The organism is Sporomusa acidovorans, assembly GCF_900101845.1.
Lineage (GTDB): Bacteria > Bacillota > Negativicutes > Sporomusales > Sporomusaceae > Sporomusa > Sporomusa acidovorans.
Genome location: NZ_FNAM01000012.1, coordinates 57,672 through 115,342, shown reverse-complemented (window position 1 = coordinate 115,342; position 57,671 = coordinate 57,672). Strand labels below are relative to the sequence as shown.

The window sequence follows — 57,671 nt, the reverse complement described above, 5'->3', positions numbered from 1 at the left end:
GAGTTTGAGGTTGAGTTCAACGAAGCCGACCAGCGGCTTATCGGCGATGGCGAGTTCGACGCCGCCGTCGCGACTGATGACAATGCCTTCGAGGCTGACCGGGGGGATGTTGGCGGTGTAATCGACGTGGCGGAGGCCGATAATCTGCATGTGGGGATGGCGAATGGTGCCGCCCGAGCTGGGGCCGTGATTTTTGAAGAACAGAACCGAGGCGAATTCGCCGCCGGCGATCATGTCCAGCCATTTCTCGCTGCCGAAGCGGATGACCCGGTGGAGGTGGTCCCTGGGATAGAGCGACAGTTCGGATGCGCAGTCATCGGTTTCGATGAGGACAGTCGGGAAGGTGTCCCGAAGCACCGGATATTTGTTAGCGATAAGAAGTATCGGCCCGTCTTCGGCGATAATGCCTTCAAGTTCGTCGCGACAACAGAAGGGGCATTTATGGCCGGTATCGACAACGGTCACCGGTTTGGTGCCGCCAATCTTAGTGTCAAAAACGAGGTGGATCTGCCTTGAAGTCATGGCTAAGTCTCCTTGTGTGCCAGAGTATCTTGTTCTTTTTATTATACCATACCGAGTAAAGAAAACAGGGGTAGGGTGTCAGCAGGGACAAGTGTCTTATCACATAAAAGGATTATGTCATGCGGTAGCGAAACTACATATCTAATAAGATATGCTGAAGGAGAGTTATTATTATTAACGGAGCACATATTAAAGAAACATGTTCCTTTCACAAAAATAAAATTATCGGAATCGTTTTGATTCTTTTCGTTGAAATGTATCTTTCGTTTCAATTCTACAGTCGTGAACCGGAATTTCCGACAGGTATCTTTGCTATTGATCTAGCTAATGCTCTTTTTCGTGATCTATTGCTGGCAAGTATCTTTATGTTTTTTAGCAAAAATTTATCTCGTGTCAAACAAATTGCACGAGATTATTTGCCCATAGTGATTGTCGCGATTCTTTGGATAGGAATCTCCCTGACTATTATCCATTCATTTAAGTTAATTTATAATGTAATGACGATCCTATCCATTTTGTCAGGTGTAATTAATAATAGTATATTGGTGCTAATTGCTTGCTACGCTTTCATGCAATGGGATAATACTCTATCCAAAACCATATACTTTTTATCGTATTTTATTACCATTTTGTTTTTTTATTGTGATATGGCATATTTTTTTGTTACATCATCACATATTGAAAAAATACTGTTCGAAAATCTAAATACCTACTCTATGCTAAGTGTAATCTATACTGCCGATAACTATGTTTTACTTGGAATTTTAATAAGCTTTTTCCTGCTTATGTTATTATTTCGCTTACCGAAAAAAATCAACAAGTTGCATACACAAAGTGTCGTTATCATCATGATAACGCTCTATATTGGTTTTAACTTTATTAATTTTGCCACGGCTTATGTATACCCAAAAGTACTGATAGCAAATGGATTTGATGAGGAAGGCGACATAGAAAAGGCCAGAGACTTATCCCGCGATCTCATTTCTGAGTCTGTAACCATCAACTTGGTGCGAGAGTGGGGACGAAATAACGCAAGACAGGTAACAGCCTCCAACCAGCTTTATCGTGTGGCATTTTCTAAAAACGAAACACTGCTGTTGAGTGAATTGGGAATCGAAATTGGGGAAAAGCCTATTTCCGTTCAAAATGCTTTTCCTTATGAAAAAATCGTCGTAATCGTCGCTGAATCTTTTCATCGGGATTACTTGCATTTCTATAACCCACAGATTCCAGCGGAAACAACACAATTTTTAGATAGTTTATGGGGCAAGTATCCCCATGCCGATCATTATTACACTGCGAATAAGCCGACGACTCAAGGGCTTAATTCCATGTTTCTTTCCCAGTTGATCTATACCGATGATCAATCTTTTGAAAATAATGCCACGTTATTCAAAGTTCTCGCAAAGAATGGTTATGATACGATGTTCTTGGAGGCTACCAGCCAATATTATAATGATGAATTTCGCGCCTATAAAAAACGTTTTGGTATGAACATTTACAGAGCAAAAGAAGACTTGGAAAAAGAAGGATATATTGGCAGCAGCGGCTGGGGATTCCATAATGACGTAATGTATGAAGAAACCATCAGAATCCTGGATCAAAATCGCAATAAAAAGCTTTTCCTGGTGACGAAGACGATAGATTCGCATCAGCCATATCCCTATTGCGGGTTGTCTAAGGATGATATTCCAGCGGCTATCAACGACCAAGCGAACAATGTTTTTCTCAAGGGAATTTACTGGGAGAATATTACCTTCCAAAAATTTTTCCATGATCTAGAGTACCGGAATTTATTGGACGATAAGACGCTTATTATTATTACGAGCGATCATAATCCCCACCCCAGCCAGAACAACCACTATAAGCGTCTTGGCGAAGGCGACCTTAGTTTAACCATAGCCCCCATTCCGCTGCTCTTTATTAGCCCCAATTTGCAGCCTTTTCATAATTTCAGCAGTGCGGCATTCGCGAGCCAGATCGATTTTGCACCTACACTTTTGGGGATATTAGGTATTTCTTCACCGCTCGAGTTTTCCGGGAAAAATATGCTGACTGTTCCGGAAGGTCGTAGTTATGCAGTTGGTTTTTTTGGAGAAACAATTTATTACTGGTCCAAAGACGGCCAATTTAAAACCGACATGTATAGTGGAAAAAATCAAAATGCTTCTGAAAAAGCACTGATCCATTGGGTTCAGGATTTATATGCCAAATACTTTGTCGGTAATTCTGTTCTTGGGGTTCAATAGGTTCAAGTCTATTTAATGAGCAGACCAAGTTAGAAATTCATAAAATTATGCTGAAATTGTGTTTAACAGCCAATGAATAATACCCAACTTTGTAGTTTTGTTTTTTCTGCAAAGTTGGGTATTTTCTAATACTGCCTGTTGCTATTTTTTTAGTTCTGTTTGATCAATAAGTTCACTGTTCTAGTCCCGCCGGACCATTTGCCGGCACAGCAAACAGTGAGAGATAGTAATTGGGCGGGGCCATTTGCCAATCGAGACTATATGCCTCATGATTTCCCATCACCGGAGCTATTGGCATCGCTGCCAAAAGATTCGCCGCTCCGTCAAACCATGCGTTCCACTGCCAGTCGTCTTGTCCATTATCAACGAGATCACCCATATTGATAAAAAACACTGCATCTGAGTTGCTCTCCCGGACTATTTGAGCTGTTTTCGCCCAATCTTTACGATAATCAGCTGACTGTGAATCACCAAAGACAAGTGCCTTAAAAGCTGTCGCCTCCGGTTCAGTTTTGAATTCTTTCCAGGCAGATTGCCGTTTGCCGGCGGAAACACGATATTCATACTCAGTTCCAGGCGTAAGGTTAGTTATATGCGCCGTATAGAGCATAAACCGTTTGCCGCCGTTGTACGAAGGCAATTCCACTGCTTCTGCTTGAATTATTGTGCTAGTATCCGACTGCTTGGGACGTATCTCCAAACTTCCCGGGGTTCCGAAAGTTGATGTTTTCCATGAAATCGTACGTTCATGCTTCATATCTGATGTAACCACATGCATAATTTGCCCTGCATCGTTATCAAAACCAATATATACTGGTTTCGTCACAGACAAGACACTAATAGCTATGATACAAATAAAAATAAAACCCAATAGATACTTTTTCATTTTCCCACCTTGTTACAACTTGATCCATTGTCATTATTATCCATAGCAACTTATTTTATCCCTTTTCTGCTTCCAACGTCAAGACCAATAGAATCATCATATCCTGACTCGGACGGGTGCGCTGCGGTGGGAGTTGTTTATTTCTTACTTAAAAACTCAACGGCGGCTTTGCCTAACAAAGCAGTCGCACTAACTAAGCTTCCTTCATCAAAATCGAAACGCGAATCATGATGTCCGGCCGCCAATTCGGTGCCAATCATCAAATAAGCAGCCTGCCCCCCTTTTTGCTGTACCCGTTCCATGAAATAGGTACAATCTTCGCTGCCGCCGATGTTTCCTTCCGGCAATATGCTTGCAAATAAGTTGCTTGTTTCAGCAATCTGCTGCAAACGCTCCACAAGCAGAGGACTATTTTCACTGGTAGAAGCATCGCCCATTGGCGACAAATCGAGTTTAACATCATACATCGCAGCTGCTGCCTCTAGGATTCTGAGCGCGCTCTGGTAAATATAATTGTTGATTTCGCTGGTAGTCCCGCGTGTTTCAAGTTTCAGTACCGCCTTGTCCGGTATGACGTTGCGTCCGGTTCCAGCCTGTAATACCCCGACATTGATACGCGAAGCGCCTTTGCTATGGCGGGAAATAGCGTGCAGATTAAGAGCGGCCGTGGCCGCTGCCAATAATGCATTTTTCCCGGTTTCCGGTGCTGCGCCGGCATGAGCAGGAACGCCGGTATAGACTGCATCCAGTTTCGTCGTCGCCAAGAAGCCTACCGTATTACAAGTCACTGTGCCTCTTTGCTTTAGCCCAATCCCCAAATGCAAGCCAACAAAAAAATCAACGTCATCGACAATACCGCGCGCAACCATCGCTTTCGCGCCTCGTACTCCTTCCTCGGCAGGCTGAAAAATCAGTTTTACCGTTCCCGCAAGTTCATTTTTTACTTCAGTTAAAACTTCTGCCAGGGTTAAACCGATCGCTGTATGACCATCATGCCCGCAGGCGTGCATCGCTCCCGCATTGACAGAAGCAAAACCTGCACGCCAAGGTCTATGTTCCGCCAGCATGGCTTCCACTACATCATTTGCATCCATATCAAAACGGAATGCGATAACCGGTCCTGGCTCAGCGAAGTGCATCACGCCCATCACACCGGTTTTTCCCCCCTGCATTCTGCCTACCCAGCTGGGATCAGCCCCTTGGGCTATAGCTCTTGCCTGATGGTTGATCAATTCCTGCTCAGAAGGTACTCCCATCATGACCTCAGCATCAATCACCTCTTCGCCCACTGCCACTTGATAGCCGAGGCGGGCTAATGTTGCGGCCACAATCGACGCTGTACGAAATTCCGTCCAGGCTGTTTCTGCATGTTTATGTAAATCGCGGCGGCACTTGACAAGATTCTCCTTTTTTGTTGCCACTAATTCCAAAATATCCGTATTCATTCGTTAATCTCCTTTGTCAAAAACAGGCTCTTTCCTTCAGCGATTAATACATCAACAGGGCCATACCGATAATCATAGCTCCTACCATCGGCAGCCAGTTACGCTTTGTAACTTCCATCGGGTTAATGCCGGCAATACCGGCTACAATGATAGTAGCGCCGGCAATTGGCGACATCGTACGTCCAAGCGTACCGCCCAAGGTAGCCATACTGCCCATTTGAACGGTTCCCATGCCAAAATCGGCCGCATGCGGCGTAACTGCCTGATTAAAGGCCATTGTCGCCGCATCGCCGGAGCCAACGACAAACCCCAGGACAAAAGGACCAACGGCAGCACACACTTTAACAATTGCCGGATTATTCAGCATAGCATCGATGAACGCCTTAACAAGCCCCATCGCGGTCAAACCGGACACAAATACCCCGGCCGCAATGATAATGCCGATTATTTCACCGTATGCTTTACCCATACCGTCAAAAAAGGCATTGCTAAGTCCGATGGGATTTTTCCTGGTAACTAAAAGAGCCAGTGCACAGCCGATAATCATAGCCTGTGGCACATCAGTTTTTAAAGAAGGTACCAGGGTAGCCCCTAAAAGGAGAAGCAGAATCGGAAACATCGGCATCAGAGCATACAGCAAATTGACTTTAAAAGTGTTATCGACTTCCAGTCCTTCCGCGTGGTATCCCTTGTGTTCTTTTTTATAGTAGGCAATAACGGTAATTAAAATCGCAGCAACAATCAGTGACGCAACATTGGCTTTGAATTGAAAGGCAATTACCTCCATAACCCCGACGCCGGCAATTTTTGCTACAACCGGATTATGCGCCAAACCTGGATTAAGCATACTGCCGTATGTACCACACTTGACCGCTGCCGCCGCAATGGCAGGATGCACACCTGCAGACATCATTAAAGGTACAAAAATTGCGCCTGCCGCCGCCGCTGTTCCGGCCGCACTCGGCAAGGCCACATTTACCGCATAGGTAGCCACCACCACGCCGGGAATTAAAAGCGGGCGAACTTTTCCCAAACCACTGGCCATCAGATTGATTAAATGTTTGTCACATTCGGTAAACCGCATAACCATAGCAAAGCCCATAACGGAACATACGGCTTGAATTAAGCCGGCATTTGTCATTTCTTTGGCAAAAGCGTTCAAAGCAGCCATAGGGGTGCCAGCCACACAGGCCATAAGGATACCAGATACTAAAAGCACTAAGCGCGCATCGTAACGTTTGACCAAAAAATAAATTGTAATAATGACCAAAATCACACCAATAGTAAGCATCATATCAAACACCTCTCCCCTTATCGCTATGAATTTTGTTTACTCCTTATCTCTGCAGACCTTCTCCTTTCCGTCTTTTTTGGCAAATCAGACAAACAGAGTAATTGCATGCCGTCATTTCTTTTCAGTCTATTTACGGATATTTCCTTAAATAGCAATTAAAAAACGAGCTTTTACTCGTACTGAAAACAAAAGCCCCCGTATAAATACGAGAGCTCCGTTGCTATGTAAATAGCATACTTGCTTTTATGGCCCTTGTCAATATATTTTAGCTAAATTAATCTTCATGATGTAAATGCTCCAGCAGTAACTGTAAGTTGATTTTATAGAGTTTACGCGGTCGCCCCTTAGCAAGCATCTCTTCTCCTGCAAATTCAGCCAAGCCATTTTCCACTAAAATCGTTAAGATTCTTCTGGCGCTGCGGGACGTAATGCTCAGATAGACGGCTAGTTCCTCTGCCCCGATAGTATCCTTATCCAACTTATCAATCACTGCCAGCAACCGGTTGACGGTAGTGACGCTAAGGTTTAGCTGATCAGCCATCTGTTTGCAGGCCGCAGCATCCGCCTGCACGGAATACTTAAGATACACTGCCGAGCTTAAGGGGCCGATCACTTCCCGCTCATCGTTTACCGCCATCCATAGCCCTTTGCCTTTCTGCTGGGCGATACCCAGTGCATGAAATGCATTTTGTTCGGCATCATAGGCCGTAACACCGAAACCAATGCCGCCGCTAACCGCCCCCTTTACCTGGCAGGATATTTCTTCCAGTATAGGAATAACGGTAAGTTCATGGGTGCTGTCTTCCAATATGCCACGAGTAGAATACAAAGTATACTGGCCATCGCCCCGGCTTACGAGAGAACCTTTCAACATTTCGGCATAATCGACTAAAATCTTGTATAAACACATTTCCATACGCTTTACATTATAGCTTGAACTGGCACGTACTATATTATCGTATTCATCAATCGCAATTTGTTGTATTGCCAATTGACTGCCTTTAAAGCGTTGTGCCAGGCAGGAATTTATTGCCACATCCAACGTGGTGCGAATATTGCTCCGCGTCGTCCAAACACGAAAAGCGGGCACCCCTAATTCTTTTAGTTTTTCATACGTTGCCAAAAAACAAGTGATGGCAATATCGATCTTGCCTGCCTGCCATAGTTCATAATGATGATTCGCAAACTCCTTGGCCGAAGCCACGTCGGAAAACGGTTTAACATATATGGTAGGCAACGGTAGATTTATATCCTTAAAAGTTTCTTCTACCTCGACCTGACTAAATGTATCAAAGCTAATTCTATGCAGCTTCAAATTTTTAATATACGTGATTTCAAACAGGGCCCGATATAAACTAGAACCGGTATGTGGAAGATAAAACAACGGCTTATGAGTGGCTACAGACAGAGCATAGTGGTACGGCACAATACCCGAAAATAACCACATATCAAATTCCGGACAACGTGCCCGCATAATTTCCGGAACTTGCGCTGCGTCCTGATAGACGATACCCTGCGGCGATAAGATATCGCTTCGTTCCAATGCTACCGCGTAGGCTAAAGACACCGAATCGGCAGGCCCGACAATAGCCATTCGAATTTTTTCCATGTATTTCTTTTTTATCTCCAATTCTTTTTCTATCTCAATGGCACAGTCTTTAAATGCCTCCGGGCATTCTTGTTAAAACTCTACCGCGCCTTTTCTTACTCGCTTTTCCATTATAACCTATTTTCATATTTTTGCGCATAGGGGTGAACCGAAAATACACAGCAAAAAGCCCGCGAAATTCGCGGTTTTTTTAACGGGGCGCTATTTATGTAAGCAGTTCTTTGGCAATTACCGTACTTTTTTTGTCCATACTTTGAATATCAGTTAAACTACCTTCCTATCCCCCTGTTCCATTTAAAATGAATGAGCCTATACCCTTGTCAATTCATCCTTGAACGCCGGTCTGTTTGCATACATATATCATAAAGAGGATACACTCCTTATATTGACTTTTTCAATGATTTCGAACGGTTTTGATTCATTCGTTATTGCATCGTCTAAACTGTCCCCATGAGTCTTCTGAGTCTTCAAAAAAAAATACAAAACAGCAGTGAAGGAACTTCGCCACCTACCTTAACATTACCCACTTTGTTTTCTCATGTTATTTTCTCCTCATTTTCCATTTAGTTTTAGATATTTTAACTTCGATTCTTTCTCAATTCTTTGCCTCGCACCCCAACAAGCGAGCCATGCGCCGGTCTATCGGCTCAAACAACTGATCGATATCGTCTTGTTTTTTTATGATGAGTACCCGCGGCCCTTGGGCCAGCAGTGTGTCTAGGGCGACAGTCGGGATCATTTTGATACTTTCATGGCAACAGACATCCTGGCATAAGCCACACCGTGTGCACCGCGACGCATCCAAGGAAATACTCCAAGCGTTCTCCTGCCTGCCAGTCATCAGGGCCCCGGTTGGACAGGCGTCTGCACAAGCCCCGCAGCCATTGCAGCTATCAGCCAGGCAGATATCTCCCCAGAGTCTGCTGGAAAAATTCGCAGGGTCCGCCGTGTTTTTCAGTTGTTTTAGCAAATTAATCAATGAGGACCACTTATCCGGTAAATACTTCGACTCTTCCAGTGGATTTTGCCGTACGTTACTGTTTTCCGGTTGTTGTTCATCAGCACCAGCGATCATTTCCGGCAGCACCTGTGTAAACAAACTCGCACTTTGCTTCGTAAAGGCGCTAAGAAAAGCTCGCCGTGACATTCCTGTCGCCTCGCCTTCGCTAACAGGCAGAGGTTTAATGTTCGCCGGAATCTTCTCTGTAAGCGCAATCACGGTAGGATACTGCCAACGTGCCAATAACCGGTTAGCCGTGTCCGCCATTGTCTGAACCAGCTCACAAAGCTTGGTTTGTGAGCAATCCGCACAAGCGGCACTGAGGATCGCCACGTTGGTTGCGCCCCGCAGAACCGCATCGACAAGAACGGCTTCATCGCACCGCGCGGTACATTGCACAGCGATGACGCGCCGGCGCTCGGAGGGATGAGAGGTAAGATAGGCCTCGCAAGCGAAAGCGACGGCTCCCGAATAGGCCACATGCCGGGCGACAAGTGACCGTAATTCTTGAAAAGAAGGCAGCTTAGCAGCAAGCGCCCCGCTGGGGCAGACCGCCGTGCAGGCACCGCAGCCGGTACACTGTTCAGCGAGCAGGGTAATGCCCGCTGAACAGGTGATGGCACCATGGGGACACACTGCTGCACAGAGCTGGCAGGAGCTGTGAACATGTCGCTTATGCAGACACCGCTTGTCCTGTATGACGATCCCGCGCTTGCCAAGCTTGGCGCAGGCTTTGGAAAATTGTTCAAGTTTAGACAGCATGTAAGTATTCACCTCCAGGGAAATCGAATCGCCTGCACCGGACAGGTATCGGCACATTCGCGGCACTTGGTACATTCACTGATACCGCCTGTTCCCTTGCCGTTTTTAAGATCCACGTCAAAGCTGCAGGCACTGCGGCAGCGCTGACACTGGCTACCCTGGCCCTCTTCCAGACAGCGGGAACGGTCCACGGTAGGCACAAGACTACGGTTGAACTTGCTGAAGAGGCTGAGCAAAGCGCCGACAGGACACCATTTACTGCACCATTTTTTCAAAAGCACAAGTTCAACAATGACTATCATGGGAAAAACGATGAGATCCATTGTCGGCTCGTTGAAATGAATGAGACGGATCAAGGCAAACAAGGTCGCAAAGACTAGTCCTAGCGGGCAGATCAAACAGAATACGGGAAAACCGCAAATGGCGGCAGACCCCAAAGTTACACCAAGAATCATGAGTCCTGATGTTGAATTTTTCTTAGCGTCAAAACCCTTTTGCAGGCAGGAAGCCTTTGCTGCCGCAGTTTCCTTAAGAACCGGCTGCTCCGCCTCATCAGGGCAGCTGCTATTTATAGCAGCCTGTTGGCCTTCGTCAATTCTATTGACCAATAATTTGCGCACTAGCGGAATGGGGCAAATCCAGCCGCAAAAGACACGCCCCAGCAAGGCGGTCAGTCCGGCAATCACGAGAAAAACGATGAGCAATTGGGGCATGATATCCCGGCCGGCAAGCGCTGTTTCCAGGTAGCCCAGAGGACAAATCGCGGCGATATTCTCCACACCGAAGGCAGAAATTGACCCGGTGCCGGCATTTCTGACCGCACCAATCACAAGCATGATCACTACGGCCGCCATGGTTGCCAATCTAAGCGTCCTTGTTCTATGCCTATTCATACGCGGCCCTCCCCTCTCGTGGCAATGGGTGTGACGACAATTCCGCGCACATTGCCGCCAATGTATGATCGCATCACCAGTGCGGGGCAGACCTTCTCGCAAATGCCGCAGCCGTTGCACTTCTGGGGATCAACGCTCGGCCGGCCTTGTCCGTCAAGCAGGATCGCCTGATAAGGGCACGCATTCATGCACACCGTACAGCCGCTGGCATCCCAGGCGATGCAAATGTCCTTCTTCACTGTCGCCAGACCAATCTTCACCGTCTCCCTGTCAAAAGGTTTCAATGCCTGCGTGGGGCAGACGGCAACACATTGATTGCAAAAATTGCAATACCCAAGATGAAACTTCATCACGGGCGTACGCGCGTCCAGGATGCCGTCCGCTAAATTCGCCAGACCGATCACCGCTGTGGGACAAACACTCCGGCAACGATCACAGCGTAGACATCTCGCGATAAACGCGTTTTCGTCCTGTCCCCCCGGCGGACGGAGAAGAGCTGTACGGGGCAGAATCTTTGCGGCTTCTCCCAGCCCGAGAACAAGGGCAAACGCTCCTCCGGTTATTTTTAGGAAGGTGCGCCGTGAGGTCATTTATGCACCAACCTCCACAACTATTTCCTCGATGAGTTCTTCCATTAGGGTACGTTCCAAACGCAAATAGCCCTTGGTAATTTTCGCAACCGCTTTATAGAACTTAGTCTCACCATACTTCTCGATGTCGGCACAGAACGCCGGAACCCAATTCAGTAAATGCTGGACAAAAAAATCCCGTTGCTCCTTAAGACAGGTTGCAACTGCCGGCCAGTCCCGCCTAGACAAAGCTTGTTGCGTCTCCTGGCATAGGTACGCCATAAATTCAAGTTCCAGGGCGATATGATCTTCCGGAACATCGAGCGTTTCCAGCTTGCTCAAGCCTTTTGCGCGGTAGGCTGCCATCACTTGATCGCGCGCCTCCTGCATGATCAACCTTTTAGGACTTGTATAAACAGACTCATATGGATAGGCCGCTTCGTTCCCGGCTATTCCTGCCCCCAGAAACACCCTTGCGTAATCTACGGCCAGATCGGTCAACGGATCGCCCGTAAGCTGTTGACAATACCCTGCCAGCAGCCGGTAGCCGGCGGCAAGTTCGTCTTCGCCGCACTCAACAGGAAAGCACAGGCCTTCTAGCTGGTCCAGCAAGGCCTGATCGACTTCAACTTTATAGAGTCGTCCCAAAAAACGGTATAAATTTTCTCGGTTTTCCATAATTGCTGAGTACTCTACTAATTTCTCCACGTTCTTCCCCCACTGTTTTTATTACAGTTGGGAAAGAGATGCAAAACCTCTTCCCCACTTTTATCATTAAAAAAATTGCTTAATACTACTTCCGAGTAAGAACATCAAGGCTCGAAAGGCAACGCCCGCTGCCAGAACGGCAGCCAAGCCGAGCTTGACCGGGAACCCCTCATTATTTTTCGTATAAAACTTCGTCATCAGCGCTGTAGGAACCAGTAAACCGAGCAGCACCACTCCTCCCCAGAAGAGGGGAGCCAGATTGCCGGCCAAAACCCGCGTGACCGATCGAGTCACATCAGGATAAGGCGCACTGGCTATGTGTAGCAAGTACGCCACGAGCACCACCGCTTGAACGGCCAGGGCAATCAGCGTCGCCTGTTTTATCATGCCGCTTGCTGCTATGGGTTCTGTTGTTGCTGCCGTCTCCGCTGTCATCGTTGTGTTGTAGTTTACTGTATGTGCAAGCAGCACACCGATACTGAAGCAACCCATAACCGCTGCTGAGGTCAAATAAAATGCCGGCAGAATCCATGTGTTCCAGGCAGGTATGGAAGCCATCACATAGGCATCACCGTTAACAAACGTAAGTCCGACCGCCAGTACCGCGCCAACGGTTCCGATCGCTTTGCAGGTTGCAGCAGCAGCGTTTCTCCTGAGTGCCAAAAGATAAATAATAATGGCCAGACCTAACAGGAAGCTCAGCGCTGACTCCATGAAGATGCCGGAAGTTGGATGACCCAACGCACCAAACATTCGCTCCGGATGGCCTAAGTGCAGGGTACTTGACACGCCACCGACGCCAATTGACACAATCGCAATCAGCGAACTGATGGTTCTAATTTGTTTTGCCTTGCCATACCATTCGGTCAAGATAACAGAGCCAGCAAAGGTTCCGCAGCCAAGCCCGATAAACAATGTAAAGAAAACTAATGGCCATTGAATATTCATGCTATCACTCCTTCCATGTGGCCGTTTTGCTATGCAATATATACCGGGCAGAAGGATGGTTCCCTACATCCGGCAGAACATGCACATTTTCGCTGCCAGCTTTTTGAATGACTTGGGAAACATCACTGTTCGGATCGTCGATGTCGCCCACAAACCGGCACTTTGCCGGACAATTTTTTACACAAGCCGGCTGCTCGCCAATGGCTTGCAACTGGGTGCACAGCGTGCACTTTTCCACTACCTTAGTCTCTTCGTTAAAGGTACGGACGCCGTAAGGGCAGGCCATCATGCAATACCGGCAACCAATGCACTTTTCTTTATCGATAAGGACAACTCCATCCTCATTCTTATAGGACGCCCCGGTTGGGCAGGCCTTAACGCACGGTGCATCCTTACATTCCTGGCACATTGTCGGTAAAAAGTACATTTCTACTTTGGGAAACATACCGGTAGGCCCCACTGTCAACACTTTATTCCACGTACAGCCAAGGATCACTCCGTTTTCCTGTTTACACGCCACCTCACAAGATTTGCAGCCGATGCAGCGATCCAAGTCAACTACCATAGTTCTTTGCGTCATAATTACACCTCAACCTCTTTTGTGGGATCAGATGGTTCAGGAAGCCATTTCTTGAACTCCTGTGGTTTCAGCCAAACGCCTTTCGGCGGCCCATCGGCCTTTGATATCTTGACAAGGTATCCCCTGAGCGTATAGGTACCGACAACATCATTGAAGGGCGCATCATTCTTGGAAAGTATGTTGACGTTCATTTCACGCCAACCACGAGTTTCCGTATCCATTGTCTCTGGATTCCAAAAACGCTCCATATAAACAACACCCGGATGCTGCCCCTCTGTCAGCCAGGCTTTTGCCTGAATTTTGCCGCGTTTTGATTCTACATAGACCCAATCTCCCTGGGAAATATCATATTTAGCTGCAGTCTTGGGGTTAATCCAGATTTCAGGCACAGGATAAATTTCTCTCAGCCAAGGTACATTCCGTAATGTTCCATGATGATAAACCGGGACTCTGCCGTTCGTCATGACCAACGGAAATTCTTTGGCAAGTTCACTGCCTTCCAGTGGACTTTCGTGAGGCTCCAGGAAGTACGGCAGGGGATTATAGTCCTTCGAAGCAGGGGGCAAGGGATATGTACTAAATGGTTTTCCCGTCCTGCCCAAAATAATCATGTTTTCCATATAAACTTCAAGCTTTTTAGAAGGTGTGTTGAAGCCTGCCGGCAGTCCTGTCTGAGGATCAATTTTCTTATAAACATAGTACTCTTTGTATTCCTTCATCGGCAGGTATTCTATAGGCGCTTTTTGTGCGAACTCTTTCCAGTTCATTTTGACCGCAGACTTCGTAAAAATATCCAGAAGCTCTTCCATGCTGTTCCAATAAGGAAGGTCTTTGCCCATAAAATCGAGATCAAAAGCCTTCTGGCAATTCTCATGCCCCAGATCCGCGCAACGTTTGGCTAACTTAGACCAGATTAACGTTTCGTCCATTGTTTCCCAGAGATGGGTCACAGCCTGTCGGGCGAAAACCTTATTCATGGATTCAACTGGCATATTCGTTTCCAACCACTCTGTGGTGGGGAGCAGAATATCTGCATAAGTCGAAAACGAGGTAGGATACATATACATGTGAACGATGAAGTCGAGCTGCTCAAGGGCTGGCACCCATGCTGAACTGTTTGCAAGCACGCCAAACTTATTACCGGACCGATCAAGCCATACGCGCGGTTTGTAAGGTTTACCGGTAAGAATTGCGTCAAGGACTGCCGAAGGTTGAGCGGCCCACCATTGGAGAAGGCCCTTATACTCTATGCCTCCTAAACGTTTTTTGAGTTGTTCTTCCGAAAGAAGTTTTAAGGCAGGCGGAACAATATAGGTGAAAATAGGCGCGATTCCGCTCGTTTTAAATCGATTCATCAATACGCCTGGTTTTTCCACGTTGCCCATCAGCACATTGAGAGTACCTGCACCCATAGCGGCCTGCACCGAGTTGGGATTTTGGTCAGTCGCAACGCCCAGGCTGATACCGCCAGGTGAGTTTAGCGCGTAAAGCTTAATAGCTTCTTCGATCTTATTTGCATCAAGCCAGCAAATCTCCGCTGCTTTTTCAAGAGTATAAGGCTCGGACCGCTCCTTGAGTAGTTGGAAGCCAGTCTTGCATTCCACTCCATTTATCATAAAGGTACCTTCGAGAGCAGGGGTAAGGTTGTCGTTCCATGGATAGGCCAGGGGTTGCGCCGAATTGGTTTTTGTGTCCCATACCATAAACGTATCCGGAGTCCCCTCCGCATTTTCACTGGCCCGCAGCAACATTTGCGTCTTGACGTCTACAAGATAAGGAAGATTTGTCCATTTCAAAACAAAGTCTTGATCGTAGAGTTTTTTGTCGATAATATAACGGGTCCAGGCCAGCATAAGCGCCACATCTGTTCCTGGCCTGATAGGCAACCAAACGTCAGCCTTTGCTGCATCCGGAGTTAGACGCGGATCGATAACCACAGTACGTACTCCCCGGGCACGAAGCTCCGCCACGGCACCTCCTCCACCAGCCGGGCAGGAATAGGAGGGGTCTGTTCCCCACATAACCAATGTTTTCATCGGCGTATCGTCAGGGTCATAAATCTCCAGACAGTTTGAGTCAGCGATACTGGTATCAGGGCCGCCATACATCAGCGCAAAAGTTAAGGTTCGCGGCAGGTAACACTGTGCACAACCAGGCTCAAACCAATTGGGTGTACCGAAGGCATTGCAAAAACGGGGAATGCTCCAAAATTCGGGATTTCCGCCGCCGCCGGTGGAGCAAAACACTGTTTCCGCCCCATATTTTTCGCGAGTCTCCATGAGTTTCTTAGCGATCGTATCGAGTGCCTCATCCCATGAAATGCGCTTCCATTTGTTTTCACCGCGGTTACCAACCCTTATCATCGGATACTTGTTGCGATTGGGATGATAAAGGGCCTGTATGCCAGCAAGCCCTTTGGCACACAGAGCTCCCTTGCTCATAGGATATTCGGGATTACCTTCGAGCTTGACTACGCGACCATTCTTGACATGTGCAAGAACACCACAGTTGGCAATACATGCCCTGCAGTTCGTCTTAATGATCTTTGTCTCTGCTGCTGGTGCACTATTCACAGCTTCACCTTGCGTGAACCCTGTTTTAAATGAACCACCAAGCGCTGTCGCAATCCCGGTTACGGCAGTCGCTTTGAGAAACTGGCGTCTGTTAAGTACTAGTTGTTTCATCTGCTCTCTCCTCTACCGTAATAATTAAGTATGAAATCTTTTGTACATTGTCTGAACCACTCTCCCCCTTTCTGCAAACCCCTTTCTGGCCCGTGTATCGCCTCGTAAAGTTCTTAGCCTCTACAATGCTATTAGGCCTGCGTTAATTTTTTATTTGCAAAAATTATGCCAATAAATTTAGATCTTTTTTCAAAAAAACGCTGTTTTTTTTGAAAAAAAGCTATTATTTATTACAATTTTCTACGTCATTTAAATATCTTAGTTCATTTTGATTTAATATAATTAGCCTTTTTAACATTTAATTCAATTTGAACTCTGTTAATAATGACTGAATTGTCTTTTTGACACGAGACAAGATCTTAATTTATTTTTGCTTGACAAATAATAAAGAATATAGGTATAACATTTATAGAAAGCTAGCTCAATCATTTCATTCTAAAAAGTTCTTACTTGATTTTTGGGAAAAGTATGTTTAAAACTATAGGGAGGTTGTCTTGGATGAATAGTGTTTTAGAGACAAGTAGCGAATTTCAGGAACTAATGTCTTTTATGCATTTACAACCTCAGCAATTGGATGAAATAACTAAATACAAAGAAAGACTCATCAATTTCAATGAGCTTCCCCAAGATAATACTTTAATTCGTAAAGAGATAGCGTCATCATGGTTACGTTCTCAGCAGCGCGGTATTTTGCCCAAAACTTCACTGCGTGAAAAGTTACTCAAGCCCTCACAGTTTAAAAAGGTTCTTAAAGACAATCAGTTACTATTGCATGTGGCTGAGCCAATAATTACTCAAGGCTTACGTTTTATTTCCAAAAATTCTCCCTATACCTTTGGCTTAACAGACCGCAATGGCATATTACTTTCTGTACATAACCCGTGCGTAGCACAACTAAAAACTCCCGGAATTGATATATCCGAGGAAGCTGTAGGCACAGCAGCGCACTCCCTAAGTGCAGCTCTTGGAAAACCTGTATGTACAGTCGGACCTGAAACCTATAACTATGTCTTGCAAAAAGGAAATGTAGTTATATCCGTACCTATCCATGATGCAAAAGATAATGTAGCCGCCGTCTTTACTATCCCTTATTATCGTAAATACAAACATACGAAAGAAGAAGAAGCATTGTTCACATGGCTAATTGCCTGGCAATTTTCAACCGCCAGAAAGATTGAAGAAGCTTTAGCCCAAGCCAGCCATAAATTTCACACGGCGGTTCAATGTAGTATTCTGGACTCTGCCTTATCCATGGTCAATGATGGCTTGCTATTTATTGACCACAGAGGAGAAATTAGCTATATAAGTCAAGGCGGCGAACAATTGCTTGGATTAAATTCTGATATAATAAAAGGAAGGCATTACTCTGAACTGCTTGGTCATTTTTCTCAAGTATCCGGCGTATTACACGGAAAGATTTCCACAGCCAATGTTGCAGCTACTATTAATGGAGTCAATGGGAATAAGCAATGTGTCTTGAAGGTTGAACCTTTATTAATTGATCAAAATGATATAGCGGGAGCAATCATACGGGTATGCAGTATTAAACAAACTTCTATAACTAACGAAAAAACTGAAGGATTTAGCGCTGTACACACCTTTAAAGATATCTTGGGAGAGAATCCTAAGATAATTAAAGCAAAGCAGCTTGCCAACAAAATTGCTTATAGCGACTTGAGCGTTCTACTAATTGGCGATACCGGAACCGGGAAAGAACTGTTCGCTCAAGCAATACACAATGAAGCATTACCTGAAAAACCCTTTGTTGCTATTAATTGCGCTTCGATACCGCAAAATCTTATTGAAAGCGAATTATTTGGCTATGAAGGAGGTACCTTTACCGGTGCTGATAAAAATGGGCGTATTGGTAAAGTAGAGATGGCTAATGGTGGAACACTCTTTCTCGATGAAATCGGTGATATGCCGCTTGATTTGCAAGCCGTCCTACTACGCGTATTAGAAGATAAACGTGTTCTGCGTATCGGGGGAAATAAATATATACCCGTCAATTTCAGAGTAATTGCCGCAACTAACAAAAGAGTATATGAAATGGTACAGCAAAGAACTTTCCGCGAAGACCTCTATTATCGCTTAGCCACTTGTAAAATAGAAATACCCTCTTTACAGCAAAGAAGTACTGACATTATTCCGCTTGCTCAATTTTTCATTAAACAGCAGTGTTTTCGATTAAAATTACCAATCTGTGATGTGGACCCAGCCGTTTGGAGAAAAATAACACAATATGAATGGCCTGGAAATATCAGGCAGCTCAAAAGTGCCATGTTTTTGGCCGTAAATATAGCACAAAATGGAGTCATTCAACTATGCGATTTACCTGATGAAGTGGTTGGCTTTTCAGATTCTTCATCAAAGTATGGCAGATTTAAACCTTTAAGTGAACTGGAGAAAAATGCTATCATGGATGTTATGGCCTATACTGACAACGATCTGATAAAGGCGTCAAAAATATTGGGTTTGAGCCGTAGTACACTATACAGAAGGCTTCGTGCATATAATTTTCCACTAAAGGACACTAATTAGCTGTCTTAAATAGCAGCTCCTAGTAATACGTTTTCGTTTTCTTGTAGAGCTTGTTCGGATGTTTAATGTTTAAAAATTAACATCCTGGAATAGGCTCCTTTTTATTTTTTCTATAGTAACCGTCCAATAGTTCAAATCGCTTCCCCTCTCCCCAGCATAGCTGAGGTTTCCTTATAACCAAAAAAGCTGTGGATAGGTTATCTTTCGTTGACCTATCCACAGCAAATTTAAAAGTAAGAACACATACTGCTGCTTTGTGATCTTATTTTGTCGGGACAAGAAATCTGTCCCGGTGTCCCTTGCGGCGGACATCCTTGCCCTCTGCTAACAGTTCCTGACCTTTTCCCGAAGAAATTCATCGGTGACTTTCACTTTGGCTTCCGGAACTTCCAAACAGACATCGTTTGCTTTTTCCTTTCGATTTTCTTGCCACTTTTTTCACCTCTGAGAAAATTATCAATTTTCTCAGGCAGAAACAATATCCCTGTCCCCTTGTTTTCCAAGTTTTCTAAACAGCAGTTAAGCGACTATTCCAGTTTTGTATTTTAACTGCCGGAACATGAAATCTTTTCCTTCTGTCCCCCCTTGCGCGGCATGGCCACACTGGCTGGGTGATGGACGCTTCTTCATTCTAGCTGAGAAGATTCAACGGATAGGTAAGTAAAAATAAACTCCAACCCTGAAGAAAAATAAGACCTCCTATGTCAGGACATAAATGACTGCTATAGGAGGTCTTGCATCTTGAAAATTATATATTTTTCTGGTCACCCAAAAATATAGCGTCCCCTTAAAGGTTAGTTATCCATGGTAGTGATAGAAAACTATTTACCAAGTCAAAGCTACTCATCATTTCCCTGTTACTGTCTAGCCTGCCATTGACTATTTCTTATGGCGGCCTCTTCCATATTATCCAGCGCTTTATCTGCAGCTTTTAAAGCACTGTTGCACTTTTCAGCGACAAAATTATTAATAGCATTCTGAGCTTCGCTGTCATTGCCGGATTTTTTAAGTTCCATATACTGTTGCTCAAATGCCGGCATATCTGATAATAGTTGTTTTTCGTAGGGATCAAATGCTAAACGGATCCCATCGTGGTAGAGCTTGTAATACCCAAAACTACGCATAGCAATATTATGGAAGGTGTAAGCAGCTTTGGGGGTGCTATATCGCGGATCAAGCTTAGTCATTCCTACGTAAAATGGTATATAGGTGCTATTGCAAGGCTGCATAAAGCTATGAAGCATTACACCTAGCTCATTGGGAACATCGGGCCGGGATATCATCATCCCCGTTGAGCTTGTTGCTCCCCAGCCTAAATCGTGCCCACAAATGCCACGAATATAGATTGAAGTTTCAATCGTATCTTTCTTAGGCCACTCAGGCATCCATTCCCTATTATACCAGTCAACGGCATCACTGCTATAAAAGGGAACTTGATGCATATCAATCACTTTGCCGCTTGGCAGTTTGTATGTATCATAATGGTCTCGGGTAAACGGAATTAAAATACCCGCATCGATTTGCCCGTTAGCTTTTGTCAATAATTCCATCGCTCTTTGATAACGCATTTCGGTATTATACAGTTTTTCAACAGCAGGACGTTTAGCAAAATTATCGTTACTTTCGGGATAAAGTTCCAGTGTACCGTAAACCTTACGGAAGTTTATTCTCTGCGTACCTTCTTTAACCCATTTTTGTTCGACAGCAAAGGAAACTAAATCTTTTGAACATAAATCATAGTCATCGCCAATTTCATACTGGTTGGAACGGGCCGTTATCGTATTTACATACCTTTTAGCCGCCCACCGGTGCCCGGTAACTTCAACAATCCACAACTCATTGGGATCGCCTATTTCAAACATAATGCCGTTCCAAGACTGACCATACTTTTCTACCAGATTAGCGACTACATCCACCCTTTCACGGGCTGTCTTCGCCCGTTCGAGGACCAGCCGCACTACATCATTATCGTGCAAACCTTTTTTAAACTCTAGGATATCGCGGCTAGTGGAGTCGTTATCACTGACACTTACCTGGAATTCATTGATTCCCATGCCATAACCCCAGCGCCCTGCTGTACGCGAGCCGACAAATTTGTAGGTTTCGATCACTTGGGGAATGTCAATATAAGCTGCCTGGTATACTTCATCAGAACTATGACGGGCTTTTTCCTGCAGACCAATCTCAGACAGCGTGGCAGCCGATTGGTCACGGTTCTTTGAAATTATCGTTCCTTTACTGCCTTTTAGAGCAGAACCCTGAGCCATAAAGGTCGTACATTCACCTTGGAATCCAGTAATATTTCGATCTACAGAGTTTAATACCAATAATTTTTCATAGGGTAGATTGGCCCCTTCAGCAACACCGTGCATCCATTGTACCTTATCCGGCATTATTTTATTGTACAATTCTTCATCTTGATAGGCCTGTTCCATAACAGTTGTCATATTTATCGTGTGTTCATCCGCCATTTTTTTCAATGCATCAATATTAGACTGAATCGCTGCCGAATTTAGGCGTCCGAATTCAAGCCCATCCTGATAACTGTTATGTGCTGCGGCAAATGCAGTAGCGGAAATTAGTAATACGATGCAGCAAATAATGCTACAAACTGAAATACGCTGAAAAAATGCTTTACGTTTATAATTCACTGTCCGTCCCCCTCTTCAATTAATCTTAACATTACTTCCTATTATTTTTGCTTATCAATCTCTCCCTCCCCTAATTGAGATACTTTGTCCATTCTTACACCTTTAAAACAAAAGACTCTCCTGCTAAAAGCTGAAGAGTCTTCATTGACTAACTAGTATGGAAACACAGGGACAGGGGTTTTGTTTCAAACTTTCCAAACCCGTGTCGACGATAGTCCCGTTATCCGCGCTATCTGGCGTATATTGATACCACCAATTGCTTTTAGGACTCGCAATATGTGGTCTTGTTTTTCCCTCTCTTCATTACAAATCTTTATTGCATCAATGCCAAATTGCTGTCTGACCTTTTCACGAAGAAATTCATCGGTGACTTTCACTTTAGCTTCCGGAACTTCCAAACAGACATCGTGATTCACCTCTTGTAAAAACTGTACAAATCGACCAACCGCCTCCTCTGTCTGGTCCGAGAACATGCTTAATACATATTCTTTATCAACAAGTTGCGCACTCTTTACATATTCATTATAACTACTCCACTGATAGGCTGCTACATCGTTTATGATTTTTGACTTTATAGGGTTCTGGTGGATATATCGCAGGACCATTAAAAAATAACTGTTTGTTTCTATCGCTTCACTTTTAAACCTCTCTTGAAATAAATGACCGCATCGTTCATGTTTACGATTATACCAAATAACGTAACTTGAGCTGACCCGCTGTATCATCATACTAATAGACTCTTGTGTTTCTTCTAGTAAGAGGTGTACGTGATTATCCATTAAGCAATAGGCAAATATTCGGCATTGACTGATCTCTTTATATTTCGCAAGGTCTTTGATAAATTTCAGCCGATCTTCATCATCCTCAAAAATGCTTTGACGATTGATCCCGCGTAAGATGATATGATATATTCCACTGTTGCTTTTTTCTCTCGATTTTCTTGCCACTTTTTTCACCTCTGAGAAAATTATATCAATTTTCTCAGACAAAAACAATATCCCTGTCCCCTTGTTTTGCCTGAAAACAGAACATTACTTATTATTGCCATCCAAAAATTCAGAGAATTATAGGCTGACCCTTGGGAACTTGAACTTGTACATACACTGGGCATATATCTTTTTTATGGCAGAAAGCTTTCCGAAACATCATCACATCTATTTATACACCGTAATACCTTATTAAATAGGCTAATAACCAACTGGCAAAGCACGAATAAAAAGTTTTTTGTTCCCGTTAAAGTAGTATCAAAAAAGTTTCGCGGCAAATTTCTGCATCATCTGAAACGGTACTATCACCAAAATTTACTGGCATTTTATAGCGACGCCAAGCAATATCAAAATCCCAAGCGCTTTCAAGCCTTGCTGGATCAGTGTTATCAAAAAAACCGGTACTCTTATACCAAACGGACATTTTCCGGGCCGGTGGCAGTTGTCAAATATCTGGGAAGATATACCCATCGTATAGCCCTATCCACAGCCGGATTGCCGCTATGGATGAAAATATCGTAACGATTACTGTAAAAGACCGAAAACACAACAACCAGACAAAAAAACTAACCCTAACTGGCATTGAATTTCTCCGGCGCTTTTTCATGCACGTATTACCCAAAGGATTTGTCAAAATCAGACACTATGGCTTGCTCTCCAACCGCAACAAACAGACGAAGTTATATCTCTGCCGGCAATTAACCGGCAGTCCATTATACCGAGCAAAATTCGAAGGACTTACTACAACAAAAATTTTATCGATTCTTACTGGCAAAGAGGTAACCCGTTGCCCTGTGTGCACTAAATGAAAGCTAAAACTAGTCTATTCGTTCTTTCAGGGTTCATCACCATAATGTGGAAAAAATTATATATTCTTGTATCTATAGCATTAATGATTATGTTTATACGCTGGCTCTTTATAGCTGGTCTTACCATAAGCGAAGCCATTAGGGTTAGTAGATTATCATTATAACCACATGATTTGATTTCGCAGATTCTTCCGCTTGTAAATACTTAAAATCACCCCGGTGGCTGCCAAGTTTACAACCGTTTGCGAGCCACCGAAACTTACGAACGGCAGGCTTACAGATGCAACGGGTACCAGCCCCAGCGACATCAGCACATGCCAGGAGAAATTGATGGTAAAATAAGCCGCAAGTCCCGCCACAACCATTCTCCCATATTGATCCTTGATCTGTCGCACTGCACGAACCAATACCAGCAATATGGCACACCCTATGGCGACAGTGCCGACACCTGCCAGCCAGCCGAACTTATGAACTAAGTAAAGAAAGACAAAGTCGGTGTGAAATGCTGTTAAAGCTTTCGGCATGGAAATGCCTTGCCCCCACAAATCCGCAGAACGGATGATATGAAAAAGACTCAAATTATCCACAATGAGAGCCAACTTGATCAGAAATAAACCAAACGGCATCAGCAGGAATCCGATGATCCGTATCTTTGGGGCACCGGACACAGCCATGAGAACAGCAAATATTAATGTAAAAACCACCGCAAGATAAGCAGTGCCGCTTATCATATAAAGGAAATCCGGAATGATCAAAAGCGAAGCGGCCTTCATCGTCCATGGCCTATTTGTCCAGTCTTTGCCGATGAAGATTCCTGCCAGCGCAAGAGTTAGGAAAAATGGCGTAATGCCGATATAGTTAATGAAAAGGCTATGATTTTGACCACCGATTGAAACAGACCCTAAAGCCAAAAACGATTTTCCATCCAAAGACGGTCCCAGCATCAGGACGGCTAACCAAAGCAGAATTGTACCCGCATAGAGGTGCGGAGTGTAGGGGCGTAGCTTTCTAAAATCATAGCAGTGCAGCCAAAGTAACATCGCGATTCCGATACCGGTAAAAATCACGCTTTTGACAAACAGGTGCAGCGGTCCTGGCAGCACACCACTTGTATCCAGTATATGCATTACCGCCAAGCCCAGACAACTCAGTAAGGCAATAGCACCAACCAATGGCCAGTTCCTCTGCGGCGCATGGGTTTGCTGGAACTGCCGACCTAAGTCGACCGCATCCCCCATTCTATATATAGCAGTCGAGATGGCGTCCTGCTCCGGCAGACCGTCATTTTTTAGTTCCAGAGCAATCTCTTCCAGGTGGGACAACAGCTCCGACCTCACCTCCCCGTGCACTTCACGCCATTTTATTTGCGCACATACTGCATCCAGATAGGTTTGCACCAAACGATTTTGTTCTAAAGACATACAATCGCCTCCCCGAGAATCTGTTCCACTACCGAGCGGAATATAACCCACTCCCGCCTTTTTTCTTCAAGCTGCGACCGGCCCCGTTCGGTCAGCCGGTAATATTTTCGCTGTCGGTTCCCCTGGGCATCCGACCAATAAGCCTCAAGCATCCCGTCCAGCTCCAGCGAATGTAATATGGGATAAAGCGTACCTTCCTTAAATTGGAACACCCCACCTGAAGTATTCTCCATCTCTTTGATCATTTCGTAACCGTACATCGGTTTTCGTTCCAGCAATTTCAAAATAAGGATAACCGTACTTCCTTTAAGCAGCTCCTTATTGATCCTCACTCTAGAATCCCTCTCCTTCAGAAACCATCGTGGTTCGATGCATAGTATATCTATGTATAATGATAATACACCTCTCAATTTTTTGCAACCACAATTTGCATGATATAGGTTTCTCCGGCTCCCGGCCATTTCGTCGCTGTCAGCAATACTGCGGCCAGAGCTCTACCTAAATTCATTTGCTTTGAAAATATAATAAGAGCTTAAACCTATCAAGCACGCGCCGCATGCCGCTGTCAAAATATAGATGGAGCTTAAGTTCAACAATACACCGAATATGCCGTAAGCAAGCGGAAGCGACGTATTGCCGACCAATGTCGATACGCTGAACACTCTTCCCGTCATATGGTCTGGCGTATAGTTTTGCAGCAATGATTGCCAGAAGACTGCCGCAAATGCAATACTGGTACCAATAACCATCATGATTAACATATAGATGTACACGGTTTGTATTCTCAAAAACTGCAAAACACTGATTGCTATAAAACAAAACCCCACCGTCATGATAAATAAAACCAACGTCCGCTCGTCTACGGAAGCTTTCTTTTTCACACTCATAAATGCTGATCCCGCAACCAATCCGACCCCTATCATCGCTTCCAGGTAGCCGAGGTTGTTCACTCCGCAGCCTTCAAGCCCATTTGCCAAAAACGGCAGCAAAACCGATAAACTCCCCACAAAAAGATGGGCTAAAGCGATAATTTTCAAAACAAAAGCTATCCGCTTTTGTTTCTTGATGAAGCAAACACCTTCATGCATATCCTTCCAGACACTTCTCTTTTCGCCGGGTTCTTGATAAACCTTGTCTATTATTAGAAAACAGGCCAGAAATGCAGAAACAAAATAAGAAATACTGTTGGCGAAAAACACCAATGTCAGGCCAAAAACGCTTACAGCCAACGCTCCCAGCAGTGGTCCCGCTACCGTACAGATACCACCGACCATCTGGCTCATGCCATTTGCTTTGGTCAATTTTTCTTTTTCGACTATTTCCGGAATAATCGCCTGTATGGCTGGGTCAAAAAAGGCCGTAGCCAGGGACAAACCTAACCCGATGGAAAAAACATGCCAGATTTTGAGTGCATCGATCATTGACAGATAAGATATGGCCAGTACAAGGCAGCCCCGAATAATGTCGGTTACAATCAACATTGTTTTCCGCTGCCAGCGGTCAGTCAGCGCCCCGGCGAAAAACCCGAGGAGAATACCCGGAAGCACTGATGCCAATAAAAAAAATCCCATGATAGAAGGAGAGTTGGTCTTCTGCAGAATCCACCACGCAAGCGCGACGGCATAAAACTTATCTCCCAACTGGGATATGATCTTTCCCAGCCAAAGGAAAGTAAAGTTTCTGTTGATCATGTTTATTACGACCTTTCTATAACTTTATAGACATCATCATAAACTATAAAGTTATAGTCAGGTCAAGTATTTCAGGCTCTTCTTTCTTCTTGCTGGCAACACCCCCGGATATGTTTTATTTCTTCGTCGGCCAATCCCAAAAATTCCAGAAAAAACTGGTGAGAATCCGGTGAATTCTTTTCGAACTGTACATGTAAATAATTCAATGTTTCATCATCCAGCCCCGCGGATTTGAGTATTGAAACAAATGTTTGACTGTCCATCAGCATTTTTCTGTCAGTTGGGGTTTTTCCTTTGAGCATTTCAACAATCAACTTTTGCTGTAATCTTAAATACCGGATTTCCTCGTTCAACTTATTTAAGCGTCTCTCTAAGATATTACTCTCATCCATACCTCCAGTATCAAATATATCTTTTATCTGGTTTAAAGGCACTCCTGCTTCGCGAAAAGCGCATATTTTCCCCAGGCGTTTTTTGTCCTCTTCCGAATATTGCCTGTAATTAACCCGAGTACGTTCAGAAGCGGTTAATAATCCAATGGTATCGTAATACAGAAGAGTACTTCTAGAAAGGTTAAACTCACGGCATAATTTACCTATGGAATACATGAACTCCCTCCAATTCCCGCCAAAGTATTTCCACTAGTCTTTCAGGTTTGACTCAATCTTCAACATTCTCCTTATAAAAGTGCAAATCTCCTTCATTGCTTCAGTAGCCTCAGGAAAAAGGGGAGCCGTGGCGGGATAGCAATGAAACATACCCTCACCCACCCTTAAAGTTACGTCGACCCCTTCTGCTTTTGCCTTGGCTGCGAATTGAGTTGAGTCATCGCGCAGAATTTCGTCTTCACCAACATAGATTAAAAGTGGCGGCAAACCATGAAGTTCCGCGTAAAGTGGTGAAGCATACGGTATTTCATATCCCTTATCTCCCGCGTAATGCCTTGCTATAGCAAGTGCCATGCCTTCCGGGGACAGACACAGCTTAGCTTTTGTCCGATGAGATTCTCCGGCACACTTCAAATCGGTAACCGGCGAGCATGCCACAGCCGCAGCCGGTAAAGGCGTGTCCTGATCACGCAGGGCAAGTAAAGTGCCTAATAATAAACCTCCCCCGCCGGAATCTCCCACAAATACTATACTGGAAGGTTCAATCCCCCCATCAAGAAGCCAGCGGTATGCTTTTAAGGCGTCTTCCAATCCCGCGGGATAAGGATGCTCCGGCGCCAGGCGATAGTCGAACAGCAGTGCACCGGTCTGACTACCTGTTACAAACTTCGAAGTAATTGAACGATGGGACTTGCACGAGCCACATACATACCCGCCGCCATGAAAATATAACATTATTTTGTCCTTTGCTACTCCCTCGGGTATAAGCCATTCGGCATAAAGACCATCTATATTTACAGGCGATATTACGATATTCTTTGGTACCTTGCCAAATCTTTCGGCTCCTGCTTCCACCTCTTTACGAAAATTTAGTATTGCTTCATATTGACTCCAGTCGATGATTTTCTTTCTCCATTGAAATTGCAATAAATGCCGGTTCTGCAGCAAAAATTTAAATAAGCGACCCCGCAAACTGGGCACAACTATTCCCCCTCTATTCACCCTTTGGCCTTGCCGGCCTTTTCCAGGTATTCTTTTTTTCTGCGGACGATTTCCTCTTGTCCGGTTTTGATCACTTCCATAATATCGATCTGGTCAATAGTATCAGCAAAAAGATCCGGCGACGGGGTTGTAACCTGATATTGGTTGCTGATCAGTCATAAGTAAACCTCCCTACAAAGTAGCTGACTGTTACAATGCCCGCCCGTATCAGATTTGTTCAGTGGCTTTCCGTCCGGCTCCATGAATACAGAGATCGACACACTGCTCAATAGCCTCTTGGGCGTTGAACGTTTCTGTTTCCAGGTAACATTGCTTTACTACTTCAATAAAGGCAAATTCGAACAGTTCCACCAGTATATACAGTGGCAGATCATCTCTGATTTCGCCACTTTTTTGCCCAAGCCTGATGATTTCGGTAGCCACCAGGTAAAAACCACTTTTTTCGCTGTCCTCCTGGTGGAAGGAAGCCATACTCTGCATCCGGTAGATAACATACTTTTCGAAGATATCTTTTTGCGACTGCACTCCTCCGATTAATTCGCTGAAAATTGCAGTCATGCGCGTGCGGGTGTCTGGCAGTTTTTCAAGCTGCCAGACTCTGTCGGCATTTTTATCCCGGAAAGTTTGTTTGATGTATTCGTCAATGATGGCCTCCTTGACAGGGAAGTAATTATATAGCGTCCCCTTGGCAATGTCTACCTCCGCTGCGATTTGCTCCATGGTAGTTGCGTCGACTCCCTGGGCTTTAAATAGGGTCATTGCCACCGTAATAATTTTCTGTTTCATTTCGGCTTTTTTTCTTTCCATCCGGGTTTCGCCAAGAGTTTTATTGATAGTCATTTTCGCACCTCGTTGAACTAAGTATTATTTTGTACTAAGATTATAATTATACGTTGTTTAACAATGTCCCGTGTTTGAATTTTATCACTTATTCTTGTTTTTGGCAATGCATTCCTATAATTTTTTCAGCTTTAAACGGGGTGATGCTTCTATCCAGAGACAAGAAAAAAGCAATGGACCTCAATAATGGTCGATTGCTCTTTTTCTTAATCTGTATGCTGAAATCGAATCAAGTATCTCCATTTTCACCGGAACAATCATGGGAAGCAGTGGTGCAGGATTGGGAAAACGCCATAAACTACCATCCGGCTCTTCGTAGCAGCATTCGCGTCTAGCCATAGTTTGCTAGTTTGGCTATCCTTGTTTGTTTTGTTTCCAAAGTTCTCTCTGCCTCCAGTGCAGCATTGTTTCCCTTTTCAAGGGCACTGCTATGTTACGCCCTTCCCTCCACAGACATTATACAGAGTGGCTGGCCATGCCTTCTCAGGCGGGGTTCCCACCCGCTATAATCCGCGCGCTTCTTGGCGCACGGGACATTCTTTTTTGCTTCCCCTTTCCTCTCATAGCTTAGATAAGCTATTTATCAGTTGCAACTTTTTTGCAATAAAATCACATTGTCTTCCTCTATCCTTAAAGGTTGTTTAACTCGTCCAAGGATAAAGAGAAACTTGGCGCAAATACTTCCATAAAATATTTAACCTCGGGTAACTTATTATTATCCAGTTCTTGCTTAATACTTTTGTATGCAACCGAGAACTCCTGGTTACCAGCCTTAAGTTCCTCAGCACATTTTAGATATGCGCTAATTTTATCTGCAGCTTTAACAATTTGCCATAATTCCCGATCCTCATCTTGCCTCGCTAATAAGCCTAGGTAGGAATTTTTCAATTCATGTGGCAGCATATTATATATTTTCATTTGTGACATATTTTCAATATCCTTATAGACAGCTTTAATTTTGGGATTAAAATATTTTACCGGAGTTGGTAAATCACCTGTAAAAACTTCTGAAACCTCATGGTACATCCCCATTAGAGCTGCTTTTCCAGCATCAAGTTTCCCTTCAAAATATGTATTGCGAATTACAGCCAGACCATGTGCTATCATAGCTACTTGCAGACTATGTTCCTGAATATTCTCAGTAAAAGTATTGCGCATTAACCCCCAACGCTGAATAAATTTCATGCGGGCTAGAAAAGCGAAAAAATGACTCATAGTAGCACCTCAAAATGTAGTAATTTCGTTAAAGATTTTGATTGCAAAGTTGTCGGTCATACCGGATATATAATCTATGATCGCTTGAATATAGTCCTTACGATTTTCAAGGTGGTATAAAATCTCATTCCGATATTTACTCCCCTTCATTTCCCGGTTTTCAGTGTCAGAGTATTTAACTAGCCATTCGCAAAAATTGTTCACTAAACTTGGATAAATTTCACGATATTTATTTAATTCATTAATTGTATCCTTACCAGAGTAAGCTTTGAGGAGCGTCTGGTATATACATTCAATTATCAAATTTGCTAAACGTTTATAATTAGCAAGTCTTTCATGGCAATAAATATATTGAGAATTAAAGTTTTTCAATGTATTGATCAACTCAAGATATTTAGGCGAAAAAGCAATGCCCTTCTCAGGAGAACTTGTCCGGCACAAATCGATAATAAAGTCATGCATTAGAATCGTATTATTGATTTCGCTGGCCTTGGCATCTGCAAATTCGCGACTTATTTTAGTTAATTCCTTTTTTAATTCACTTACTGATAATATTTTGAGCAAGAGTGCATCCTCAATGTCTCGTCCTATATAAGCTATCTTGTCAGAAATTTTAACTATACAGCCTTCCCATGTGAAAGGGGCGCACTGACCGGCCTTCTGCACAGAATATAAATCACAAGCCTCTTCTCTAGGAAAAATTGAATTCTCATCTACCTCCCCGCAGTGGCATACTATGCCATCTCGAACTGCATACGTTAAATTAAGATTACGTTCCCTTCCCTCATTGTCGGGAAGCGTCTCACATTTATCTACAAAGCGCAAACTATTGCGCTCATGCCAGAATGTCTCTCCTATTTCATTTTGTAATATTCCTTTTATAAATTCTTCACCAGCATGTCCAAAAGGCGTATGCCCCAAATCATGTCCTAGCGCAATAGCGTTTGTCAGTTCAGTATTTAAACCAAGATAGTTGGCTATTGTATAACTAACAGAGGCTACGTGATTCACATGCTCTATTCGAGTGCAAATATGATCATTGCTAGTAGCGAAAAACACTTGTGTTTTATGCTTAAGCCGCCTATACGCATTGCTATGTAGAATACGATTGTAATCCCGTGCAAATTCACTACGAATATCATCCGTTCTCTTATAAATTGGAGTTACTCTGCTAATACTTGCTTTCCATTTTGGATTTCCTTCATGAGCACCAACTTTGGCGAACAAAGCCTTTTTCACGCTTACACCCCCATTGATGATAATTGCTTCAATTACAAACCATACTCACGCAGCGTCGACATTACTTTGGTCCCAGCTTATTTTACAATTTAATTAAGCAACATGTATTTATATCCACCATTACACACTTAATAAATTTTTTGACAAAAAATTGAAAATACCTGTCTATCTTATAAATTAACAATAAATTATTATCATATGCAATAATCAGACCTTCTTAGGAAGCAAAAAGAACGTCCCTTTGCTTCCTTGAAAAGTCGCTCATCCGAACAACAAAAAAACACCCAGCAACACAATCACTGGGGAAAGTAGACAAATAATCTTGATACAATATAATTTATATGAATTGATTAAATTACCGTTTTTATCAAATAAGATAGCTGACTAAATTTAAACATAGAATGAGGCATCCTTGTTATGTAATGCCTCATTCTGTGTTTCTTAATATCTCGTTGTGATTTGGCTTTAAGTAAAATTACTTAACAGGTCGGGCTAAAATCATCTTCAAAGCAACAGAACAGTAAGATAATAATAATGATTATTATGATCCAACTGAAACCTCCTCGACCTCCACAGCCACCGAATCCACCAAAACCCATAAGCTAGCTGGCCTCCTTATTGCATAGAGTAAGTGGTACACTATAATCTATGAAGAGTTGAACGATTTTGCGACAGATAAAACGTCCATTTTTGTAGGCGAAAAATTTACTATATACAACGTGCTAAAGATTTGTGCAGGCGGGTGGTGTGTTGGCAAAAGCGGAAGTCAAACGCCAGTGGTGGAGCGTTGTCAATGCACCACCCGCCTGCGCCGCAATATTCTTTAATGCGGAATATATATTTTAAGTAAAATTATTTTACTTGGTAGTGCTATCCTCAACCTTTCAAAAATTACAGCAAAAAACCCGCGAAATTCGCGGGTTCAATTCATTTCCAGATTTGAGTGGTGGTGGCGATCCGTGCCCCTGCAAATCCCATATCCTATTCCACAATCTGGAATTTGACTAATTCATTTCTTTGCCTTTAGTCCAAAGCTCATTCTCGCTCATGTCGACATCATCGTTCCAACTAATTCCGAATCCCCCGCCGTCAACCTGCACGGCTTAAAAAAACCTCTATCGCGTAAAATGCTAAAGCGTTCATCATTCAATTTAGGCTTTAGATCATACAACTTCGTTACTCCATTGTTAAACGTAATATGCAGAACATAGTCATCGCAAGCCTGAACCTGTCTGACATGCGCTATTTCTTTCATATTTCTTACAACTACTTTCCGCGCAAAATCGGCAAATAATCCTGTCTTGCAGACAAAATGCGCCGTATTTGTACAAGCCTTTGACTTTTGTAAATTACGTAAAAAGCAATGTACTTGCCGTCAAGCACAGGCCAATATCGATATCCCATCATCTGCAGCCGCTTGTCATAAACCACTGAACCGGCCTCTGGCAATGTTTCTAGCGTCATGATGTCCTGAAGAATTTTTTCCATAACCCGCCTGGCTGTAAGCGGGCGATCTTGCTGAATAAATTGCTTGATTTCATATAAATCCTGCCGTGCAGGTGTCAACAGTTTGATCACAAAGGGAACCATCGTCATATCAATTTAAATCTGCCATTAGATTTTTTGCTACGTCGGATAGGCGATGTCCTTCAAATCCCGTATTCGCCTCAGCTTCCGCTTCCGCTAACTTCTCGTACAAATCAAGTCTTGCCTTCATATTCTCATACTCTTCAAATTGAGCTTCACTAATAATAACAAGCTGCGTCCGTCCATTATTTGTAATAATGACCGGCCTCCCCTGTTCATTACAAATGGCGGCGATGGTCTTTGTATCACGTAATTCTTTGATCGGCTTTACAACAGGAACTCCCATAACAAAACCCTCCAAATAATGTCTCAATTATGACATTATTATATCATTTATTGTGTCAAACATTCAAGTAGATACACTGTGGTAATGGAATAATTCAAGTTGCTATTAACCCCGTCCCTTGTATTCTTCTAGAATATTTTTCCATTTACTCTCTCCCACTATGAAAAACTTTTCGTATATCGCTTGTTTCCTGTATTTTGGGGCAAAGCTCTTTGGAACCACATGCATAGCATGGGGTATCTGTTCACACAAAAAGCCAAAGAATCACCCACTAGGGCAATTCTCCGGCCTTAATCCGTGTTGCTATCCTTACTTTAGATACGACAATGTTTACGTTAAAAACATGGAAAGCTGCTCCGGCTCCACATATCTAATGACCTCTTCGCTCTCTTCGGCCCGCACGTCCTTTACTACCACTCGCAGCCTGCCATCCTCAAGGACATCTTGATTTAATAGATAACTTACCCCAAACCGGGAGGTGATCTCTCTTGGAATTCGATGGCCGGGGGCAATGAGTTGAACATCATTCTGTTTCATTATCTTAAACATTGGATCCCAAAGATAGACGGCAGAGGTTGCACCAAAAGGATTATCAGCGATGATAACCTTTTTGGATTTTACCGAGGAGTTGGCAATAGACAGCATTCTGATAAAGGATATCAGGCAGGCGGCAAAGATAAAGTACAGCGAATTGTTTTGGCCTTCTGAGCCGATAGCATTTTCCCAGCGGTAGAACTTGGAGTTTTCCGGGATGTTCTCAATCTTGTACAGCCTTACAGCGGCCTTCTCCATGTCGGTTATCTGGGCCAGCAGTTCTTTGATCGCAAGTTTAGCACTTATGCGTTTGCGGTCGACCGCACCTTCTTCGCCGATCTCCTGGACAATGCCGTTAATGTGCGCTTTCATCCGGAGAAACTTGTCTTTGTCATCAAACTCATTTAACCTAAGCTCAATCATGTTAATCCGCCGGCCATAGACTTCAATCCGTGACAGTGCTTCAAGTTTTCTTAAGTGGCTTAGTACCAGTTCAGCCCGCTGAACACAGCGGCGGATAAAGTCTTGCTGGTAGCTTTCCAGCTGTATTATGTCATGATTGATTTTCTGCATCTGCTGATCAAGGCTGGCAATATATTCGCTAAAGGCTGCTTGTCTGGCCTCACATTCCTTTGCGCTTAGCGGCCGGCTAATTCCCGCCAGTACTTCTAAAGGCTCACGAATGACAAAATTGGCCGTTTCCTCGCCAATGGCTTTAAGTCTGTTATCCCACCTGTCACATTGGCCTGTGATAGTATCTCTGAGTTTGTAAAACTCGTCTTCGAACGCGCGGAACTCCTTAATATCTGCCGCTATGGCTCCGGCATCCTCAATCTTCTCCCGCCCAATGAAGCCGTCGTAGTAATCAGCCTGAACTATCAATTTGTCTATTTTCCGTTTTATTTGTTCAAGTTCTGCGCAGGCTTCGGCAACCTCCCGGTCATAGCTTTTTATCAGCGCTTCCATTGTAGCTATTTCCTGTTGATAACGGACTTGACTATCGTAAACAGGCAGTTCATAGACCGTATCAGGCGGAATATCTTTTAGTATCCCGTCAAGTCTTACCTCGGCCGAGTTTATTCTGAGCTCAAGATCATGGACGGCCTTGTCTGCCGCTGTCAGCTTGACATCATTGTCTCTTTTGTCTTGCCTTGCCGTTTCAATCATGGCAGGAGTAGGCAGACTTATCTGCACGCCATTTTCTTCCCTTTGCGCGACTTCATCTAAGTCTCCGCCATAATCACGCTTGATTCTTTTTCTAAGATCATCAAGTCTATTTAGACACGCAGCCTGCTGGCTTCTGAGGTCATTTTCCTCAGCCGCCCTGCCGCTTACAGCCTGATGCATGGCGTTATAGTCCGCCTCGGCTTGCGAAAGGGAAAAGGTGTTTTCGACTGGAGTAAAACCAGCCAATCGTTCGACTGCTTTCTTCAGTTCAAAGAATTCCGGAAGCAGCGCCTCAAATTCCCTCTCCAAGGCGGTATAGCGCTGGGAAAGCTCAGCTATGGCAGTATTAATCGCGGTTAAATTACTGAAAACCGTTTTATATTCATTATGCTTTGCCGTAAGGTTATTTCTAATGCCGGTCAGGCTGGCGGCTGTTTGCATGAGGAGTTCGAGTTTTTCCCGTTTAAGCTGTGCGTCCGCAATGAGTTTTCCGAGCGACTCACTTTCGGCCTCTAGAAGCTGGGTACGCTTACTGCACTTTGCTTTCTCGCTGCTTATGGTCGTGCGTTCTTTTTGCAGTTCGGCGGTTTCTGCGGTTAATTGTTCCACTATTTTTTGGGCAGCTTCTATCTTATCAACCGGATATTGCGCAAAAAAGGTTGCTAACTCTGACAACGCAGCGGCTAATTCCTTTATTCTCGTACCGATAACAAGGGCCTCATTATCAGCAGCTGTTATAGCGGTTTCCAGGCTGTGAAGATACTCTTCATAGCGCTCGCTTTCAAGCACCAGCTCGGCAAAGCTTACTATGTAGTAAATCTCCTCCGCCTGTTCTTTGGCCTGCGGCTGTCGAATAGTCTCGATATTGACGATGGGGACAGGATAGTCGGAAGCAAAATCGGTTTTAAGCCTGCCGCTCTTTAGTTTTTCAAAAGACAGCCTATCAACGATCACGGCAAACGGTAGGTAGGGCAGCTTGTTTAGGAGTTCGTCCTTTTCCTCATGGCTCAGCCTGGCCAACCAATCAATCCCGGCCTGGACAAACTCGCATTTGGCACTTAGCTTGTCAGCTAATGCCAGCAGTTCTTCGTTAGGAACGTAATAGCCCCTGGCCACTGACAGCTGTTTTTTCTGGCGCAGCCGGCCTGCTTCAATTTCTTTTTCAAGCTTGGCCAATCTTTCGGCTTCGGTTAAGCGCATCAAACTTTCTTGATATTCACCCAGTGTTTCATTTTCGAAAGCTGCTGCCCTTTCTTCCAGCCTTGCCCTCTCAGTCTGGCAGCTTTTTAGCCATTTCTCCTGCTGATCTCTGGTTTTAAGGCGGGATGTTATCTCGCTCTTAAGTCTGACGTCTTCTAGGGCCAACGTCTGCAGTCTATCTGCAAGCGTTTTTATCTCCCGTGCGATTGATTCTGTCTCCTGCGAGTATGTAATCAGCGTTTCCTCAGTTTCCGCCAAAGACTTGTCGGTGAAAAGCAGCGCATCCGTCTCGCCGCGCCTCAGGAAGAATTCATTCAGTTCCTGTTGCTTTTGCGCCACTGTCTTTTCCTGAGTTTCTAAACTGGCAATGTCGCTTTTGAGCACAGCCTCTTGTTTTTCCGCTTCAACTTTTCTTTGCCCGGCTTCCTCTTGTTCGCCTTTAAGTTTATTTTTGGCTATAATAAGATCTTGGTGACTTCTATCCAGTTCGCCTAATTTTTTGTCTGTGAGGAACCTCAGCCTGCCGCCTGCCCCCCGGTATTCATCCATTTGCTTATCGGCTGAAGATTTAAGCCATTCAAGACGTGTTGCGATTTCTCTAACCTTTCTCGCATCTGTACGGAAGGCCCCGTATCCTTCTAGCGTAAGCAGCCTGTCGAGCTGAGCTTTCAGTTCAATTTGCCTGTTGGCTACCTTTTCTCGGCCTGCTTGCAGTTGTGCATGCTCGTCGCCCAGTCGTGTTTTTTCATAGTTAACTAAACCGGCTTCAAGCAGCCTTTTCAGATCTTTCCCTTCATTACTGCTTTTGGTATTATAGTCATACCTGGTTAGTGCTGCTGTTTGTTCTTGCTCTAATCCCCTCAGTTTATCAGCTATCAGCTTGCGAATTGCAAAAGCCTCCTGCTTGTACGCTTCGTACTCGGAAAATATCTCAAGCAGCTCGCTATTTTTTCGTCCAAACTCGCTGAAGTGCTCCTTGATTTTTTCATATTCAGCCATATGCCCCTTGAGCTTAAGGTATTCATTCAGCCTACTTCTGATTTCAATAAGAGTGTCAGCCAAGAGGCTGCTCTCGCTGCCCTGCTTGCCCCCCTTGTTCAATGCTTCCATGTCCTCAATAATTCTGACGAACTGGTTTTCTATCAATTTGCGCGAGGTTGCATCCTGCCTGAAATATGACTCGATATTGTTTTCACCGCTATTGATGCCGCGGATAATATTCCACTCGGCGGCAATAAGACCGTGTGCCGAGATATAACGCTGGTATTGCTCAATCTTATCAAAAGTCTCGGCCGGCAACCCCTTTTGCTTCATCTGGCCGATATACTTGCGGATGTCTTCAAAGCTGGCGTAAACCTTTCGCCCTGACTGGCCAAGGCTCAATGGTGCCGACTTGATACCCGTAATACTATTGTTATTATAAAAGACGCACCAGTTGAGATGCTCAATATCACCCGCCTGCAGGTGTTCCTCTTCCTCGTTTGCAACCGTCGTTTCGCCTGCACCTTTTCTTTTTCTGGCAGAAAAGCCGGTTAGGAGATATTTGTAATCGCTTCCCTCTTCCAGCAGCCATTCAACTGCTGCGTGTGATGTTCTGTCTTTTCCGCCCTGAAATATAAGGCTTACCGGTTTTTCCCGCCGCAGGTTGGTTTTGGGCAAAACGGTTTGGAGCAGCATGAGCAGCAGCAGCGATTTCCCGCCGCCGTTCTCCAAATCATAGGTAGTATTCTTTCCGCCCAACTCCATGCGGAAATCCTCATAGAACTGAGTGGCGTTGTTGAAATGAACATTAACTAACCTTATGCTATTGATGTGTGGCATCAGCGTTAACCTCCAGCCCCCTGACAAAGGAAAGCAAGTCTCTTCTGTTATCCCTGTCCTCATAGTAGTTCCAGATAATCACCTTTAGCCGCTCAGTCGGATAGATGATTCGCTGAGTCATATCAAGAGCAATCAGTTTCTCATTGTATAAAAACCGGCATACATTCTCTACAAAAGCAACCTTGTCATTTTTGCCGCCTGACACCCCTTCCCTGGCATCAGGCAGACGCTGCCAAACCTTGCAGATTTCAGTAAAATCAAATTGGTTTTCTTCACTGACCTTCTCAAGTTCAGGGAGCCTACCCAAGTTTTCAAGGCGTCGCGCCACGCTTTCAATAAGCTCGTTTATTTTTACATAGGCTACCGGCGTATCAGGATATGCCTCGCGGTAAAACATAGTAACCAGCGTCATAATGATAAAGTAACAGGTGAAAAGCTCGCTGTTCGTCGTAACGTAGCTAATCCTGTCCCTAAGTTCTTCATTCGTCCAGCCAAACAGACGGCTGCCGGCCTCCGGACAAACAAACAGCCTGTCGCTGCCGGCATATATTCTCAGCTCCAATTTATCGGCGATATGAATGAGCATCTCCTCAACCGCTGCATTGTAGCGGTATTTATCATATAGTAAGACGTTTTTGTTCTTACTCACTTCTTCCCCCTGCAAAAGGACTTTAAGTATATCCAGCGCATGATCCAATATTTCTATCGTGCCTGCATTCATGATTTGCTTTCTCCTATAAACATCATATCGGTTATTTTAAGTCCCGGTAAAAGCTCAAGCTCAGAATCGGGAAAAGTTGTAACAACAACCTGATTTATCGTGCTTTGACCAGGCAAACTAAGGGCGGCCTTCACGAACACTGCTTCCATAGTCTTGAGATCTTCATCTATATCAATCTTCCCATTAGCAAAATTTATCCTTTTGACATGCTCGCCGATTTTCTTATCTCTGTTAAGTTCAAGGATAAAACTAATAAAGTCTCCGTTATAGACACTATCTTCGGAAAACCTGTCCATCAGCATCTGGCCAAAAGCCTTTAGGCTTATCTCCCGCTTAGGGTTACTCAGCATCTCCAGCAGCCTTGCCGCATAGAAGACAAAGTTGCCTCTGACCCGGCGGCTGGTAAGCTTATCAACCGTAATCCGGTTAACAACAGTTTCAGGCAGCGGTTCTTCCCCTGCTTCCGCCTTCACCTGGGCAACCCGCTGCGGCTCAAAGGCTCTAAGCAGGTTAAACTGTTTTCTTACATACGGATTCATCAGCGGTTCAAACAAAAACTTCATCGCTTCCGGCCTGTCATTCTGGCTGACCAGCTTTTCAAACTCGTTTTGAAAATTGAACCGTTCGGTAAAAATGGCCTTTCTCCTAACGCCCAGCGCATTATCATATTCTTTAGTAAAGCTTACAGCTTCCTTTAACAGCTCAGTATGCAGCGTCTGCGCACGGCCGATCTCCTTTTCGATTATTTTTATCAGCGTAAAGGTGCGCACCTGCTTTTCATCAGCCAAACCATTTTGAATTCTGTCCACATATTCGTGGAACACCATATTAACATTTTTCACTGCCGTATTGAAAAGTTCGGCTTCTTCTTCGAACTGCAGGACAATACTGCGGTGATAGCGGTTATAAGCCTCGCCTGAATCAAGCTGACCGTACATCAAAGCTTCAAGGAGAGAATATTTCTTATCCTTTTTCTTCTGCACCTCCATATTGAGGCGCTTAACTGTATCGTAAGCAAAACCGAATGCTCCCTTCTCCATTTGCTTCTGGAAAAGAAGGAGGTTGATGGTTATTTTGGTTTCCTCAGGAAATTCTTTAGTCCGCAGATAAAAATCAACACCCTGCTCAGTAATAAAGTATTCAAGCACATTTTCCTCTGACTGCTTAATTTCAATAAGTTTTATGTATTTTTCGCGAAAGCTTCCTGTCTTTAAATTATAAGTTGTTAAAACAAAATTCCGGCCGCCGTTCTGCAGGCCGTCCAGTATTTCCGTTATCAACTCGCGCGCAGCAGCGGCACAATTAGCCATAATATGCCGTAAAGCCTTAGTTATAAAGGTTTCCAGCTCTCCAAAAGTTAGCCCTTTATGTTTGAGCTTACCCTCATATATCAGATAGGCAAGCAGCAAAAAACAGAGTTCCGGCACAAGCTGCATGAACTCCGTATCCATTTTGCGTTTACGCAGCATTTCCATTATGGGGTAATATACCTTTATCTGCTCCAGCCTGACGTCCAATTCCTCCAGGAAATCCTCGGCAAGAGCAAGCTCAGGATCTTTTCCGCCAAGACTTTCTTGGATAATCTCGCGGGCCAGTATATCGTCCTTGTCCAGGCTGCTACCTTTAAATGTTTGCACTTATCTTCCAAACCTTTCTCTCATTTCAGCCGCCGATAGTGCCTCTTGCGGTATATAACAGCCGCTTGTAAACAGCTCGCTTAGCTTCTCGGCCAACCCCTCAGTAAATCCGGCCAAAAACCTTGCCATGTTGTCGGCTTTGATTCGCTGTTGTTTCGGTATTTTGGCAGGTGGACGCTTTAAGCCAATGGCCAGCATTGCCTCATATCCCGTATAAAAGGGATGAATCCGATACTCAGGATATTCTGCAGCAAGTTCCGCATAAATATTAATACCTTCGGGATCAAGATCGCCGAAATAGAAGACATCATCGGTTTTTGGGTTAATCTCATATTCCTCGATAAATTTAAAACTGCTTAAAATCTTCCGTCCCTCTCCGTAAATAAGCATGTCCACCGTAGCCGCCGCCGAAACCCCCATAACATTTTCCTTGAATGACCAAAAAGTATCTTTATTTTCAATAATATATATTTTTCTTTCATTATGCAAATGAAAGTCCTTTTTCGAAAAACTAAAAAAAGGCTCCAAAGTTTCCTTACAACCAATACTTTGATAATTAAGCCCGAGTCTTTTGAGCACAAGCTCCCCGCGGCTTCTGACTTTGCCCGCTCCCTTAAAAAACTTCTCATCCCCGAATAGCTCGTAGGCCCTTTCGTTCACTGTTACCAGTTCAAACTTCTCTTGCCGAAGAAAATCAGAAATAATCGTGATAATCTCCCTATCTTCTATATAATCCCCGGGTTTCTTCAAGTAATAATCCAGCTTTGCCGGGGGAACTATTATCCTAACCATCTCGGGCACCAGTTCATTATCTTTCGGCGTAATCTCATTTATTATTTTGTATTTAAAATATAGCCCGCCTAGGGTATTCGGTTTTCGACCCACCGGCGACAAGAAAGCGTCTTCAACAAGCTGCCTTACCGTACTAGTAAAAGTTCTTTGTCCTTCGGGACTTTGCAGAAAAGCCGGCATATCCTGACCAAGACTTTCGGCAGCCGCCAGTAATGCGGTAAGAAGGATATATTTACCTTGGCAGCTCTTAACTTCATTTCTCAACTTTTTGTATAATTCTTTCGTAGACTCATAACCGTTCATAGGCACTCCGTTATTTGTATTATTTCACCATATTAATTGTATCACATTTGACCATCAAGGTTAATTCCCAAGAAGTAAACATGGGGGGCATTAAACTGAGCTGCCGGCAGCTCAGTTATTTTGACTGGTCAAGAGACAAACAGACTGTATTGTATAATGTATAAATTCAACGGTATTTATTATGAACGGCTCGTAATATATAGAAAAGGTGAACATATTAATTTTGTGGGGATAGTTTAGAAAATGAAAAAATTCGGTAAATATTTAAATAATTTACCAAAAAATGAATGGCACGATTGTTTTTTATCAAGACGCATTTCACATATTGAAAATTTAGGTGAAAAGCTTAAGGGATTGGAACCATTGTTTGGAACCTACCACTTAAACGGAGTTCTTGGTAGAGGTGGATTTAGTATTGTATATAAATTATTTCACAAGTATGATAAAAACTCTATATCGGTCGCAAAAGCTATCGTTATACCTGACGAAACAGGGTTAAGAGAGCTATACATTGCTATGAAAAACGATGAGGAGGTCGAGCAATATAGCAAAATTGTTAAAAAGTACAATACAGAAATTTGATATTATAGAGCTAGACGGTATCTTCCAAGTAATTTTAATTCAAATGGATTTCTTGAAAAGAATTGACAACTACTTTACTTGTTTTGATGAAAACAAAGTCATAAAGCTCGGCATTGACATCTGCACTGCTCTCGAGGTAATACAAAAAGAAAATGTTATGCACCGTGATATAAAACCACAAAATATTTTTTTATCCCAAGATAATAATCATTTTAAGCTTGGCGATTTCGGTATTGCCAAATACATGGAATCTACAAGTGAAGTAACCAGAATTGGAACAGAATTATATATTTCTCCCGAGATATATCACAGCAATGTCATTAATGCTAACAATAATAAAGTAGATATGTATTCGTTAGGATTGGTTTTATACGAGCTGATGAATAATAATCGTCTCCCATTTCAGTCGCAGAAATACAATGATCATTTAGAACGCAGTAAAGCAACTCATTATAGACTTTTGGGAAAAAAAATTCCGCCACCTATTAGGGGCAGTGATGACCTACAAACAATTGTTCTAAAGTCATGCGCTTATGACTCGAAAGATCGTTTTGATGATATTTCACAGATGAGAACCGCCTTGACTGGACTCACATAAATCCTGCACATTTTTTCCAAATTTGCGTAAAATACTCAGCATAGAAGCATAGAATAGTGGGGAGTAAAAGGGGACTGCAAACTTGTCCCCTTTTTTGTTGTAACTGAATTTGCGAAACTTATTGTACCTTATCCTTTGATTAAAATCATAATCTTGCTCGCCTCCACCAAATACTCCAAATAAACAGCAACAACAAATAATACCGGAATGAGGAAAATGCTAACCGCCGTAGCGACCGTGCGACTCCATCTCTTTAAAGACATGGCGGGGATAATTTTAAGAGTTTTACTTTAATATATACCGATACTAATTTATCTTGTTTAGCATAATTCTTAATATTTGCTCATCAGTCTGTACCATACCTAAGCAGGCTAATTCGCACAAGTTAGCTATTGACTGATCAACATCGTCAGCAACAATGCCTTCGCTTTTTGTGACTCTTGTTCCCTCAAGCGCCATTAGAACAGCTTTATATGCAGCAATAGCCGATGTAGAAACTTTTATGGCACAACTATTGGAAGCCCCGTCGCAAATCATTCCAGCCACATCACCAATCATGTTGGAAAGAGCCATGCTGACTGTTTCATAATTGCCCTTCAGGAGCCACGCCATACCTGCTGCCGCCCCCATAGATGCGGTAGTAACAGCACATAAGGCTGACAACCGGGGAAGCTTGTCATGGATGTAGATTGCCATCATATGAGACAGCATCAGCGCCCGCGTAAGCTCTTCCTCACTTGCCTTTACATGCTCGCCCACTACGACGACAGGCAAGGTTGCTGCTATACCCTGATTGCCGGAACCGGAGTTGGTCATCGCCGGCTGCGTCGCGCCCCCCATCCGCGCATCCGATGCGGCGGCGGTACGCATTAAAATCTGGGTCAAAAGACCGTCCGACAGCAATCCTTGTTCAATCTGCCGGCTCATTATGGCGCCAACATTAAGACCATATTGCCCGCTCATACCACTGTCGGACAGAGAGCAGTTCATGGTGGCAGCTTCCCGGATAAAGCTGATCATTGCAAGCGGCGCTTGGATGGCAAAGTCATATACATCGCGAGTCCGAACACCAGTCAACGAGTACTCTGTACTATCATCAGCCAGTGCCTGTTGCGGTTCCGCCGTGAATATTACCTTGCCGTTTTTTTCAATGTGCACTACCCGAGTATGTGTGTCGGCAATACAAACTCTAACCCATTCCTCGCCATGGATAACTCGGGCCTCTGAATACAGAGTATTAGGTACGTCTGCAATGGTAAGCTGAACAAGATTTTCTGCAACCATGCGCTTGCCGGCCTCTACCTGCTTCGGTGTCAGGTTTTTCAGCACCTCCAGTTGTCCTTCTGGATCGCCGCCGAGAGCGCCTACGGCAACCGCGATATAGAGGCCAGTTTCGCCAGTTCCCGGAACGGTAACCCCCATGCCGTTCTTCATCAAATTGGCAGATACCTTGGCTTCAATCCGCTCGACCGGTTTTGCCAACCAATGGGCGGCGATGGCTGCCGCCAGGGCCAGCGAAATAGGTTCGGTACAGCCTAGGGCCGGCACCACCTCTTTTTTTACAGCTTTGATAAATTCTGACCACAAGGGATTGCCCGCTGTGGATGATATATCTTTCAAACTGAATCTTCCTTTCGTTTCAGCAAAAATAACACGGCTTTCGTAACGTTATGTTGTCTATCAACTACCTTATCTGCCGCCCCACTTTATGCACCCATACACCCTTGCAACCTGTTTCATAAACTACTGTTTACAAATTGCAATTACTTCAATTTCAATTAACGCATCTTTAGGCAGACGAGCTACTTCGATGCATGCACGTGCAGGACACTCCTTGGTAAAATAAGCTGCGTATACATTGTTCACTTCACTAAAGTTATCCATATCTTTGATAAATACCGTAGCTTTCACTACATCATTAAAAGTACAGTCCGCTTCTGTCAAAATAGCTTTTACATTTTCTAAAGATTGCTTGGTTTGAGCAGCAACACCTTCAGCAAATCGTCCACTAGCAGGGTCTACAGGTAATTGACCGGATACAAAGATAAATCCGTTGGCCTTAATTGCTTGAGAATATGGACCGATTGCACTTGGTGCTTTATCAGTGTTTATAATTTTTTTCATATACTGACTCCTTAAGACCTTAATATATCTATTTCATTGAGACATCAAACTGAGTAAGTCTTCCACAAACGATTACGCCTTTATCCTGCTACTTTACTGCTTCAATTCCACTTATGTGGAAAATTACGCAGGATGCAACGGAACTCCCTAATCAGATTTTTTCTTGCTATTATTAAATTGCACAATCCATTTAACTGCTGTAAAGTGAATTCATTTTTGCAATATATTGCGTCTTGTTAAAGACAGGTTTATAGCTTGTAAGAATATCTTGTGCCTTTTTTCCATCATCCGCCAATAAATCAATTACCGACATAGCCATAATCTTAGCCGGGATAATGCAAGCAATATTATAGTCGACTACTCTAAAATGCCTTGTATGCAAAGCCCCGTTCACTCCACTAGTGTATGGGTGAATCACCGGCATAATATGTGATACATCACCCATGTCTGTGGAACCGCCCGAATGCCCTCCCCATATAATTTCGGCCCCCGGATAAGCAGCGTTAACATTTTGGGAAAATACATTACTAAAAGGTTCGCAAATTCGAATAGGCAGATAGCCAGGCGTTGTTGCTATATGAGTTTTAGCCCCAATAGCATCGCCGCCAGCGCGCAATGCTCGTTCTACCTTTAGACTGGTAGACTCTATGGCCTCAATACTTTTAGCGCGTACGAACGTTTCAATCCTGACGTCTGCTGGAATAGAATTAACTACATCGCCACCTTTTGTAACAATAGGATGTACTCTTATTACATCTTCATCGCGAAAGGTTTCCCGCATAGCATTAATACCCATCAGCCCCAGCATTGCTGCATTTAGCGCGTTTATTCCTTCCTCCGGCGCGGCAGCAGCATGAGCCTCCTTGCCTTCATAACGGATATCTTTCACCACAAAGCCATTGTTTGTTTGGTTCAACATGAAATTGTTGGTTCCATTCATTTGGTAAGCATGAATCATCATCGCCATATCAATTTCATCAAAGGCTCCGCGATAAACCAGTTCTTGCTTTCCGCTACAAAAATGAACTTTCCCTTCTTCACGCAACCTTGCACGATATGGAATTTCGAGGTATTCTTCCGCGGGTGTGGCCATGAACACTATATTACCGTTAAGCTCACAAGCAGCTTCAGACAAAGTCAATCCAATTGCCGCTCCCATCATAGCACCAAGCTGAATGTTGTGTCCGCAAGCATGCGCGGCGCCTGTATTAGGGTTTGCCAATGGACTGTCATAACAAATAATAGCATCCAGTTCTCCCAATACGGCAACAGTAGGTCCTGGCGAATTGCCCAGCTTTGCTTTTACACCCGTAATGGCTAATCCTTCTTCATAGTTTAAACCCAAATCTCTAAAAAACTTGGCAGTTTTTTCTGCAGTACGGAATTCCCTAAAGCCTAGTTCCGGCTCTTGCTCAACATCTTGCGTGTAAGCAATTATTGTTTCACCATATTGCTCAATAATTTTACAAGCCTTTTGTTTCAATTTAGTGGAATCCATTACCCTCATTCCCTTTATCAGTATTCTAATCCCAATGCAAATCGTGTATAAGTATTAATATTTTTCTCTATGCAAAGGCAGCCAAACAACCAAAACAATAATCGACAAAGATCTCAAGAAGAAGCCTGAAGTAGGTGCACCTGTCATATCAACAAAGACGCCCATAGTATACGGAGCAAAAGACGACATATAACGCTCCCCCGAAACTAGACAGCTTTAGGCTGCAACTTCTGGAAAGTTTGCCTGAATTCCATCGGTAATCTATACCCAACCACATAGTGTATATGAAGGGTTTACTCATGCGGAAATAGCCTTCTCGGCTAAACAAATATTTTAGTAGCTTACTCCCTGTTATTACTGGTTGTACTCTGAGGATATTCCATGCGGCCGACTTTATGTACTGCCCGTCTCAGGAGAACCGGCCGACCCTGCTAGAAACTGAACGGAAGGCAATCAGCGTTGCCCCTGCCGCTCCAAAGCCCGCCATTATAGATCATGCAGCAGGGGCAACTTGAACTCTATGAATATGGTGCCAGTGACGACAATATTTAAGATATATTGGTTAATAGTCTTTTCTAGTATTTAAGTAGTGTATTCAGGAATCGCGCCGACCATCAATGGCCCCTCCCGCTCTATTTAATTACTATTTTTTGCCTTTTGTTAGCATCATTTCTTTCAAGGGCATCCGTTGCGTTTTTATGGTACCCACGGCAGGCCAGCCGACGGCTATATGGAGAGCCACTTCGATATAATCCGGCAGGCCATAAAGTTCTTTAAATTTCAACCCAGTATCTTCAGTCACGTCGGATTTGATGGACTTTGAAAGCCAAACGCCGCCCAATCCGAGGGCATGGGCCATAAGGAGCATATGATCGCCCGCGGCCGCCGCGTCGAAGCCCCCGTTATGCGGGACAAACTTGTCTTGGGCGACGACTTTTGGGATCCGTTTGTCATAGCAGATTACTATAAGAACTGCATTGGGAGTAGGGATATCACTCCAGACCATTTTGGCTTCTTCTGGATCTTTAATTACCACAAAACGAACTTCATCTAAATTACAGCCAATGGGTGCTGCTCTCCCGGCCTCAAGAATTTTCTCAATCATTTCATCGGGAACTGGCTTATCTACCCAATCACGGATCGAACGGCGCCCATATATCAATTTATTTACGACGGCCATCTCTTCGTCGGTAAACGGCTCCGGCACAGGTACATTCCATTCAATTTTTACCCCATCGCGGACCTTTTGGGCCAACGCGAGGTATTCCTTGCTCCAGAGAATATCTGGAGCATCATCTATTAATCCTTTTTCTTTCCAGGCGTCGTACACCATTTGAGCCTGTAATCCAAAGGCAGAAATGGGTTTCTTTTGTCCTCTAACAAGAGTCGGGTATAATGGAACCTCTATAGTATGGTGTACTCGCTCGCGCAACAAGGCGCGCAATAGAGCAGGCTCCATCTTCATTAAATCCTCTTTTTCATATGCTGGTCCTCCATAGGGCACTACTTTGATTTTTTCTGACATTGTTATACCTCCCTTTATAAACTAGCGAATTCGTCGTTTTTCTCGTTATCCCACAGTAATTAACTTTGATTATGTTGAGCCATCTCTCCGGATCAGTGCCACTCCTGTTCGCTCAGTGGTTTTCGGGTACAGAAAACAAACCGCGTCGGGTTTCCGTTATCTTGGCCGTCGGGATTCCACATCCGCTCCAGGTGGCAAACCTCCCAGCCCGTAAGATGAAATTCAACTTGCCTGCCCCGGCTCTACATTCCCGCAGTTCGCTGTATGTGAGACGCCTCCTCAAGATGGTTTTGTGCCTTTCTTGCAGGGATCAGCACATTGTCATTTAGGGCTGGGCGTCTCGTTTTTTTAAAGACCGCTTTTTCTTGTTACAGGAATGCTCCTCTTTCCGTATTTACTCCCGTTATTTGACGACAAGATCCTTGAGCACGTTGTTCGAAAGGGGTTCAAGCGTAACATTCCCGGTAATCAGCGTCTGGCAGAGCAGGCCGGGTTTGCCGTTGATTTTGCCGGTGCAGCGTCCACAAACGCCCAAGGTGCAGCCGGCGTGGTCATAGTACGCCAGCGTACTGTCGACATGTTGGTAAATATAATCGAGGGCATCCATCACACTCATGCCGGCGGTAAAGGGAACCTCGTAGACCTCGAATCGCGGTTCTTGGTCAACGGAGGGGTCGAAGCGGAATACTTTCACCTTCAGAGTTTTGTCAGCCATCTTCCTCGCCTCTCCTTTCTTAATGCTTGCCGCCGGTATCGGAGTGCGACTGCATCATCTGTTTCATGAATTCCAGGTAAGGAGCCTTGCCTGAAGGCAAAGCCTTAATCGTGACCGTCACCGGCCGTCGGTCAATTTTGAAACCATCGCCCTCCAGGCGGACGATCTGCTCGACCAGCCAGCCGTCATTATCAGTTATCGGGTAGTCCTGGCGGAAGTGGACGCCACGGCTCTCTGTGCGCGCCAACGCACTTTGTGTGGCCACCTCGAGCAACTGGGCTATACTGCCAAGTTCCAGCGCGTCCAACCATTCCTTGTTGTATACACGGCTTTTTGAACTCGTGGCAAGGTTCGGCAGGAGGTTCGTTTTCACTTCCCCCAGATACTCGATGAACTTCGTCAGGTTCTGTTTATCGCGGATCGGTCCGAGATGCTTGTGTGCCGCCTCCTGAACTTGCCGCCTTACTTGAGCGGGGTTATATCCCTTGGCCCGCCGAAGCGGGGCCTCTATCTTTTCCTCCAAAGCAGTGAAAGCCTCTTCTTCGGGCGGCAGGACTTTGGCCTTCTGCGCGTATGTGCCTGCGTTGGCTCCAGCGGTCGTACCGTGAACCAGCATCTCGGTTATGGCGGCAAAGACGCGATTGGCGCCGAACGGGCCCAGAGTGCATTCGCCGGCCGCGTAAAGCCCCTTCAGGCCTGTCTCGAACTGGTCGTTGACGACAATGCCACCGTCGAAGTATTCGGTGGCTGCGCCTACCTCGACCGCTTCGTTCACCTCAAGCATTCTGCCCCATTCGGAAAAATCGATGCCTTTGCAGCGCCAGTTCGGGAATAACATCTCGGCGATCTTGGAGACCTTTTCCCAAGGAACATCGCCTCTGCTGAAGTAAACCCCGCCGTTTGGCGACCCTTTTCCAGCCAGCACCTCTTTCGTCGTCGCATAGGAGATAAAACTCTTGTTCCACTCCGTAGAAGTGCCGACTTTTACGACAAAGGGATCGTACTGTTGGAGAATATCTTCGCCAGTGCTGTTAGTCAGGCTACCGCCGCCTACCAAAAGGCTCATCACGTACGGCGCTATGCTGCCTTGCCAGGCTGGCGGACTGAGAAACACGTTGCAGCAGAACGTCACGAACTCCATGTTGCCCAAGGCGGCTCCCGCCCGATATGCCATTGCCATCCCTTCTCCGGCTAAGTCCCGCATGCCGGTGGTCGGCCAAAAAGCTTTATGCCAGCCGCCTGACGCGAGAATCACCGCCTTAGCTCTGAAGTGGACAAGTTCGCCGGAACGGATGTCTAGTCCGATGGCGCCATTGACCGCCCCGTCGACGGTAACCAAGTCCAATACGGCAATGTCTTCTTTCAAGTCGACACCGATGGCGCGCGCTTTCTTCAGAAGCGCGTCCATTATCTCCAGGCCGCTGGTGAAGATCATCCGCTGGTCTGATAATTTAATCTTAATTCCCCACTCGATCAGCTCGCGCAGGCACTGAGGTGCGGTATTGATGTACTGCTCAATAAGTTTTTGGTTGTTGAGGTATCATCCCTGAGTTACGATGTCGTTCAGCACCTTTTCTGGACTGTCGTTGGGGTCGCCTTTCAATCCCGGAATCTTACTCATGCTGTTCCCGTCCAGAGTAAAATCCGCGCCGGCCATCGGCGTTGCCCCGCAACGGGCTAAGGGGCCTTTGCTCAGTAGCATGACTCTGACGTCTTTCATACGGGCGCCGATCGCCGCCCGGAACCCGGCTCCACCGCCGCCGACGACAAGAACGTCGGTGTCGATTACCCTTGACATATTTGTATCCTCCTTTATGTAGTGGAGTTATCTCCAGGCACATGATAAACAAAGACTACAGACGATTCTTCACCAGCGGTATACCTGCCAGGACAGCCAGCGCAAAAACAGAAGCCAGCAAATAAAAACCGTTTTGCATATTGCCAGTGCTGCTATAAAGTGCGCCCATTGCATAAGGGAAAATTGATGCAAACACATAGGCGCAACCGTTGAAGACGCCGGTAGCGTTGGCCACTTCGGTCGGTTTAGTGATATTTTGGACAATGGTGAAAACCGCGGGGAATACCGGCATGATAAACACGTTTGCCAAACACAATACGGCGACGGCGATCACCGGATCTGTTACGGACATTGCCATGAACAAAGTTATGGCGAAGCCCAGGCAACCGGCCACTGAGAAAGTAGCCCGTGCATTCGTTTTGTCCATGAGCGGAGTTAGCACTATGACGGAAATCGTACCCACCAGATACGGCAGCGCCGACAGCAACCCCGTTTTAGCGAAAGAAAATCCGAGAGCGGTCTTCATATAAGTTGGTACCCAAACCATAAAGCCCCAGAAGCCAGCGTTTGCCGCGGCATAAATGACGGCCGAGTACCAGAAACTAGACAGTTTGAGAAACGCGAAGGTTCCAAGTGTCTTTTCCTGAACTTTAGTTTCCTGCATTCCGCCCGTAATGTACTCGACTTCCTCCTTGGAAATGCGGGGATGTTTAGCCGGCGAATCGTAGCCATACAACATACAGACTATCACCGGCAAGCACCCCATCAAAGTCAGGGCATAGAAACTGGACCGCCAGCCCCAGGCCACCGTAATCCAAGTAATCAGCGGCAAAGCAATGATTTGTCCGACCTCAAGGCCGACAAACCACACGCCATTGGCCTTCGCCCGCTCGTGGACCGGAAACCAAGTCTGCACAAATTTCGATATGCTCGGCCCGAGAACGGCCTCGCCTAACCCCAAAATAGCTCGACACACGAGGAGAACCATAATTACGGAAGTGGCGCCCATAATCGCCATGATGGCAGCCCAGGAAATGAGGCCGGCGCCGAGAACTAATCGGGGCCCGTACCGTTGAACCAGTGGCCCGGCAAAAAAACACGAAGCACCGTAGAAAAGCAGGAAAACCGTCATCATCATACCTTGGGTCGACTTATCTGCGGTGATGCCGAACGTATTCGCGCTCTTCTTTATTATTATTAAATTAACCTATTTTTGATCTATGTATAGCCAGTCCTTATTGCTGCTGGAGAAATCCTCCTTTTCCCGTTCGTTAGTTTGCCTCAGAACGAGTTCACAGTATTCGTCTCCATCAGGTAATACTTTTGTATGCATTAGTTTATAATTCGGATTAAATGCCATGTACTTGGCTGGATCTACCAAACAATAGTAACGCCCTAATTTCCCTTCTCCCAGTTGATTCCATACTTTCCCCATAACACAGCCGTAGGCCCGCATTCTTTTTTCTCCATCTACTTCTACTGTTTCTATACCGTCATGCATGCCGTACAAGGGCAAATCCTCTTTGTAATTATCCGGAGTATTATCTAAGCACCGAGAAGTTGCAGCGTTTTTCACTTCTTCGCCAATTCTTATCCCGTAGTCTTTTATTGATTTTAAGATTAACTCTCTCCCTTTTTCTTCTCCTAATTCGTTAATTAGAGTCTTGGCAAAAGAAAGATGTAAATACGCTAACCTAACGCAGACCCTCCTGACTTGCTCCTTGGCATCTTCCAGAGTAACCATCTCAGCCATTTCTAGTTCCCCTCCATATCAGTGTATTTCCTTAACGGAATCTTAATGGTTATTGTTTTTCCCTCCCGTTGTGACAAGATTCTTTTGCCAATTCAAACCTTGTCGGAGTCAATGGCTAATCTACCTTTCGCCGTTTCATGTAAGGACCCAACATTAATCTTCCTTCTTTCCCACTGGCAATTTAAATGCCTACCAACGGCCACCAAGGCGGTGACAGCCCCAACAGTATTCTCATTTAGCACCAATCACCTTCCTCCATTCCTGCAGTAGAGTCGCAATGAACCAAGGTTCATACACAAGCCATCCCCTTGTTGACTCAGGCTACGTGACAGCAACCTATGTATAGGTTGCCGCCCTAACCTTAGCCAAGATCATACCGTCCGAAAGAGGCATCACGTACGATCCCATTAACATTTATGACTACCATCGTCATATTTGGTTATTATTTTTGACTATTTATCTTGGTATTTTCCCAACAACATTAAGATAAATAGTCAATTATTAACATCACCTATCAATTTAGCCCTTTAAACGTCAATTATTATTAAAAATTTGCCTCATTTTCATACTTATCTGACACAATTTTCATTAAACGAATAAATTCTCTTCTATCCTCATCTTTATCGAATGTATCCACTATATTTTTAGCGAGACTAAGATCAGCTTCCCTATGCTTTTGATGTACTTTTTCACCCAATTCCGTTAACTTGATAATAAAGGAACGGCCATCTTCAGGATTAGAAACTCGTTTAAAAATGCCTCTCCTTTCCAATCGTTTGATAGCACTGCTTAACGTGCTATTATGGATTTGAAGGAAATCCCTGATTTCCTTTAGCTGTACGTTGTCTCTTTCCGCGATATAACGTATAATACGCAAATCAAGCAACGACATTCTTTGTAAAGAATTTGAATAAGTTGCAAACCTATCAAGGCGCACCTTAAAAATGAAACTATGAAACACTTCATCCATTGAAGAAATAAATTTTTTATCCATCCAAGTAGCTTTGCCTTTCTATATTATAACGACATTCGTTATACTTTCAGGGTTATTTTACCTGGCTATTTGATATATGTCAAGATATTTGTGCATTTTTTGGCTCGCCGTCCATTGTTATTTTGATTGCATCATAATGGCGTTAAAATTTGTATATTGTTGGCATGAAAAATGTCGTTTATGCAATGGCATTCTCCAGGCCACATCGGTAGCCACACATTGTCAATCTTCGAATCGGTCGTCGCCGTCAAACTTATGGCTGACAATAGTATTAAATATTTGTCCGACTGACTGTAATCAGTTTATCGCTCTTAGGATCGCCGTTTATCGGTAATAGTTTTGCTGATGACCGATTAAATTATGTCTGATATAAAACAGTTATATTGCAAAAAAAGAAAGCTCATCAGCAATATTAGCTTTCTTCGTTTTAAACCATGTGCTTTAAAATCGCTGGCGGTAGGCAGCCGGGCTCGAACATTTTGAATGACCTGACCTTTTCAGCATATGATATTCAAGCTGTTTAAGGGTTCATGTCCAAGCTAAAGAACCCCTTCGTCTACGCATTGCCTTCATCGTTTACATACCATTTGCCTTGTCGCCTCTCCCACTGTATCCACCGCATAACCCTAGACTCATTTTTCCCACTACTAATAGTCAGTTTAAAAAACAAGGGGACAGGGATGACGTTTTCCGTTAAAACGGCGTCCCTGTCCCCTTGTTCGTTTTGTCCCCTTGTTCGTTTCAATCAATTGTTCTAACTACGCTGCATGATTTATTTTGGTGCTATCTACTCTTTTTGCCATGGCATAGTAGATTGCACTAACTACTGCGCAAACACCCATAACTACTCCGAGGACGTTAAACATAAACCTTAGCGAATCGTTATGAAACATAGATACAATAACAGGCTGAACAAAAGCAGATAGTGTGTAAGCTAAAAAGATTGTACTATTGATCAAAGCTCCACAAATCGTAACTAAATTCTTTGGCGGAAGAATAGTCGCTTCTGTATAAATATATGGGATTGTAACAGAAAACCCCACTGCCCATACAACGAACGCTATTAGGCATGTTGTATAGTCAGTTGACCTAGCAAGTAAAAAGTATCCCAGCCCAATGAATGTAAAGAAGAATACTGTTGTGAACCCTTTCAGCCTTGAATAAATTACTCCAAACAATAGGCTAAACACAACAATGACAATTGTTGTAATTCCGTTCGCTTCTCCAACTGCTATGGCATCTCCCAATTTTTCGGTATCCATAAATATTGCCATAAATAAGTATAACATGTTGCCAATAATTTGTGACACAAATGTCAATCCAACAAGGAACCAAACCGACTTACCTAGACGTGGTTTACGCCCCGCATCTGCAGCCAATGCTGCCTCCATCTCTTTCCGGTCTTGTTCTTCCTCCGCAAGTAGTTCCGCAGATTTGATAGGCTTCCTCTCTAACACAATCGCATCATATACTACAATCAATGCGCATAAAAGGTACCCGGTAAAAGACAGGCGCCAGTCAGTCATAGCTAAGTAACCGCCTAGAAGCGTCAAACCAATAGAGATCGCTCCGCCTATTGCAGTATACAGCCCCATTACATTAGCCCGTTCGTGGCCGCAGTAATAATCAGCTGTAATTGTTGCAACCATTGCAGTAGCAAAACCAAGGCCAATTCCCTCGACAGCCCTGGTAAATAATATCCAATAAATGTTAGGATATAATCCCCCAGCGGCACCACCTATGGTAAACAATGTGAATCCAATCAATAATGCGCTTTTTTTATTAAGTTTATTGTCGCTTACAATTTTACCCGCAATCAAGCTGCTTGGTATAACAAATAGCGATGATATCGTCAAAATAAAACTAATCAACGCTCCGCTTACATCCGGTAAGGCCTTGGCAATATCCGCCATAGCCGGTATCAAAATAAAGGTATCCGCCATTGGAGCAACGCATATCAATATTATCGCAATCAAAATTGGCAATCTATTATTTTTCAATCTAGACACCTCACACATCTTTACTTGTCATCCATTTATATTTCATCTTTCCCAAGAAAGAATCCATGAGAGGATCGTCCCAGCAAATGCCCTTGCGGGACATGCTATTAATGCTTTGCCATATTATAAAATCCCCTCTCTGATTTTCAGTATGCCATGCGTTTTAACTGTCAATCAAAGAGGGAAGGGCTGGAGGTGGGGAGAGTCTATTTATCCTCACGCAGACTCAAGCTGTAAGAAAATATTTAATCATCTCGTACTTTATATTCCTTTATATAGTTGATTGCGCGCTCCAATTCTTTTGGGGTAATATCCGCCTTAACAGCTTGATCTAAGACAATGAAATAGTCGAGATACCTTTCATCCCCCAAAAAGGCTTCTAACTTATCCCTGTTTGTTAGCTGCTCCAGGGTTTCCACATCTTCACGAAGAAAGAATTCAACAGGAATACGTAGTTTATTAGCCATTAAAATAATTTTGTCACGTCCAAATTGCCGCCGGTTGTTTTCCACATGTGATATGTAGGACTGTGTTACATTTAGAATCTTTGCTAATTGCTCGGCAGTTAATGAAAATTTCTCGCGCACATATCGTACTTTGTCACCAAAATTCATATACAATCCCTCCCAGTCCTCCGTAATCGTTCAACCTTCATTGGCAAAATCCTGAGAATCCAGAGAGGGATAGTTTACAAGTGTTTTCTTTTTTCAGATGCCTATAAACACTTTTACTATACTTCAAGCAGATTATCGCGATAAGCCTGAAGGTAGTTCATGCAGTATTCATCTTTTCCACGCAAAGCTTCAGCAGCTATAATGCTCGCCATGAACTCTTTATCAAGAGGGTTCATAATCATACCATCCAGGCCTCGATCTATGGCCATTATTCCAAATGTTCTATTTAAAAATTTGCGTAGAGGCAAGCCAAAAGAAATGTTAGATAAGCCACACATGGTATGAACTCCAGGATAGTTATTCATGATCATTTCTATGGCTTTCAGAAACTCAATACCATAGATGTCGTTCGTAGACAGTGGTTGCACTAGTGGATCTACGTAAATCTGGTCTAAAGACAAACCTTTTTTAACCAGACGGTTAATTAGCTCATCGGCAATTTTAACCCGTGCTTCTGCAGTTTCTGGCATGCCTTCATCACTCATACACAAAGCGACAACTTTATGAGCTGTTCCACTCACAAGGGGTATAAATGCATCATATCTTTCTTTCTCTAATGAAATTGAATTTAGCATTGCCGGCCCTTTATGAATCTTTAAGGCAACCTCTATAGCTTTAGGGTCAGGACTGTCGATACAACAGGGTCCATCAACAACTTCCTGGACTAATTTAACTATCCATTTTAGATAATCGGCTTCTTTACCAACAAAAACTCCGGCGTTTACATCAATATAACTGGCACCGGCCGAGTACTCATCTTTAGCTACTTGTTGAATATAGTTAGCATCCGCATTCTTGATAGCTTCTGAGATTGGCTTGCGACTAGCATTAATCAATTCTCCGACAATAATCATGATATCCACTCCCTAATGATTTTTATCTAAAACAAATTCATATCATAGCAATAACAAAGCCAGATAGTGTCTTGCTTTGTAAAACAACCTCTTTTACCCCCCCTTTTTTTAACACAATTCTAGCAAAGTATTACATTTGTAGGCGTCACCTCCGCTTCACGTGATGACTAAACATACGGATCTATAAATTAGATCCATAATTTTGATTCACATATGTTCCAGAGTATTTCTCTAGTTTCCATTTTGGGATTTTACAAGTGGGACAAGAATGGAAAAACAATTTATTACGCAGACAACGAGCAGCTCTACTATGTTTCGAATTTTGTATATAGAACTTTTCATTACAATGTGTAATAAGTTCCGCTGCGCTCCCGATAATCTTCATGCTCTTGATGCCGTGCAAAATCCCGCTTCTTGAAGGCCAAAGTTTAAGCTTGGCAACTAGTTTAAAGAAATCGACATTTTTTCGATAGTATCGTTTCTGTTTTATTGAGTTAATGACCATACGCATTCACTCCAATCGTCCGTAATTGAAAAAATCTTCATATAACCTCAAAACACATCGTAGCTACCCCAATTTGCAACGGGTCATGGAGTATTCTGCCTCGATGTTCTTCTGGTACGCCTAAAGGAATGCCTGGAGCAGCGATTATTGTATGCTCGGTAATATACTCAGGACGGATAATGTTTCCCGCCGGGGAGGCGTCCACTATGACTCTATGCTTACTCAAAGCATAATCCAAATCAGTTTCAACCTTTGCAGGATACCCCTGTCTTCTAAGTTCGTCAACTAATACCTGACTAGCAGTTATACTTATATCATATATGGAAACCAGACCTCCCAGCTTAGCAATTAAACCTGATGCTCCTCTACCTACCGCCCCAGCGCCAATAATCAACACATGTTTTTCACCTAAACCATTACACATACGGTCTAAGGCAGTAACGTATCCTTTCCCTGTGGCCTTACTGTTGTCGGCTATCGCGCCAGTTTTTAAGTTAATCGCAACAAACTTATTATCATCGGCCGCAAACAAAACTTCAGCTCCACCCTGGACAGCTTCAGTAATCCCGGCAATATCATAGTTTTTAGTAATAAAAGTACTGAAACCTAGATACTCTAAAATACCAGCTACAGTCTCAGAAAAACCTCCAATAATTCCTTGTCCGCTTGTGATAGGAATAACAGCGATTTTAGGTTGGGCAACCAGAGTAGTATTCAAGTCCCTATCTGCAGCACGAGTCGCAATAGATCTTAAACTATACCCTGTCTTACTAATTAGCTCGGCATCGTACTGCGCTAATCTGGTAACAACCTTTTGAATATCCTTTTCTTTAAGTCGTGTCATAGAAACA

50 protein-coding genes and 2 pseudogenes (1 of these 52 only partly in view) are annotated in these 57,671 nt (G+C 44.1%); 6 read left to right on the top strand and 46 right to left on the bottom strand.

Going from position 1 to position 57,671, the window contains the following annotated elements; genetic code table 11:
• On the bottom strand, positions 1–522 hold the 5' portion of the coding sequence (locus tag BLR65_RS10635; protein ID WP_093794171.1) for a DUF4931 domain-containing protein. Its footprint begins 246 nt before the window's first position; the window shows 522 of its 768 coding nt (coding positions 1–522); the start codon lies at positions 520–522; the stop codon falls past the left edge of the window.
• Positions 523–758: 236 nt separating this feature from the next.
• Between BLR65_RS10635 and BLR65_RS10630 the strand changes: the two genes are divergently transcribed.
• Positions 759–2,771, top strand: a complete 2,013-nt coding sequence (locus BLR65_RS10630) for an LTA synthase family protein (RefSeq protein WP_245692690.1) — start codon at positions 759–761, stop codon at positions 2,769–2,771.
• Positions 2,772–2,943: 172 nt separating this feature from the next.
• Here BLR65_RS10630 and BLR65_RS10625 read toward each other — a convergent pair whose 3' ends face one another.
• From BLR65_RS10625 to BLR65_RS10575, 11 genes are all read right to left on the bottom strand, one after another.
• Complete coding sequence (locus tag BLR65_RS10625; RefSeq protein WP_093794170.1) at positions 2,944–3,657, bottom strand: FN3 domain-containing metallophosphoesterase family protein; 714 nt, start codon at positions 3,655–3,657, stop codon at positions 2,944–2,946.
• Positions 3,658–3,794: 137 nt separating this feature from the next.
• The gene (locus BLR65_RS10620; RefSeq protein WP_093794169.1) at positions 3,795–5,102 is read right to left on the bottom strand and encodes an amidohydrolase; all 1,308 of its coding nucleotides are present in this window, start codon (positions 5,100–5,102) and stop codon (positions 3,795–3,797) included.
• A gap of 43 nt (positions 5,103–5,145) precedes the next feature.
• Complete coding sequence (gene dcuC / locus BLR65_RS10615; RefSeq protein WP_093794168.1) at positions 5,146–6,396, bottom strand: C4-dicarboxylate transporter DcuC; 1,251 nt, start codon at positions 6,394–6,396, stop codon at positions 5,146–5,148.
• A gap of 274 nt (positions 6,397–6,670) precedes the next feature.
• Entirely contained in the window at positions 6,671–8,005 is a 1,335-nt protein-coding gene (locus BLR65_RS10610; RefSeq protein ID WP_093794167.1) for a helix-turn-helix domain-containing protein, read from the bottom strand.
• A gap of 595 nt (positions 8,006–8,600) precedes the next feature.
• Positions 8,601–9,767 carry a 4Fe-4S binding protein gene (locus BLR65_RS10605; protein WP_169716917.1) on the bottom strand — a complete coding sequence of 389 codons (1,167 nt, stop codon included), beginning with the start codon at positions 9,765–9,767 and terminating at the stop codon, positions 8,601–8,603.
• Between the two features lie 8 nt (positions 9,768–9,775).
• Complete coding sequence (locus tag BLR65_RS10600; RefSeq protein ID WP_093794165.1) at positions 9,776–10,660, bottom strand: 4Fe-4S binding protein; 885 nt, start codon at positions 10,658–10,660, stop codon at positions 9,776–9,778.
• Positions 10,657–11,250 carry a 4Fe-4S dicluster domain-containing protein gene (locus tag BLR65_RS10595; protein ID WP_093794164.1) on the bottom strand — a complete coding sequence of 198 codons (594 nt, stop codon included), beginning with the start codon at positions 11,248–11,250 and terminating at the stop codon, positions 10,657–10,659. Before BLR65_RS10595 ends, BLR65_RS10600 begins: the two co-directional genes overlap by 4 nt.
• Complete coding sequence (locus BLR65_RS10590) at positions 11,251–11,937, bottom strand: TorD/DmsD family molecular chaperone (protein ID WP_211285166.1); 687 nt, start codon at positions 11,935–11,937, stop codon at positions 11,251–11,253.
• A gap of 66 nt (positions 11,938–12,003) precedes the next feature.
• Positions 12,004–12,885, bottom strand: coding sequence for a dimethyl sulfoxide reductase anchor subunit family protein (locus tag BLR65_RS10585; RefSeq protein ID WP_093794163.1), 882 nt, complete (start codon positions 12,883–12,885; stop codon positions 12,004–12,006).
• A 4-nt stretch (positions 12,886–12,889) separates the two neighbouring features.
• The gene (locus BLR65_RS10580) at positions 12,890–13,465 is read right to left on the bottom strand and encodes a 4Fe-4S dicluster domain-containing protein (protein ID WP_093794162.1); all 576 of its coding nucleotides are present in this window, start codon (positions 13,463–13,465) and stop codon (positions 12,890–12,892) included.
• A gap of 2 nt (positions 13,466–13,467) precedes the next feature.
• A complete protein-coding gene (locus tag BLR65_RS10575) occupies positions 13,468–16,149 on the bottom strand; it encodes a molybdopterin-containing oxidoreductase family protein (protein WP_093794161.1) in 2,682 nt (893 codons plus the stop codon).
• 498 nt (positions 16,150–16,647) lie between these two features.
• Here BLR65_RS10575 and BLR65_RS10570 point away from each other — a divergent pair, with 498 nt between their 5' ends.
• Positions 16,648–18,690 (top strand): sigma-54 interaction domain-containing protein, encoded by a 2,043-nt coding sequence (locus tag BLR65_RS10570; RefSeq protein WP_169716916.1) that lies wholly within the window; start codon positions 16,648–16,650, stop codon positions 18,688–18,690.
• Between the two features lie 857 nt (positions 18,691–19,547).
• Here BLR65_RS10570 and BLR65_RS10565 read toward each other — a convergent pair.
• Both BLR65_RS10565 and BLR65_RS10560 read right to left on the bottom strand, forming a co-directional pair.
• Entirely contained in the window at positions 19,548–21,341 is a 1,794-nt protein-coding gene (locus BLR65_RS10565) for a C69 family dipeptidase (RefSeq protein WP_093794159.1), read from the bottom strand.
• A gap of 185 nt (positions 21,342–21,526) precedes the next feature.
• A complete protein-coding gene (locus BLR65_RS10560; RefSeq protein WP_245692687.1) occupies positions 21,527–22,330 on the bottom strand; it encodes a transposase in 804 nt (267 codons plus the stop codon).
• 114 nt (positions 22,331–22,444) lie between these two features.
• On the opposite strand from BLR65_RS10560, the pseudogene BLR65_RS31780 reads away from it, so the two are divergent.
• Positions 22,445–22,519, top strand: a pseudogene (locus BLR65_RS31780) (hypothetical protein); the annotation flags it as partial.
• A 21-nt stretch (positions 22,520–22,540) separates the two neighbouring features.
• Positions 22,541–23,136, top strand: a pseudogene (locus BLR65_RS10550) (IS91 family transposase); the annotation flags it as partial.
• A 158-nt stretch (positions 23,137–23,294) separates the two neighbouring features.
• Here the strand turns inward: BLR65_RS10550 and BLR65_RS10545 are convergent.
• The 15 genes from BLR65_RS10545 to BLR65_RS10475 form a co-directional block, all read right to left on the bottom strand.
• On the bottom strand, positions 23,295–24,557 hold the full coding sequence (locus BLR65_RS10545) for an FtsW/RodA/SpoVE family cell cycle protein (RefSeq protein ID WP_093794156.1): 1,263 nt from the start codon (positions 24,555–24,557) through the stop codon (positions 23,295–23,297).
• Positions 24,548–24,889 carry a PadR family transcriptional regulator gene (locus tag BLR65_RS10540; protein WP_093794155.1) on the bottom strand — a complete coding sequence of 114 codons (342 nt, stop codon included), beginning with the start codon at positions 24,887–24,889 and terminating at the stop codon, positions 24,548–24,550. Before BLR65_RS10540 ends, BLR65_RS10545 begins: the two co-directional genes overlap by 10 nt.
• A 162-nt stretch (positions 24,890–25,051) precedes the next feature.
• A complete protein-coding gene (locus BLR65_RS10535) occupies positions 25,052–26,248 on the bottom strand; it encodes an MFS transporter (RefSeq protein WP_093794154.1) in 1,197 nt (398 codons plus the stop codon).
• Between the two features lie 71 nt (positions 26,249–26,319).
• Positions 26,320–26,856, bottom strand: coding sequence for a MerR family transcriptional regulator (locus BLR65_RS10530; RefSeq protein ID WP_093794153.1), 537 nt, complete (start codon positions 26,854–26,856; stop codon positions 26,320–26,322).
• A gap of 33 nt (positions 26,857–26,889) precedes the next feature.
• Positions 26,890–27,837 carry an alpha/beta hydrolase gene (locus BLR65_RS10525; RefSeq protein ID WP_093794152.1) on the bottom strand — a complete coding sequence of 316 codons (948 nt, stop codon included), beginning with the start codon at positions 27,835–27,837 and terminating at the stop codon, positions 26,890–26,892.
• Between the two features lie 228 nt (positions 27,838–28,065).
• A complete protein-coding gene (locus BLR65_RS10520) occupies positions 28,066–28,698 on the bottom strand; it encodes a TetR/AcrR family transcriptional regulator (protein ID WP_093794151.1) in 633 nt (210 codons plus the stop codon).
• A gap of 630 nt (positions 28,699–29,328) precedes the next feature.
• Positions 29,329–29,913 (bottom strand): 5'-deoxynucleotidase, encoded by a 585-nt coding sequence (gene yfbR, locus BLR65_RS10515; protein ID WP_093794150.1) that lies wholly within the window; start codon positions 29,911–29,913, stop codon positions 29,329–29,331.
• Between the two features lie 9 nt (positions 29,914–29,922).
• Positions 29,923–31,152 carry a deoxyguanosinetriphosphate triphosphohydrolase family protein gene (locus BLR65_RS10510; RefSeq protein ID WP_093794149.1) on the bottom strand — a complete coding sequence of 410 codons (1,230 nt, stop codon included), beginning with the start codon at positions 31,150–31,152 and terminating at the stop codon, positions 29,923–29,925.
• A 1,045-nt stretch (positions 31,153–32,197) separates the two neighbouring features.
• Positions 32,198–32,407 (bottom strand): DUF2442 domain-containing protein, encoded by a 210-nt coding sequence (locus BLR65_RS10505; RefSeq protein ID WP_211285165.1) that lies wholly within the window; start codon positions 32,405–32,407, stop codon positions 32,198–32,200.
• Between the two features lie 11 nt (positions 32,408–32,418).
• Positions 32,419–32,748: a type II toxin-antitoxin system RelE/ParE family toxin gene (locus tag BLR65_RS10500; RefSeq protein WP_093794148.1), complete on the bottom strand. Its 330-nt coding sequence runs from the start codon at positions 32,746–32,748 to the stop codon at positions 32,419–32,421.
• A gap of 1 nt (position 32,749) precedes the next feature.
• On the bottom strand, positions 32,750–33,025 hold the full coding sequence (locus tag BLR65_RS10495; protein ID WP_093794147.1) for a type II toxin-antitoxin system Phd/YefM family antitoxin: 276 nt from the start codon (positions 33,023–33,025) through the stop codon (positions 32,750–32,752).
• Between the two features lie 330 nt (positions 33,026–33,355).
• On the bottom strand, positions 33,356–37,747 hold the full coding sequence (locus BLR65_RS10490) for a coiled-coil domain-containing protein (RefSeq protein ID WP_143122553.1): 4,392 nt from the start codon (positions 37,745–37,747) through the stop codon (positions 33,356–33,358).
• Positions 37,731–38,468, bottom strand: a complete 738-nt coding sequence (locus tag BLR65_RS10485; RefSeq protein ID WP_093794145.1) for a DUF6063 family protein — start codon at positions 38,466–38,468, stop codon at positions 37,731–37,733. Before BLR65_RS10485 ends, BLR65_RS10490 begins: the two co-directional genes overlap by 17 nt.
• Positions 38,465–40,105, bottom strand: coding sequence for a hypothetical protein (locus BLR65_RS10480; protein ID WP_093794144.1), 1,641 nt, complete (start codon positions 40,103–40,105; stop codon positions 38,465–38,467). The genes BLR65_RS10485 and BLR65_RS10480 overlap by 4 nt, the downstream gene beginning before the upstream one ends.
• The gene (locus tag BLR65_RS10475; protein WP_093794143.1) at positions 40,106–41,200 is read right to left on the bottom strand and encodes a Wadjet anti-phage system protein JetD domain-containing protein; all 1,095 of its coding nucleotides are present in this window, start codon (positions 41,198–41,200) and stop codon (positions 40,106–40,108) included.
• A gap of 243 nt (positions 41,201–41,443) precedes the next feature.
• On the opposite strand from BLR65_RS10475, the gene BLR65_RS10470 reads away from it, so the two are divergent.
• Together BLR65_RS10470 and BLR65_RS10465 are read left to right on the top strand one after the other, a co-directional pair.
• Positions 41,444–41,782: a hypothetical protein gene (locus BLR65_RS10470; RefSeq protein ID WP_093794142.1), complete on the top strand. Its 339-nt coding sequence runs from the start codon at positions 41,444–41,446 to the stop codon at positions 41,780–41,782.
• A gap of 52 nt (positions 41,783–41,834) precedes the next feature.
• Positions 41,835–42,380: a protein kinase domain-containing protein gene (locus BLR65_RS10465; protein WP_176772728.1), complete on the top strand. Its 546-nt coding sequence runs from the start codon at positions 41,835–41,837 to the stop codon at positions 42,378–42,380.
• Between the two features lie 306 nt (positions 42,381–42,686).
• Here BLR65_RS10465 and BLR65_RS10460 read toward each other — a convergent pair whose 3' ends face one another.
• The 17 genes from BLR65_RS10460 to pylD all read right to left on the bottom strand — a co-directional run bounded on the left by BLR65_RS10460 (position 42,687) and on the right by pylD (position 57,664).
• Entirely contained in the window at positions 42,687–44,000 is a 1,314-nt protein-coding gene (locus tag BLR65_RS10460; protein WP_093794140.1) for an L-cysteine desulfidase family protein, read from the bottom strand.
• Positions 44,001–44,123: 123 nt separating this feature from the next.
• Positions 44,124–44,504 carry a RidA family protein gene (locus tag BLR65_RS10455; RefSeq protein WP_093794139.1) on the bottom strand — a complete coding sequence of 127 codons (381 nt, stop codon included), beginning with the start codon at positions 44,502–44,504 and terminating at the stop codon, positions 44,124–44,126.
• A 190-nt stretch (positions 44,505–44,694) separates the two neighbouring features.
• Complete coding sequence (locus tag BLR65_RS10450) at positions 44,695–46,002, bottom strand: amidohydrolase (protein ID WP_093794138.1); 1,308 nt, start codon at positions 46,000–46,002, stop codon at positions 44,695–44,697.
• A 54-nt stretch (positions 46,003–46,056) separates the two neighbouring features.
• Positions 46,057–46,191 (bottom strand): hypothetical protein, encoded by a 135-nt coding sequence (locus BLR65_RS31380; protein WP_281241516.1) that lies wholly within the window; start codon positions 46,189–46,191, stop codon positions 46,057–46,059.
• 454 nt (positions 46,192–46,645) lie between these two features.
• Complete coding sequence (locus tag BLR65_RS10445; RefSeq protein ID WP_093794137.1) at positions 46,646–47,527, bottom strand: nitroreductase family protein; 882 nt, start codon at positions 47,525–47,527, stop codon at positions 46,646–46,648.
• A 403-nt stretch (positions 47,528–47,930) separates the two neighbouring features.
• Entirely contained in the window at positions 47,931–48,242 is a 312-nt protein-coding gene (locus BLR65_RS10440) for a 2Fe-2S iron-sulfur cluster-binding protein (RefSeq protein ID WP_093794136.1), read from the bottom strand.
• Positions 48,243–48,261: 19 nt separating this feature from the next.
• Positions 48,262–49,677 (bottom strand): FAD-dependent oxidoreductase, encoded by a 1,416-nt coding sequence (locus tag BLR65_RS10435; RefSeq protein ID WP_211285164.1) that lies wholly within the window; start codon positions 49,675–49,677, stop codon positions 48,262–48,264.
• Between the two features lie 105 nt (positions 49,678–49,782).
• Positions 49,783–50,040, bottom strand: coding sequence for an FAD-binding protein (locus BLR65_RS30430; protein ID WP_211285163.1), 258 nt, complete (start codon positions 50,038–50,040; stop codon positions 49,783–49,785).
• A 55-nt stretch (positions 50,041–50,095) separates the two neighbouring features.
• Positions 50,096–51,205: an MFS transporter gene (locus BLR65_RS10430; RefSeq protein ID WP_281241519.1), complete on the bottom strand. Its 1,110-nt coding sequence runs from the start codon at positions 51,203–51,205 to the stop codon at positions 50,096–50,098.
• 42 nt (positions 51,206–51,247) lie between these two features.
• On the bottom strand, positions 51,248–51,793 hold the full coding sequence (locus tag BLR65_RS10425) for an L-2-amino-thiazoline-4-carboxylic acid hydrolase (RefSeq protein ID WP_093794134.1): 546 nt from the start codon (positions 51,791–51,793) through the stop codon (positions 51,248–51,250).
• Between the two features lie 92 nt (positions 51,794–51,885).
• Positions 51,886–52,038: a hypothetical protein gene (locus BLR65_RS29700; protein ID WP_169716914.1), complete on the bottom strand. Its 153-nt coding sequence runs from the start codon at positions 52,036–52,038 to the stop codon at positions 51,886–51,888.
• 299 nt (positions 52,039–52,337) lie between these two features.
• Positions 52,338–52,787 carry a MarR family winged helix-turn-helix transcriptional regulator gene (locus BLR65_RS10420; RefSeq protein WP_093794133.1) on the bottom strand — a complete coding sequence of 150 codons (450 nt, stop codon included), beginning with the start codon at positions 52,785–52,787 and terminating at the stop codon, positions 52,338–52,340.
• A gap of 758 nt (positions 52,788–53,545) precedes the next feature.
• Positions 53,546–54,787 carry an MFS transporter gene (locus BLR65_RS10415; protein WP_169716912.1) on the bottom strand — a complete coding sequence of 414 codons (1,242 nt, stop codon included), beginning with the start codon at positions 54,785–54,787 and terminating at the stop codon, positions 53,546–53,548.
• Positions 54,788–55,032: 245 nt separating this feature from the next.
• On the bottom strand, positions 55,033–55,401 hold the full coding sequence (locus BLR65_RS10410; protein WP_093794131.1) for a helix-turn-helix domain-containing protein: 369 nt from the start codon (positions 55,399–55,401) through the stop codon (positions 55,033–55,035).
• A gap of 116 nt (positions 55,402–55,517) precedes the next feature.
• Positions 55,518–56,315, bottom strand: a complete 798-nt coding sequence (locus tag BLR65_RS10405; protein ID WP_093794130.1) for a methyltetrahydrofolate cobalamin methyltransferase — start codon at positions 56,313–56,315, stop codon at positions 55,518–55,520.
• Positions 56,316–56,496: 181 nt separating this feature from the next.
• Positions 56,497–56,820 carry a pyrrolysine--tRNA(Pyl) ligase small subunit gene (pylSn, locus tag BLR65_RS31775; RefSeq protein WP_093794129.1) on the bottom strand — a complete coding sequence of 108 codons (324 nt, stop codon included), beginning with the start codon at positions 56,818–56,820 and terminating at the stop codon, positions 56,497–56,499.
• 37 nt (positions 56,821–56,857) lie between these two features.
• Positions 56,858–57,664, bottom strand: coding sequence for a 3-methylornithyl-N6-L-lysine dehydrogenase PylD (gene pylD / locus BLR65_RS10395; RefSeq protein ID WP_093794128.1), 807 nt, complete (start codon positions 57,662–57,664; stop codon positions 56,858–56,860).
• Positions 57,665–57,671 lie beyond the last annotated feature (7 nt).

Excerpts from the sequence above, each read along its gene's own strand:
- BLR65_RS10625 (WP_093794170.1), bottom strand. The coding sequence starts at position 3,657 with ATGAAAAAGTATCTATTGGGTTTTATTTTTATTTGTATCATAGCTATT.
- BLR65_RS10620 (WP_093794169.1), bottom strand. The coding sequence starts at position 5,102 with ATGAATACGGATATTTTGGAATTAGTGGCAACAAAAAAGGAGAATCTT.
- dcuC (WP_093794168.1), bottom strand. The coding sequence starts at position 6,396 with ATGATGCTTACTATTGGTGTGATTTTGGTCATTATTACAATTTATTTT.
- BLR65_RS10610 (WP_093794167.1), bottom strand. The coding sequence starts at position 8,005 with ATGGAAAAAATTCGAATGGCTATTGTCGGGCCTGCCGATTCGGTGTCT.
- BLR65_RS10605 (WP_169716917.1), bottom strand. The coding sequence starts at position 9,767 with ATGCTGTCTAAACTTGAACAATTTTCCAAAGCCTGCGCCAAGCTTGGC.
- BLR65_RS10600 (WP_093794165.1), bottom strand. The coding sequence starts at position 10,660 with ATGAATAGGCATAGAACAAGGACGCTTAGATTGGCAACCATGGCGGCC.
- BLR65_RS10595 (WP_093794164.1), bottom strand. The coding sequence starts at position 11,250 with ATGACCTCACGGCGCACCTTCCTAAAAATAACCGGAGGAGCGTTTGCC.
- BLR65_RS10585 (WP_093794163.1), bottom strand. The coding sequence starts at position 12,885 with ATGAATATTCAATGGCCATTAGTTTTCTTTACATTGTTTATCGGGCTT.
- BLR65_RS10580 (WP_093794162.1), bottom strand. The coding sequence starts at position 13,465 with ATGACGCAAAGAACTATGGTAGTTGACTTGGATCGCTGCATCGGCTGC.
- BLR65_RS10575 (WP_093794161.1), bottom strand. The coding sequence starts at position 16,149 with ATGAAACAACTAGTACTTAACAGACGCCAGTTTCTCAAAGCGACTGCC.
- BLR65_RS10570 (WP_169716916.1), top strand. The coding sequence starts at position 16,648 with ATGAATAGTGTTTTAGAGACAAGTAGCGAATTTCAGGAACTAATGTCT.
- BLR65_RS10545 (WP_093794156.1), bottom strand. The coding sequence starts at position 24,557 with ATGTCTTTAGAACAAAATCGTTTGGTGCAAACCTATCTGGATGCAGTA.
- BLR65_RS10535 (WP_093794154.1), bottom strand. The coding sequence starts at position 26,248 with ATGATCAACAGAAACTTTACTTTCCTTTGGCTGGGAAAGATCATATCC.
- BLR65_RS10530 (WP_093794153.1), bottom strand. The coding sequence starts at position 26,856 with ATGTATTCCATAGGTAAATTATGCCGTGAGTTTAACCTTTCTAGAAGT.
- BLR65_RS10520 (WP_093794151.1), bottom strand. The coding sequence starts at position 28,698 with ATGACTATCAATAAAACTCTTGGCGAAACCCGGATGGAAAGAAAAAAA.
- yfbR (WP_093794150.1), bottom strand. The coding sequence starts at position 29,913 with ATGAGTCATTTTTTCGCTTTTCTAGCCCGCATGAAATTTATTCAGCGT.
- BLR65_RS10505 (WP_211285165.1), bottom strand. The coding sequence starts at position 32,407 with ATGAAAGAAATAGCGCATGTCAGACAGGTTCAGGCTTGCGATGACTAT.
- BLR65_RS10500 (WP_093794148.1), bottom strand. The coding sequence starts at position 32,748 with ATGACGATGGTTCCCTTTGTGATCAAACTGTTGACACCTGCACGGCAG.
- BLR65_RS10495 (WP_093794147.1), bottom strand. The coding sequence starts at position 33,025 with ATGGGAGTTCCTGTTGTAAAGCCGATCAAAGAATTACGTGATACAAAG.
- BLR65_RS10490 (WP_143122553.1), bottom strand. The coding sequence starts at position 37,747 with ATGCCACACATCAATAGCATAAGGTTAGTTAATGTTCATTTCAACAAC.
- BLR65_RS10485 (WP_093794145.1), bottom strand. The coding sequence starts at position 38,468 with ATGAATGCAGGCACGATAGAAATATTGGATCATGCGCTGGATATACTT.
- BLR65_RS10475 (WP_093794143.1), bottom strand. The coding sequence starts at position 41,200 with ATGAACGGTTATGAGTCTACGAAAGAATTATACAAAAAGTTGAGAAAT.
- BLR65_RS10470 (WP_093794142.1), top strand. The coding sequence starts at position 41,444 with ATGAAAAAATTCGGTAAATATTTAAATAATTTACCAAAAAATGAATGG.
- BLR65_RS10455 (WP_093794139.1), bottom strand. The coding sequence starts at position 44,504 with ATGAAAAAAATTATAAACACTGATAAAGCACCAAGTGCAATCGGTCCA.
- BLR65_RS10450 (WP_093794138.1), bottom strand. The coding sequence starts at position 46,002 with ATGGATTCCACTAAATTGAAACAAAAGGCTTGTAAAATTATTGAGCAA.
- BLR65_RS31380 (WP_281241516.1), bottom strand. The coding sequence starts at position 46,191 with ATGTCGTCTTTTGCTCCGTATACTATGGGCGTCTTTGTTGATATGACA.
- BLR65_RS10445 (WP_093794137.1), bottom strand. The coding sequence starts at position 47,527 with ATGTCAGAAAAAATCAAAGTAGTGCCCTATGGAGGACCAGCATATGAA.
- BLR65_RS10440 (WP_093794136.1), bottom strand. The coding sequence starts at position 48,242 with ATGGCTGACAAAACTCTGAAGGTGAAAGTATTCCGCTTCGACCCCTCC.
- BLR65_RS10435 (WP_211285164.1), bottom strand. The coding sequence starts at position 49,677 with ATGATCTTCACCAGCGGCCTGGAGATAATGGACGCGCTTCTGAAGAAA.
- BLR65_RS30430 (WP_211285163.1), bottom strand. The coding sequence starts at position 50,040 with ATGTCAAGGGTAATCGACACCGACGTTCTTGTCGTCGGCGGCGGTGGA.
- BLR65_RS10425 (WP_093794134.1), bottom strand. The coding sequence starts at position 51,793 with ATGGCTGAGATGGTTACTCTGGAAGATGCCAAGGAGCAAGTCAGGAGG.
- BLR65_RS10420 (WP_093794133.1), bottom strand. The coding sequence starts at position 52,787 with ATGGATAAAAAATTTATTTCTTCAATGGATGAAGTGTTTCATAGTTTC.
- BLR65_RS10410 (WP_093794131.1), bottom strand. The coding sequence starts at position 55,401 with ATGAATTTTGGTGACAAAGTACGATATGTGCGCGAGAAATTTTCATTA.
- BLR65_RS10405 (WP_093794130.1), bottom strand. The coding sequence starts at position 56,315 with ATGATTATTGTCGGAGAATTGATTAATGCTAGTCGCAAGCCAATCTCA.
- pylSn (WP_093794129.1), bottom strand. The coding sequence starts at position 56,820 with ATGGTCATTAACTCAATAAAACAGAAACGATACTATCGAAAAAATGTC.
- pylD (WP_093794128.1), bottom strand. The coding sequence starts at position 57,664 with ATGACACGACTTAAAGAAAAGGATATTCAAAAGGTTGTTACCAGATTA.